General features: G+C 64.5%; 64 protein-coding genes, 1 pseudogene and 3 riboswitches (1 of these 68 cut by a window edge). Of the genes and pseudogenes, 16 read left to right on the top strand and 49 right to left on the bottom strand.

What is annotated here, in order from left to right; all coding sequences use genetic code 11:
- The 4 genes from CTR55_RS12805 to CTR55_RS12790 all read left to right on the top strand — a co-directional run.
- Positions 1-444 carry the end of an ABC transporter permease gene (locus tag CTR55_RS12805; RefSeq protein ID WP_296286702.1) on the top strand. 822 nt of this gene lie to the left of the window's left edge, so only the last 444 of its 1,266 coding nucleotides appear in the window; its start codon lies off the left edge, out of view; its stop codon occupies positions 442-444.
- A gap of 54 nt (positions 445-498) precedes the next feature.
- On the top strand, positions 499-1,017 hold the full coding sequence (locus CTR55_RS12800) for a DUF3299 domain-containing protein (protein WP_296286701.1): 519 nt from the start codon (positions 499-501) through the stop codon (positions 1,015-1,017).
- A 137-nt stretch (positions 1,018-1,154) separates the two neighbouring features.
- Complete coding sequence (locus tag CTR55_RS12795) at positions 1,155-1,874, top strand: OmpW family outer membrane protein (protein WP_296286700.1); 720 nt, start codon at positions 1,155-1,157, stop codon at positions 1,872-1,874.
- 57 nt (positions 1,875-1,931) lie between these two features.
- Positions 1,932-2,288 carry a SirB2 family protein gene (locus tag CTR55_RS12790; RefSeq protein ID WP_296286699.1) on the top strand — a complete coding sequence of 119 codons (357 nt, stop codon included), beginning with the start codon at positions 1,932-1,934 and terminating at the stop codon, positions 2,286-2,288.
- Here CTR55_RS12790 and CTR55_RS12785 read toward each other — a convergent pair.
- The 4 genes from CTR55_RS12785 to CTR55_RS12770 all read right to left on the bottom strand — a co-directional run bounded on the left by CTR55_RS12785 (position 2,269) and on the right by CTR55_RS12770 (position 6,485).
- On the bottom strand, positions 2,269-3,216 hold the full coding sequence (locus tag CTR55_RS12785) for an NAD-dependent epimerase/dehydratase family protein (RefSeq protein WP_296286697.1): 948 nt from the start codon (positions 3,214-3,216) through the stop codon (positions 2,269-2,271). The two genes, CTR55_RS12790 and CTR55_RS12785, sit on opposite strands and share 20 nt — an antisense overlap.
- Complete coding sequence (locus CTR55_RS12780; RefSeq protein WP_296286695.1) at positions 3,209-4,093, bottom strand: sugar nucleotide-binding protein; 885 nt, start codon at positions 4,091-4,093, stop codon at positions 3,209-3,211. Before CTR55_RS12780 ends, CTR55_RS12785 begins: the two co-directional genes overlap by 8 nt.
- A 140-nt stretch (positions 4,094-4,233) precedes the next feature.
- Positions 4,234-4,812 carry a DUF934 domain-containing protein gene (locus tag CTR55_RS12775; RefSeq protein WP_296286694.1) on the bottom strand — a complete coding sequence of 193 codons (579 nt, stop codon included), beginning with the start codon at positions 4,810-4,812 and terminating at the stop codon, positions 4,234-4,236.
- Positions 4,809-6,485, bottom strand: coding sequence for a nitrite/sulfite reductase (locus CTR55_RS12770; protein WP_296286693.1), 1,677 nt, complete (start codon positions 6,483-6,485; stop codon positions 4,809-4,811). The genes CTR55_RS12775 and CTR55_RS12770 overlap by 4 nt, the downstream gene beginning before the upstream one ends.
- A gap of 345 nt (positions 6,486-6,830) precedes the next feature.
- Between CTR55_RS12770 and ccoG the strand changes: the two genes are divergently transcribed.
- Positions 6,831-8,240, top strand: a complete 1,410-nt coding sequence (gene ccoG / locus CTR55_RS12765; RefSeq protein ID WP_296286692.1) for a cytochrome c oxidase accessory protein CcoG — start codon at positions 6,831-6,833, stop codon at positions 8,238-8,240.
- Between the two features lie 86 nt (positions 8,241-8,326).
- Positions 8,327-9,736: a GntR family transcriptional regulator MpaR gene (mapR, locus tag CTR55_RS12760; RefSeq protein ID WP_296287120.1), complete on the top strand. Its 1,410-nt coding sequence runs from the start codon at positions 8,327-8,329 to the stop codon at positions 9,734-9,736.
- 378 nt (positions 9,737-10,114) lie between these two features.
- Here mapR and cobM read toward each other — a convergent pair whose 3' ends face one another.
- The 4 genes from cobM to CTR55_RS12740 form a co-directional block, all read right to left on the bottom strand.
- Complete coding sequence (cobM, locus tag CTR55_RS12755; RefSeq protein WP_296286690.1) at positions 10,115-10,861, bottom strand: precorrin-4 C(11)-methyltransferase; 747 nt, start codon at positions 10,859-10,861, stop codon at positions 10,115-10,117.
- Complete coding sequence (locus CTR55_RS12750) at positions 10,858-11,274, bottom strand: cobalamin biosynthesis protein (protein ID WP_296286688.1); 417 nt, start codon at positions 11,272-11,274, stop codon at positions 10,858-10,860. Before CTR55_RS12750 ends, cobM begins: the two co-directional genes overlap by 4 nt.
- 77 nt (positions 11,275-11,351) lie before the next feature.
- Positions 11,352-12,062, bottom strand: a complete 711-nt coding sequence (locus tag CTR55_RS12745; RefSeq protein ID WP_296286686.1) for a CbtA family protein — start codon at positions 12,060-12,062, stop codon at positions 11,352-11,354.
- A gap of 93 nt (positions 12,063-12,155) precedes the next feature.
- Positions 12,156-12,341: a CbtB-domain containing protein gene (locus CTR55_RS12740; protein ID WP_296286684.1), complete on the bottom strand. Its 186-nt coding sequence runs from the start codon at positions 12,339-12,341 to the stop codon at positions 12,156-12,158.
- Positions 12,342-12,442: 101 nt separating this feature from the next.
- Positions 12,443-12,662, bottom strand: a riboswitch (cobalamin riboswitch).
- A 60-nt stretch (positions 12,663-12,722) separates the two neighbouring features.
- Positions 12,723-12,918: riboswitch (cobalamin riboswitch) on the top strand.
- 165 nt (positions 12,919-13,083) lie between these two features.
- Here CTR55_RS12740 and cobW point away from each other — a divergent pair.
- A complete protein-coding gene (gene cobW / locus CTR55_RS12735) occupies positions 13,084-14,136 on the top strand; it encodes a cobalamin biosynthesis protein CobW (protein ID WP_296286682.1) in 1,053 nt (350 codons plus the stop codon).
- Positions 14,137-14,313: 177 nt separating this feature from the next.
- Positions 14,314-18,045, top strand: a complete 3,732-nt coding sequence (gene cobN, locus CTR55_RS12730; RefSeq protein WP_296286680.1) for a cobaltochelatase subunit CobN — start codon at positions 14,314-14,316, stop codon at positions 18,043-18,045.
- A gap of 151 nt (positions 18,046-18,196) precedes the next feature.
- Here the strand turns inward: cobN and CTR55_RS12725 are convergent, their stop codons facing one another.
- The 3 genes from CTR55_RS12725 to CTR55_RS12715 form a co-directional block, all read right to left on the bottom strand.
- A complete protein-coding gene (locus tag CTR55_RS12725; RefSeq protein WP_296286678.1) occupies positions 18,197-18,754 on the bottom strand; it encodes a disulfide bond formation protein B in 558 nt (185 codons plus the stop codon).
- A gap of 8 nt (positions 18,755-18,762) precedes the next feature.
- Positions 18,763-18,921 carry a DUF5993 family protein gene (locus CTR55_RS12720; protein WP_296286676.1) on the bottom strand — a complete coding sequence of 53 codons (159 nt, stop codon included), beginning with the start codon at positions 18,919-18,921 and terminating at the stop codon, positions 18,763-18,765.
- A 143-nt stretch (positions 18,922-19,064) separates the two neighbouring features.
- Positions 19,065-20,162 carry a 3-deoxy-7-phosphoheptulonate synthase gene (locus tag CTR55_RS12715; RefSeq protein ID WP_296286675.1) on the bottom strand — a complete coding sequence of 366 codons (1,098 nt, stop codon included), beginning with the start codon at positions 20,160-20,162 and terminating at the stop codon, positions 19,065-19,067.
- A 583-nt stretch (positions 20,163-20,745) separates the two neighbouring features.
- Here CTR55_RS12715 and CTR55_RS12710 point away from each other — a divergent pair.
- From CTR55_RS12710 to CTR55_RS12700, 3 genes are all read left to right on the top strand, one after another.
- On the top strand, positions 20,746-21,753 hold the full coding sequence (locus CTR55_RS12710) for an AAA family ATPase (RefSeq protein ID WP_296286673.1): 1,008 nt from the start codon (positions 20,746-20,748) through the stop codon (positions 21,751-21,753).
- Positions 21,678-22,424, top strand: coding sequence for a VWA domain-containing protein (locus tag CTR55_RS12705; RefSeq protein WP_296286671.1), 747 nt, complete (start codon positions 21,678-21,680; stop codon positions 22,422-22,424). The genes CTR55_RS12710 and CTR55_RS12705 overlap by 76 nt, the downstream gene beginning before the upstream one ends.
- A gap of 86 nt (positions 22,425-22,510) precedes the next feature.
- Positions 22,511-23,122, top strand: a complete 612-nt coding sequence (locus CTR55_RS12700; RefSeq protein ID WP_296286669.1) for a hypothetical protein — start codon at positions 22,511-22,513, stop codon at positions 23,120-23,122.
- 13 nt (positions 23,123-23,135) lie between these two features.
- On the opposite strand, the gene CTR55_RS12695 is transcribed toward CTR55_RS12700, so the two are convergent.
- From CTR55_RS12695 to cbiE, 4 genes are all read right to left on the bottom strand, one after another.
- Positions 23,136-23,759, bottom strand: a complete 624-nt coding sequence (locus CTR55_RS12695) for a glutathione S-transferase (RefSeq protein ID WP_296286667.1) — start codon at positions 23,757-23,759, stop codon at positions 23,136-23,138.
- Between the two features lie 228 nt (positions 23,760-23,987).
- Complete coding sequence (locus CTR55_RS12690) at positions 23,988-24,713, bottom strand: cobalt-precorrin-6A reductase (RefSeq protein ID WP_296286665.1); 726 nt, start codon at positions 24,711-24,713, stop codon at positions 23,988-23,990.
- Entirely contained in the window at positions 24,710-25,807 is a 1,098-nt protein-coding gene (locus CTR55_RS12685) for a cobalt-precorrin-5B (C(1))-methyltransferase (protein WP_296286663.1), read from the bottom strand. The genes CTR55_RS12690 and CTR55_RS12685 overlap by 4 nt, the downstream gene beginning before the upstream one ends.
- Before the next feature lie 36 nt (positions 25,808-25,843).
- Positions 25,844-27,046 carry a precorrin-6y C5,15-methyltransferase (decarboxylating) subunit CbiE gene (gene cbiE / locus CTR55_RS12680; protein WP_296286661.1) on the bottom strand — a complete coding sequence of 401 codons (1,203 nt, stop codon included), beginning with the start codon at positions 27,044-27,046 and terminating at the stop codon, positions 25,844-25,846.
- A 69-nt stretch (positions 27,047-27,115) separates the two neighbouring features.
- A riboswitch (cobalamin riboswitch) is annotated at positions 27,116-27,355 on the top strand.
- A gap of 86 nt (positions 27,356-27,441) precedes the next feature.
- Between cbiE and cobG the strand changes: the two genes are divergently transcribed.
- From cobG to cobJ, 4 genes are read left to right on the top strand one after another with little or no spacing between them, the layout of a single operon-like run.
- The gene (gene cobG, locus CTR55_RS12675) at positions 27,442-28,788 is read left to right on the top strand and encodes a precorrin-3B synthase (protein ID WP_296286659.1); all 1,347 of its coding nucleotides are present in this window, start codon (positions 27,442-27,444) and stop codon (positions 28,786-28,788) included.
- The gene (locus CTR55_RS12670; protein ID WP_296286656.1) at positions 28,781-29,407 is read left to right on the top strand and encodes a precorrin-8X methylmutase; all 627 of its coding nucleotides are present in this window, start codon (positions 28,781-28,783) and stop codon (positions 29,405-29,407) included. Before cobG ends, CTR55_RS12670 begins: the two co-directional genes overlap by 8 nt.
- Complete coding sequence (locus CTR55_RS12665; RefSeq protein WP_296286654.1) at positions 29,407-30,147, top strand: precorrin-2 C(20)-methyltransferase; 741 nt, start codon at positions 29,407-29,409, stop codon at positions 30,145-30,147. The genes CTR55_RS12670 and CTR55_RS12665 overlap by 1 nt, the downstream gene beginning before the upstream one ends.
- Positions 30,147-31,796 carry a precorrin-3B C(17)-methyltransferase gene (gene cobJ / locus CTR55_RS12660; RefSeq protein ID WP_296286652.1) on the top strand — a complete coding sequence of 550 codons (1,650 nt, stop codon included), beginning with the start codon at positions 30,147-30,149 and terminating at the stop codon, positions 31,794-31,796. The genes CTR55_RS12665 and cobJ overlap by 1 nt, the downstream gene beginning before the upstream one ends.
- Positions 31,797-31,933: 137 nt before the next feature.
- Here the strand turns inward: cobJ and CTR55_RS12655 are convergent, their stop codons facing one another.
- The 3 genes from CTR55_RS12655 to CTR55_RS12645 form a co-directional block, all read right to left on the bottom strand.
- A complete protein-coding gene (locus CTR55_RS12655; protein ID WP_296286650.1) occupies positions 31,934-32,122 on the bottom strand; it encodes a hypothetical protein in 189 nt (62 codons plus the stop codon).
- Between the two features lie 175 nt (positions 32,123-32,297).
- A complete protein-coding gene (gene ssb, locus CTR55_RS12650) occupies positions 32,298-32,798 on the bottom strand; it encodes a single-stranded DNA-binding protein (protein ID WP_296286649.1) in 501 nt (166 codons plus the stop codon).
- An 18-nt stretch (positions 32,799-32,816) separates the two neighbouring features.
- Entirely contained in the window at positions 32,817-34,205 is a 1,389-nt protein-coding gene (locus CTR55_RS12645; RefSeq protein ID WP_296286646.1) for an MFS transporter, read from the bottom strand.
- A gap of 214 nt (positions 34,206-34,419) precedes the next feature.
- On the opposite strand from CTR55_RS12645, the gene uvrA reads away from it, so the two are divergent.
- Complete coding sequence (uvrA, locus tag CTR55_RS12640; RefSeq protein ID WP_296286645.1) at positions 34,420-37,254, top strand: excinuclease ABC subunit UvrA; 2,835 nt, start codon at positions 34,420-34,422, stop codon at positions 37,252-37,254.
- Positions 37,255-37,467: 213 nt separating this feature from the next.
- On the opposite strand, the gene bfr is transcribed toward uvrA, so the two are convergent.
- From bfr to CTR55_RS12485, 31 genes and pseudogenes are all read right to left on the bottom strand, one after another.
- Positions 37,468-37,932, bottom strand: a complete 465-nt coding sequence (gene bfr / locus CTR55_RS12635; RefSeq protein ID WP_296286643.1) for a bacterioferritin — start codon at positions 37,930-37,932, stop codon at positions 37,468-37,470.
- A gap of 134 nt (positions 37,933-38,066) precedes the next feature.
- Positions 38,067-39,515, bottom strand: a complete 1,449-nt coding sequence (gene katA / locus CTR55_RS12630) for a catalase KatA (protein ID WP_296286641.1) — start codon at positions 39,513-39,515, stop codon at positions 38,067-38,069.
- Between the two features lie 272 nt (positions 39,516-39,787).
- On the bottom strand, positions 39,788-40,177 hold the full coding sequence (gene rplQ, locus CTR55_RS12625; RefSeq protein ID WP_169942325.1) for a 50S ribosomal protein L17: 390 nt from the start codon (positions 40,175-40,177) through the stop codon (positions 39,788-39,790).
- A 43-nt stretch (positions 40,178-40,220) separates the two neighbouring features.
- Entirely contained in the window at positions 40,221-41,222 is a 1,002-nt protein-coding gene (rpoA, locus tag CTR55_RS12620) for a DNA-directed RNA polymerase subunit alpha (RefSeq protein ID WP_009617182.1), read from the bottom strand.
- Positions 41,223-41,244: 22 nt separating this feature from the next.
- Positions 41,245-41,865 carry a 30S ribosomal protein S4 gene (gene rpsD, locus CTR55_RS12615; protein ID WP_296286637.1) on the bottom strand — a complete coding sequence of 207 codons (621 nt, stop codon included), beginning with the start codon at positions 41,863-41,865 and terminating at the stop codon, positions 41,245-41,247.
- Between the two features lie 16 nt (positions 41,866-41,881).
- Complete coding sequence (gene rpsK / locus CTR55_RS12610; RefSeq protein ID WP_003093689.1) at positions 41,882-42,271, bottom strand: 30S ribosomal protein S11; 390 nt, start codon at positions 42,269-42,271, stop codon at positions 41,882-41,884.
- A gap of 18 nt (positions 42,272-42,289) precedes the next feature.
- Positions 42,290-42,646 carry a 30S ribosomal protein S13 gene (gene rpsM, locus CTR55_RS12605; RefSeq protein WP_296286590.1) on the bottom strand — a complete coding sequence of 119 codons (357 nt, stop codon included), beginning with the start codon at positions 42,644-42,646 and terminating at the stop codon, positions 42,290-42,292.
- Between the two features lie 130 nt (positions 42,647-42,776).
- A complete protein-coding gene (rpmJ, locus tag CTR55_RS12600) occupies positions 42,777-42,893 on the bottom strand; it encodes a 50S ribosomal protein L36 (RefSeq protein ID WP_045215308.1) in 117 nt (38 codons plus the stop codon).
- Positions 42,894-42,917: 24 nt separating this feature from the next.
- The gene (gene secY, locus CTR55_RS12595; protein ID WP_017521895.1) at positions 42,918-44,249 is read right to left on the bottom strand and encodes a preprotein translocase subunit SecY; all 1,332 of its coding nucleotides are present in this window, start codon (positions 44,247-44,249) and stop codon (positions 42,918-42,920) included.
- The gene (gene rplO / locus CTR55_RS12590) at positions 44,250-44,684 is read right to left on the bottom strand and encodes a 50S ribosomal protein L15 (RefSeq protein ID WP_138216856.1); all 435 of its coding nucleotides are present in this window, start codon (positions 44,682-44,684) and stop codon (positions 44,250-44,252) included. It abuts the gene before it with no gap.
- Positions 44,685-44,687: 3 nt separating this feature from the next.
- Positions 44,688-44,864 (bottom strand): 50S ribosomal protein L30, encoded by a 177-nt coding sequence (gene rpmD, locus CTR55_RS12585; protein WP_296286587.1) that lies wholly within the window; start codon positions 44,862-44,864, stop codon positions 44,688-44,690.
- Positions 44,865-44,866: 2 nt separating this feature from the next.
- Positions 44,867-45,367, bottom strand: a complete 501-nt coding sequence (rpsE, locus tag CTR55_RS12580; RefSeq protein ID WP_009617173.1) for a 30S ribosomal protein S5 — start codon at positions 45,365-45,367, stop codon at positions 44,867-44,869.
- Between the two features lie 3 nt (positions 45,368-45,370).
- Positions 45,371-45,721 carry a 50S ribosomal protein L18 gene (rplR, locus tag CTR55_RS12575; protein WP_259759028.1) on the bottom strand — a complete coding sequence of 117 codons (351 nt, stop codon included), beginning with the start codon at positions 45,719-45,721 and terminating at the stop codon, positions 45,371-45,373.
- Positions 45,722-45,731: 10 nt separating this feature from the next.
- On the bottom strand, positions 45,732-46,265 hold the full coding sequence (gene rplF, locus CTR55_RS12570) for a 50S ribosomal protein L6 (protein ID WP_015475332.1): 534 nt from the start codon (positions 46,263-46,265) through the stop codon (positions 45,732-45,734).
- An 11-nt stretch (positions 46,266-46,276) separates the two neighbouring features.
- The gene (gene rpsH / locus CTR55_RS12565; protein ID WP_015475331.1) at positions 46,277-46,669 is read right to left on the bottom strand and encodes a 30S ribosomal protein S8; all 393 of its coding nucleotides are present in this window, start codon (positions 46,667-46,669) and stop codon (positions 46,277-46,279) included.
- Positions 46,670-46,858: 189 nt separating this feature from the next.
- Positions 46,859-47,164: a 30S ribosomal protein S14 gene (gene rpsN / locus CTR55_RS12560; protein ID WP_024767384.1), complete on the bottom strand. Its 306-nt coding sequence runs from the start codon at positions 47,162-47,164 to the stop codon at positions 46,859-46,861.
- Between the two features lie 13 nt (positions 47,165-47,177).
- Complete coding sequence (rplE, locus tag CTR55_RS12555; protein WP_296286582.1) at positions 47,178-47,717, bottom strand: 50S ribosomal protein L5; 540 nt, start codon at positions 47,715-47,717, stop codon at positions 47,178-47,180.
- Positions 47,718-47,736: 19 nt separating this feature from the next.
- Positions 47,737-48,051, bottom strand: a complete 315-nt coding sequence (rplX, locus tag CTR55_RS12550; RefSeq protein WP_184593967.1) for a 50S ribosomal protein L24 — start codon at positions 48,049-48,051, stop codon at positions 47,737-47,739.
- A 12-nt stretch (positions 48,052-48,063) separates the two neighbouring features.
- Positions 48,064-48,432 (bottom strand): 50S ribosomal protein L14, encoded by a 369-nt coding sequence (rplN, locus tag CTR55_RS12545; RefSeq protein ID WP_017521901.1) that lies wholly within the window; start codon positions 48,430-48,432, stop codon positions 48,064-48,066.
- A gap of 16 nt (positions 48,433-48,448) precedes the next feature.
- The gene (gene rpsQ / locus CTR55_RS12540) at positions 48,449-48,715 is read right to left on the bottom strand and encodes a 30S ribosomal protein S17 (protein ID WP_296286579.1); all 267 of its coding nucleotides are present in this window, start codon (positions 48,713-48,715) and stop codon (positions 48,449-48,451) included.
- Positions 48,716-48,717: 2 nt separating this feature from the next.
- Positions 48,718-48,909, bottom strand: a complete 192-nt coding sequence (rpmC, locus tag CTR55_RS12535) for a 50S ribosomal protein L29 (RefSeq protein ID WP_003093720.1) — start codon at positions 48,907-48,909, stop codon at positions 48,718-48,720.
- Entirely contained in the window at positions 48,909-49,322 is a 414-nt protein-coding gene (gene rplP / locus CTR55_RS12530; protein WP_003093723.1) for a 50S ribosomal protein L16, read from the bottom strand. Before rplP ends, rpmC begins: the two co-directional genes overlap by 1 nt.
- Positions 49,323-49,333: 11 nt before the next feature.
- Complete coding sequence (gene rpsC / locus CTR55_RS12525) at positions 49,334-50,020, bottom strand: 30S ribosomal protein S3 (protein ID WP_015475326.1); 687 nt, start codon at positions 50,018-50,020, stop codon at positions 49,334-49,336.
- A 13-nt stretch (positions 50,021-50,033) separates the two neighbouring features.
- Positions 50,034-50,366, bottom strand: coding sequence for a 50S ribosomal protein L22 (gene rplV / locus CTR55_RS12520; protein ID WP_015475325.1), 333 nt, complete (start codon positions 50,364-50,366; stop codon positions 50,034-50,036).
- A gap of 12 nt (positions 50,367-50,378) precedes the next feature.
- Complete coding sequence (gene rpsS / locus CTR55_RS12515) at positions 50,379-50,654, bottom strand: 30S ribosomal protein S19 (RefSeq protein WP_296286536.1); 276 nt, start codon at positions 50,652-50,654, stop codon at positions 50,379-50,381.
- 16 nt (positions 50,655-50,670) lie between these two features.
- Positions 50,671-51,492: a 50S ribosomal protein L2 gene (rplB, locus tag CTR55_RS12510; RefSeq protein WP_296286534.1), complete on the bottom strand. Its 822-nt coding sequence runs from the start codon at positions 51,490-51,492 to the stop codon at positions 50,671-50,673.
- An 11-nt stretch (positions 51,493-51,503) separates the two neighbouring features.
- Positions 51,504-51,803: a 50S ribosomal protein L23 gene (rplW, locus tag CTR55_RS12505; protein WP_015475322.1), complete on the bottom strand. Its 300-nt coding sequence runs from the start codon at positions 51,801-51,803 to the stop codon at positions 51,504-51,506.
- Positions 51,800-52,402 carry a 50S ribosomal protein L4 gene (rplD, locus tag CTR55_RS12500; protein WP_017521904.1) on the bottom strand — a complete coding sequence of 201 codons (603 nt, stop codon included), beginning with the start codon at positions 52,400-52,402 and terminating at the stop codon, positions 51,800-51,802. The genes rplW and rplD overlap by 4 nt, the downstream gene beginning before the upstream one ends.
- 14 nt (positions 52,403-52,416) lie before the next feature.
- Positions 52,417-53,052, bottom strand: a complete 636-nt coding sequence (rplC, locus tag CTR55_RS12495; protein ID WP_024767389.1) for a 50S ribosomal protein L3 — start codon at positions 53,050-53,052, stop codon at positions 52,417-52,419.
- An 82-nt stretch (positions 53,053-53,134) separates the two neighbouring features.
- The gene (gene rpsJ, locus CTR55_RS12490) at positions 53,135-53,446 is read right to left on the bottom strand and encodes a 30S ribosomal protein S10 (protein WP_003243886.1); all 312 of its coding nucleotides are present in this window, start codon (positions 53,444-53,446) and stop codon (positions 53,135-53,137) included.
- A 155-nt stretch (positions 53,447-53,601) separates the two neighbouring features.
- Positions 53,602-53,668, bottom strand: a pseudogene (locus CTR55_RS12485) (elongation factor Tu); the annotation flags it as partial.

The raw sequence follows: 53,668 nt of genomic DNA, 5'->3' as shown, positions 1-53,668 counted from the left end.
GGCGTGGCGCTGCAGGAGCTCTGGGGCCTGATGGGCACGGCGGAGAAAGCGCTGTTCGTGGTCTCGCTGTTCGTGGTGCTGACCGGCCTGATCGGCATGCTCACGGCGATCCTCACCAGCCTCAACGAACGCCGCCGCGAGATGGCCATCCTGCGCTCGGTGGGCGCAAGACCCTGGCACATCTTCAGCCTCCTGGTGGCCGAGGCCTTCGCCCTGGCGCTGGCCGGCGTGGTGCTGGGCACCGGCCTGCTCTACGCCGGAATCGCCGGCAGCCAGACTTATGTGCAGGCGAACTACGGCATCTTCCTGCCACTGGCGCTGCCCAGCGCCTATGAAGGGTCACTGCTGGGCGGCATACTCCTGGCCGCGCTGCTGATCGGCTGCGTGCCGGCCTGGCGTGCCTATCGGCAATCGCTGGCCGATGGTTTGTCGATCCGCCTCTGAGCCAGTCCCCTGCGAGCCAGTCCCATGCAAGCCAGCCCCGTGAAAGAAAGCCCCATGCGCCGCCTGCTATTCCTGCTGCTGATGCTGACCAGCGCCGCCCTCTGGGCGGCGCCGCGCGAGCTGAGCTGGCCCGAGCTGATCCCCGAGGGCGCACCGCCGCCCCCGCCGCCGGTGCCGCTGCACGACCTGTCCAAGCTCTCCGATGTACTCAATTCGGAGAGTGGACCGGCGGTGAAGCAGCAGACGCCCAACGCACCCGTGGTACAGCAGCTGGACGGCCAGGAAGTGAAGATGCCGGGCTACATCGTGCCGCTGGAAGTGGAGGAAGACGGCCAGACCGTGCGCGACTTCCTGTTGGTGCCCTATTACGGCGCCTGCATCCACGTGCCAGCGCCGCCGTCCAACCAGATCGTCTATGTTCGAGGCGGCAAGGGCGTAAAAGTCGACGAGCTTTACCAGCCGTTCTGGATCATCGGCAGGATGAGCGTGCAGGCGATGGAGAGCGACCTCGCCGAGGCCGGCTACCAGATGCAGGCCAGCGATATCGAACCCTACGAATACACCGGGCAGTGACCGCGCGCGGCGCTTTGCCGCACCCTCGAATCCTACAAAGCTTGTGGTCTTTATTGAGCCAGGTCAAAAGAGCGCTTTTAGCGCTGTCTACTATTCTGGGCACCAACACTTATACCAAAGAGATATTGGAGCTCATCATGCGTAAGTCCTGGCTCACCACCTCGCTTCTCTCACTTGCCGCCGCAGCGCCGGTCGCAGCCCAGGCCGCCGACATCCGCGGTCACCAGGCTGGCGACTTCCTGGTGCGTGGTGGTTTCGCCACCGTGGCGCCCAATGACAGCAGTTCCGACATCAAGCTCGACGGCGCCAAAGTCAGCGGCACCAAGGCTACCGTGGACAGCGACACCCAGCTGGGCCTGACTTTCGCCTACCTGCTCACCGACAAGATCGGTATCGAACTGGTCGCCGCCACCCCGTTCAAGCACCAGGTCGACGTCAAGGGCCTGAACCGTGCCACCGGCCTGACCGGCCTGGACGGCAAGCTGGCCGACATCAAGCAACTGCCGCCGACCGTGCTGCTGCAGTACTACCCCATGGGTGGTACCAACTCTGCCTTCCAGCCGTACGGCGGCCTGGGTATCAACTACACCACCTTCTTCGACGAAGACCTGGCCAGCAACCGCAAGGACCAAGGCTTCAGCAACCTGAAGTTGCAGGATTCCTGGGGCCTGGCCGCCGAGCTGGGCATGGACTACATGCTCAACGAACACGCCTTCGTCAACGCCGCCGTCTGGTACATGGATATCGACACCAAGGCCAGCGTCGACGGCCCGACTGCACTGGGCGTGCAGAAGACCAAAGTGGATGTTGACGTCGACCCCTGGGTTTACATGGTCGGTTTCGGCTACCGTTTCTGACGGAGCACACCTGAAAAAGGCGCCCAAGGGCGCCTTTTTCACTTTCAGGAAACCGGTATGTACCTCGAACTCAAAGCACTGCACGTCAGCCTCGCCATCCTCAGCACCCTGCTCTTTCTCCTGCGACTGGGCCTGAGCTGGTGGGGCAAGCGCCCCACTGGCTGGCAGCGCGGGCTGCCCCATCTGATCGACACCCTGTTGCTGCTCAGCGCCCTGGGCCTGGTGCACCTGGCGATGCCCTGGCCGCTGCCGGTATGGCTGCAAGTGAAGCTCGGCCTGCTGGTGCTCTACATCGTGCTGGCGGCCTTCGCCCTGCGCAGTGCCTCGAAGCCTCGCAAGGCGGCGCTCAGCGCCCTGGCGCTGAGCTCGCTGGCTGGCATTTTCTACCTGGCAGTCAACAAGCCCTGGTGGTGATCAACTGGGCGAGCCCCTCGGCCAACGGCGTGGCCGCGTCCAGGCTGTAGCGCTGCAGCAGGCGGCGATTGTCCGCGCGGGAATGGCGGATGTCGCCGTGGCGCGCCGGCTGGTAGGTGATCGGCGGCAGCCCGCCGGCGAGCTTGCCAATCTCGGCCAGCAACTGGTTGAGGCTGGTGGATTGGTCGAGTCCGACGTTGATCGCCGACTCGGCCACTTGGTCCGCCAGCAACGCCTTCACCAGCAACTTCACCAAGTCACCGACGTAGATGAAGTCGCGAGTCTGCTCGCCGTCGCCGAACACGGTGATCGGCAGACCCTGCTCGGCGCGCTGGGCGAAAATGCTGATCACCCCCGAGTAGGGCGACGACGGGTCCTGGCGCGGCCCGTAGACGTTGAAGAAGCGGAAGATCGCCGGCTCCAGGCCGTGCTCGCGGCGGTAGAAATCCAGGTAGTACTCGCTGGCCAGCTTGTCCGAGGCGTAGGGCGTCAACGGCGCCTTGGCAGTGTTCTCGTCGATGGCGGCGCCTTCGCCGTTCTGCCCGTAAACCGCCGCACTGGAAGCGAACAGCACCCGCTGGATGCCTTCCTCGCGCATGGCTTCGCAGAGGTTCAGGGTGCCGATGAAATTGGCGCGGTGGGTTCCCACCGGGTCCTCCACCGAAGCCTGTACCGAGGCGATGGCCGCCAGGTGTACGACGCCCTGGCAACCGCTTAGCGCACCGCGCAGCGTGGCTGTATCGGCAACATCACCGACGATCAGCTCGACGCGACTGTCGAGGTTCTCGCGCTTGCCGGTGGACAGGTCGTCCAGCACGCGCACGGCAAAGCCCTGCGCCAGCAGTGCATCAGCCAGATGGGAACCGATGAACCCCGCGCCGCCGGTAATGAGGACGGGCTGCGCGGAGGGGGAAAGACGGTCAGACATGGCGGTAATAGCGATCCAGCAAAGCGGGCAGGCCGGCGCGCCAGGCGCGCGGCTTGATACCGAAGGTATGAAGGATTTTCTTGCAGGCGAGCACCGCGTGCTGCGGTTCGTCGCCGGCATCCGGGCGCGCGGCGTGGGCCTGCGGGCTCGGTTCCTGGACGGCCAGGGTATGGAAGGCGCGCGCCTCGCCGAGCACCACCTGGCCCAGGGACAGGGTGGTCGTCGCTTCCAGCCCGCCGTAATGGTAAGTGCCCCACAGCGGCGACTGGCAATCGAGTTGCTTGAGCACCGAGAGAATCACCCGTGCGGCGTCGTCCACCGGGGTCGGGTTGCCACGCCGGTCGTCGGCGAGGAACAGCACCTGCTCCTTCTCGGCACGCTCGAGGAAGCGGCCGAGCACGCCGTCGGCGCTGTCGTCCAGCAACCAGCCGAAACGCAGCAGCACATGACGCGGGCAGGTCGCCCGGACCCACTGCTCCATACGCCACAGCGCCTGGCCCCGCGGGCCCAGCGGCAGCGGTTCGTCCTTCTCGCTGTAGGCGGTAGCGCGGGCGCCATCGAACACGCGGTAGCTGGACGGCTGGATCAGCCGGATCTCGTGGTGCTGGCAAAGTTCGGCCAGGCGCTCGACAGCGCGTTCCTGGCTGGCCAGACGGGCGGCGTCGACGGCCTCGGCCTGGAACCAGTCGTAGTAGTAGGCGAGGTTGATCACCGCGTCGGGGCGGGTTTCATCCAGCAGGACAGTGAGGCTGGAAGCGTCCCAGCCTTGTTCGGGCGGCCGGGGGGCGAGGAAGCCGATGTCTTCCTCGGCGCCAAGGCGGATCAGCGCCTGTCCAAGGGCATTACCGCCACCCAACAGCATCAGGCGCATGCGCATATTCTGGGGGTCACTCGAATCCGTGGGTTACCGCCGGCACGCGCGGCGCCGGGGATGATACCCGCATTTTTCCTGTGCCCCGGCACAGCGTCAAGCTTGGCCGACCCGCTGCACCTCAGGTCGCGCGCGGCGACGCCGTTCTAGGAGCGACGGCGGAACAGCGGACGCGGCTCGATCACCGAGCGGCCGTAGAGCACGCTCAGCCCCGCCAACCCCTTCAGCGCGTCGTCCACAGACTTGTCCTCGCGCACGGCGAAGGCGTCGAAACCGCACTGGCGCATGTGCGCCAACTGGTCCCGCAGCACGTCGCCCACCGCGCGCAACTCCCCGCGCCAGCCCAGGCGGCTGCGCAACAGGTAGGCCAGGCTGTAGCCGCGACCGTCGCGGAAGCTGGGGAAGTCGATGGCGATCAGAGGCAGTTCGTCGAATCGCCCCACCAGGCGGTGCGGGTCATCGTCCGGCCCGAGCCACACACCGCTTTTCTGTAGGAGCGAGCTTGCTCGCGAACCGCCCAGCTCTGCAGCCGCCGGGGAACTCTGTTCGCGAGCAATAACGATGGCGTCCCCCTCGCTCCTACAGGGAGCATCGTTCAACCATATTTCCAGTGGCAGGATCAGATCGCAGCGAGGTAAATCTTCCGGCACTTCGCGCAGCAGTTCCCAGGCATCGTCCGGCGCCAGCTGCGCCACGCCATCCTGCAAACGAATCAGGTTCTTCATGCCGGCACCTCCGCCTGGCGGTAGACCCGCGCCTTGAACGGCTCCAGGCCGATGCGCTCAACCGTTTCGACGAAGCGCTCACCGGCGCCGCGCTGCTCCACATAGGTGCGCACAAGCGCCTCGATCACGTCCGGCACCTCAGCGGCGCTGAACGACGGCCCGATCACCTTGCCCAGCGCACTCTTCGTTCCCTGCGCGCCGCCGAGGGTGATCTGGTACCACTCGCTGCCGTTCTTATCGACACCGAGAATGCCGATGTTGCCGATGTGGTGATGGCCGCAGGCGTTCATGCAGCCGGAGATATTCAGGCTGAGGTCGCCCAGGTCGTGCAGGTAGTCGAGGTCCTCGAAGCGCTGCTGGATGCCCTGGGCGATGGGGATCGACTTGGCGTTGGCCAGCGCGCAGAAATCGCCGCCGGGGCAGGCGATGATGTCGGTCAGCAGGCCCTGGTTCGGCGTGCCCAGGCCGGCCGCACAGGCTTCCTGCCAGAGTTCGTAGAGATCGACTTTGCGTACGTCCGGCAGCACCAGGTTCTGCTCGTGGGCGACGCGGATTTCGCCGAAGCCGAAGCGCTCGGCCCAGTCAGCCACCTGCTCCATCTGCTCGGCCGTCGCGTCCCCCGGCGGCGCCTCGGCGCCCGGCTTGGTGGACAGCACCACGCTGGCGTAGCCCGGCACACGGTGCGGCCGCACATTGCGCGAAACCCAGCGAGCGAAGGCCGCGTCGGCGGTCAGTGCAGAGCCATAAGCCAGTTCATCGGAAGGCTCCTGATTTTCCCTGTAGCTCGGCGGCTCGAAAGCGGCAGCCACACGCTGGTACTCGTCGAGGGTCAGCTGCGCTTCGCCATCACGCAGGTGCTGCCACTCTTCCTCCACTTCGCGGGAGAACGCCTCGATACCCAGCGCTTTCACCAGGATCTTGATCCGCGCCTTGTACTTGTTGTCGCGCCGGCCGTGGCGGTTGTACACGCGCAGAATGGCTTCGACATAGGACAGCAGGTGCTGCCACGGCAGATCATCGCGGATCACCTGGCCGAGCATCGGCGTGCGCCCCAGGCCGCCGCCGACCAGCACCCTCAGGCGCAACTCGCCGTCCTCGGCGCGGCGCAGATAAAGGCCGATGTCGTGCATCATCACCGCCGCGCGGTCTTCCTCGGCGGCGCAGATCGCGATCTTGAACTTGCGCGGCAGGAAGAGGAATTCGGGGTTCACCGTCGACCACTGGCGGAGGATTTCCGCCAGCGGGCGCGGGTCGAGGAACTCGTCGGCGGCGACGCCGGCGAAGGCTTCGGTGGTGATGTTGCGCACGCAGTTGCCGGAGGTCTGGATGGCATGCATTTCGACATCCGCCAGACGCTCGAGGATGTCCGGCACCCGCGCCAGCTCCACCCAGTTGAACTGGATATTCTGCCGCGTGGTGAAGTGGCCGTAGCCGCGGTCGTGCTCGCGGGCAATCCAGGCCAGGGTGCGCATCTGCTCGCTGGACAGGGTGCCGTAGGGAATCGCCACCCGCAGCATGTAGGCGTGCTTTTGCAGGTACAGGCCGTTCTGCAGGCGCAGCGGCAGGAATTCCTCTTCGCTCAGCTCGTCGCTCAGGCGCCGCTGCACCTGGTCACGGAACTGCGCCACCCGCTCGCGCACCAGGGCGCGGTCGTAATCGTCGTATCGGTACATCGCCAGGCCACCTTCGGAACGTTGCGTAGTGGCCTGCTTCTGTCGTCGAGCTCACTACTTTGCGGTTGACCGAACTATGGCCGGCGTCTGTTGTGCAAAACAGCGGCAGATCGCGCGGGAAAAACCGGATCAGATGCGCCCTACCCCCACCCCGACGGGCCTGCGACCGGTTGCCGCAACGAGCCCGATCAGCCGCTTCATTGCATGAGGCGCCAACCCTTCAGCGCCGCGGGGCGGAGCTTTTTTCGCCATCTGATACGGTTTTTTCCAGCGAACCTGAATCTGTTTCGAGTGCAGACCGATTCGTACAGTCGCGGCGCCTCTTCTGCCTGATGGGCTTTGATAATGAGCGAAAGAATCCCCGCGAAGGTCATCGAGATCGACGCACCGCAACGTTTCACCCCGCCGCCCAAACCACTCTCGGCGGTCACCCCGACGGTCTACACCAAGCGCTTCGCCGGGCGTTTCCGCGACTTGCGGCGCCTGGGCGGCGGCCTGCTGTTCCTGCTGTTCTTCGGCACGCTCTGGTTGACCTGGAACGGCCGCCAGGCGGTGCTCTGGGACCTGCCCGAGCGCAAGTTCTACATCTTCGGCGCGACCTTCTGGCCGCAGGATTTCATCCTGCTCTCGGCGATCCTGATCATTGCCGCCTTCGGTCTGTTCTTCATCACGGTGTTCGCCGGCCGCGTCTGGTGCGGCTACACCTGCCCGCAGAGCGTGTGGACCTGGGTCTTCATGTGGGCCGAGCAGGTCACCGAAGGCGACCGCAACCAGCGCATCAAGCGCGACCAGGGCCCGGTGAGCGCGGAGAAAGTCCTGCGCAAAGGCGCCAAGCACGGCCTCTGGCTGCTGATCAGCCTGGTCACGGCGATCACCTTCATCGGCTACTTCACGCCGGTGCGGCCGCTGGTGGCGGACTTGTTCACGTTCAGGCTCGATCTGGAGAGCACCTTCTGGGTCGCCTTCTTCGCCGCCGCCACCTACGCCAACGCCGGCTGGCTGCGCGAACAGGTGTGCATCCACATGTGCCCGTATTCGCGCTTCCAGAGCGTGATGTTCGACAAGGACACCCTGATCATTTCCTACGACGCGGCGCGCGGTGAATCCCGTGGCGCGCGCAAGAAGGATGCCGATCCCAAGGCCCAGGGCCTGGGTGACTGCATCGACTGCTTCCAGTGCGTGCAGGTCTGCCCCACCGGCATCGACATCCGCGACGGCCTGCAGATCGCCTGCATCGGCTGCGCCGCCTGCATCGACGCCTGCGACTCGGTGATGGACAAGATGGGCTACGACCGCGGCCTGGTGCGCTACACCTCGGAAAGCGCGCTGGAAGGCGGCAAGACCCACCTGCTGCGCCCGCGCCTGATCGGCTACGCGGCGGTGCTGCTGGTGATGATCGGCGCCTTCGTCTGGGCGCTGGAAGCACGGCCGCTGATCAACCTCGACGTGGCCCGCGACCGGGGCCTGTTCCGCGAAAACGCCGGCGGCGAGATCGAGAACATCTACAACCTCAAGCTGATCAACAAGACCCAGCAGCCGCAGCATTACCAGCTGAGCCTCGCCGATGGCGCCGGCTACCGCCTGCAGGGCGTGCCGGAGCTGATGCTGCAGCCGGGCGAGATCCGCGACTTCGCCGTCTCGGTGGCCAGTGAGGCGCAGAGTAGCGCCGGAGGTTCGGTGCCGCTGCACTTCAGGGTCAGTGACGGCCACGAGGCCATCGACGCCGCCAGCACCTTCGTCTCGCCGAGGCGCTGAGCATGGCCAGGGAGCTTGGCGTGACGTCGGCGCAGCGCCTAGAGTGGGCGGACTCTTCCGCCCCTCAGGCCGCCGTGCAGGACAAGATGAAGCGCTACGAGAAATTCGCCGACGAGATCGCCGGCCTGATCCGCAGCGGCGTGCTCGCTCCCGGCCAGAAAGTCCCTTCGGTGCGGCACGCCAGCCGCACTTACGGCGTCAGTGCATCCACGGTGTTCCAGGCCTATTACCTGCTGGAGGATCGCGGGCTGATCGTTGCCCGCGCGCGCTCGGGCTACTTCGTCCGCGAGCATGTGCAGCGCGCCCTGGCCGAGCCGGAAATCGCCCGCCATGACGCGCAGACCACCGAGGTGGACGTCAGCGAACTGGTGTTCTCGGTGCTCAGTTCGATCAAGGACCCGGACACCGTGCCCTTCGGCTCGGCCTTCCCGGCGCCGGAGCTGTTCCCCCTGCCGCGCCTGGCGCGCTCCATGGCCCACGCCGTGCGCGACATGGATCCGCGCTCGGTGGTCGCCGACCTCGCTCCCGGCAGCCACGCGCTGCGCCGGCAGATCGCCCTGCGCTACATGGTCGGCGGCATGCCGCTGCCGGTGGAAGAACTGGTGGTCACCAACGGCGCGCTGGAAGCGCTGAACCTCTGCCTGCAGGTCGTCACTCAGCCGGGCGACCTGGTCGCCATCGAGGCACCAGCCTTCTACGCCAGCCTGCAGGTGCTCGAACGCCTGAAGCTGAAAGCGGTGGAAATTCCCGTGCACCCGCGTGAAGGCATCGATCTGGACGTGCTCGCCGACAGCCTGGCGCGCCTGCCGATCAAGGCCTGCTGGTTCATGAGCAACTTCCAGAACCCACTGGGCGCGAGCATGGCCGAGGACAAGAAGCGCGCCCTCGCCGCGCTGCTGGCCCAGCACCAGGTGCCGCTGATCGAGGACGACGTCTACGCCGAACTGTACTTCGCCGCCCAGGCACCCAAGCCGGTGAAGGCCTTCGACAGTGAAGGGCTGGTGATGCACTGCAGCTCCTTCTCCAAGAGCCTGGCGCCGGGCTACCGGGTCGGCTGGGTCGCCGGTGGGCGCTACGCCGAGCAGATCGAGCGGCTCAAGCTGATGACCAGCCTGTCGGCCTCGGTGCCGGCCCAGGCCGCCATCGCCGACTACCTGCAGCACGGCGGCTACGACCGCCACCTGCGCAAGCTGCGCCATGCGCTGGAAAGCCAGCAGCACGCGATGCTCGCCGCCGTGGCCCGGCACTTCCCCGCCGCCACTCGTGTCACCCGTCCCAGCGGCGGCTACTTCCTGTGGCTGGAGCTGCCCGAGCACATCGACGCGCTCAAGCTGTTCCAGCTCGCCCACGCCCAGGGCATCAGCCTCGCACCGGGGCCGATCTTCTCCGCCACGCGGAGCTTCGGTCACTGCCTGCGGCTGAACTACGGCCATCCGTGGACGGCGACCAGCGAACAGGCGATGGAGACCCTCGGACGGATCATCCACTCGCTGTAGAGAGGCAGCAGGACTGATCCGCACATTCGGAAACGATCTGTATCTGTGCGGCGCTTTGTCGCAGGCCTACCCTGTCAGGCAGGAAACCCGGACGAGGGAAGCTGCCATGGAAGCGGAAGGCCTGATGATCCTGTTAACGGTGAGCGCCGCGCTCGGCGTGCACCTGTGGGTGCGCTGGTACCTGCGGCGCGGGATGCTGCCGCGCGGGGATCAGTGGCTGGCGTGAACACCCTGGCCTGGGCCTAACGTAGGAGCGGACTCCGTCCGCGATGGGTTGGCCGAGCTCCCTTGAACGCCGGTGTGGCGTCCAGTCGATCGCGGACGGAGTCCGCTCCTACGCAGGTAGCGCCGCGCAGTAGGCTCAAGAAAAGCCACGCCTCACGGCCGATACAGGTGCGCATGCCCCGCGCTGTACAACGAAGAATCGGCAAACCCCTCTGCCCCCAGCACCTTGCCCACCAGGATCAGCGCCGTACGGCGGAAACCTTTGGCCTCCGCCTTGGGCAGGATGTCGCCGAGGGTGCCGGTGACCTGGTCCTGGTCCGGCCAGCTGGCGCGGTGGATCACTGCGATGGGGCAGTCCGCGCCGTAGTGCGGCAGCAGTTCGGCGACGATATTCGCCAGCTGACCGACGCCCAGGTGAATGGCCAGGGTCGCACGGTGCTGCGCCAGCTCCGCCAGCGATTCGCCTTCGGGCATGCGCGTCCTGCTCGCGTAGCGCGTGAGGATCAAGGTCTGGGAGATGTCCGGCAGGGTCAGCTCGCAGCCCAGGATCGCCGCGCAGGCGGAAGTCGCAGTGACGCCGGGGACGATCTCGTAAGCGATGCCCCGTTCGCGCAGGTGGCGGATCTGCTCGCCGATGGCGCCGTACAGGGACGGATCGCCGGAGTGCACCCGCGCCACGTCCTTGCCCTGGGCATGGGCCTGCGCCAGCAGCGCAACGATCTCGTCCAGGTGCAGTTCGGCGGTATTCACCACGCGTTCGGCGCTGTGCCCTTCCAGCACCGCTGGCGGCACCAGCGAGCCGGCGTAGAGGATCACCGGGCAAGTGCGGATCAGCCGCTGGCCCTTGACCGTGATGAGCTCGGGATCGCCGGGGCCGGCGCCGATGAAGTAGACCGTCATGGCTGCTCCTGTGCGGATTCGACGGGGATGAAAGCGAGCGCGCAGGTGGCCTGAGCGCTGCGGCGCTTGCCCACCAACAGGCGTGCCGGCGCACCACCTTGCGCCTCGGCCTGCAGCAACGCCGCGGCTTCGGCCACGCTGGCGCTGCCGGTGGCCGCGCGCACGATTTCGGAAGGCTCGCCCAGGCGCTTCTCGCAGGCCACGAGCTGCTGCGGGGTGAACAGCGCCAGCGGCAGATCAAGCGCGGCGGCCAGCGCGGTAAGCCCTTCTTCGTCGGCCTTCAGCGTGGCGCTGGCCAGCGCGGTGAGGTTCGACTCGTCGAACCCCGCTTCGGCCAAAGTCTCTCGCAATAACGCGCGCAGTTCGTCGAGCGGGCAGCCCCGGCGGCAACCGAGGCCGGCAACCAGCGTCATGGTCGCTCTCCTTGAAGATCAAAATAAAAACCCCGCAGACGGCCTTGCCGGCTGCGGGGTCGAGCATAGCGCGTGGGTCAGGCCGCTGGCGCGAAGCGGCGGAACAGCCAGGCCGCGACCAGGCCGAGCGCCACCCAGAACACCGCGTTGGTGATCAGCGAAGCGAGGATGAACTCGTGGGCCAGGCTTTCCGGCGCCAGGCTGGAATGCACTTCCGGCTGCGGCGCGCCGATCACGTGCGGCACCACCAGCAGGGCGAGGCCGACGATGCGCAGCGCCCAGTGACGGCCGAACGCGAGCAGCGCGAGGCCAGCGGCGGTAGACGCGGCGGTACCGATCCACCAGGTCTGCCGCAGGCTCAGGTCGGCGGCAGCGGTGCCAGGGACTTCCGGCGGCAAGCCGAGGGACGGCGCAAGGGTGAACACAGCGAAACCGGCCAGGCCCCAGAGCAGGCCTTCGGAGGTCCGGCCCGGCTCGCGCAGGGTGAACAGGCCGGCCAGCATCAGGGCAAAGCCCACCGCGACCACCAGGTTGCCGCCAGTGGTGGAGAGGATGCGCTGCCAGCCATCTTCGGGCTCCCAGGCTTGCGCGTCATGGTGGTGGCCCGCAGCAGCGCCGTCGGCGTGCTCGTGGGAGTGCTCTTCGACTAGCGCGACGGCCGGCTCGGATTTCTCATAGGTTTCCGCCTTGAGGATCAGCGGGGATACCCACAGCAGCTGGACCACGGTCAGCACCAGCGCGGCAATCAGACCGGCGAAACCGGCGGTCTGGGCGATACGTTTGATCATTGCAGTTCTCCGGACGAGACGAGGCCCCGAACGCGGCGAGCCAGCGATCGCGAGTGCCTCGAATCCGCTGCGCTTACGCGCAGGCGGCTTGCGTTAGTGGCAGGGGAAACCGGCGCTATGGCGGGTATCGTGGGCGGCGTTGTGCACCGCTTCCAGATGCGAGAAACCGGCGAAATACACCAGCAGCGCACCGAGCAGGCTGGCGCCGACGGCCAGGGCGATGCGCTTGGAAAGGGGGATGGAAGAGCTCGACGCGTGCGTCAGGGTGCTGCTGGACATGAACGTTCCCTCTGAAATCTAGAGTGAGAACGCAGAGGTTGAACGCATTCGAACGCAGCAAATGGCTGCGCCACGGCCTGCGCCCGCCCACCGCGGGTTTGCCAAAACGAAGAATTCCAGGCCGGTCTCCGGGCTTGCGACGCCAGCGAAAAACCTTTCGCTGGATGGGTCAGCCTTCCCATGCCTTGGCACAGTGGCTACTGACGACCCTCGATGCGCTTACCGTTGCGGGGGCAGCGCCGGACTGGTCCTTGCGGACGCACCGGCTTCCCGTTTCACCTCGCGCGCGGGGCGCGAGACACCTGAAACCGCGCTAGCTGACCACGGCAGCCCCCCAGCGTCAACCGATCCCCGGCGATTGACCGCCCCGGCCGTGCTGCGTAGCCTTCCTGCCTTCGAGGTTCTCCGGCACTGGCCGGAGCTAAGAGGGAACGTGGAAATCTTCGGATGCGCCACGGCTGCCCCCGCAACTGTGAACAGCCTGTCTCTTCACGCGCCACTGCCGATTCGGGCGGGAAGGCGAAGAGACACCCAAGGGCTGTGAGCCAGGAGACCTGCCTCGTAACTGGTTTTCGATCTGCGGCGCGTCGGCCATGCTGCTTTGGCTCTAGCTCGCGAGATCCAGAACGGGTTCGTTATCAACAGACAACCGGGCGGGGTGATCCGGTGGCGACCTTCGTTGCGCGGCGAGCCCGCGCGCGCGCCCTTCATCCGCCCTCCCAATTTCGCTTGCGAGGCGCGCATGAAAACCCTGGCCAAACTCCCCGTCACCATCGTCACCGGCTTCCTCGGTGCCGGCAAAACCACCCTGCTCCGCCACATGCTCGACAACGCCGAAGGCCGCCGTATCGCGGTGATCGTCAACGAGTTTGGCGAGCTGGGCATCGACGGCGACATCCTCAAGCAGTGCTCCATTGGTTGCAGCGAAGAAGAAGCACTCGGCCGCGTCTTCGAGCTGGCCAACGGCTGCCTGTGCTGCACCGTGCAGGAAGAATTCTTCCCGGTGATGCGCGAGCTGGTGGCGCGCCGTGGCGACCTCGACCAGATCCTCATCGAGACCTCCGGCCTGGCCCTGCCCAAGCCGCTGGTGCAGGCCTTCCAGTGGCCGGAAATCCGCAATGCCTGCACCGTGGACGCGGTGATCACCGTGGTCGACAGCCCGGCCGTGGCCGCCGGCACCTTCGCCGCCCACCCCGAGCAGGTGGACGAGCAGCGCAAGCAGGACCCGAACCTGGACCACGAATCGCCACTGCACGAACTCTTCGAAGACCAGCTGGCCAGCGCCGACCTGGTGGTGCTGAACAAGGCCGACCTGCTGGACGCCGACACCCTCGCCCGCGTGCGCGCCGAAGTCGCCGAAGAGCTGCCGCCGGCGGTGAAGATCGTCGAGGCCAACTCCGGCCAGTTGCCGCTCTCGGTGCTGCTGGGGCTGAACGCCGAGGCCGAGCTGCACATCGACAGCCGCCCCACGCACCACGACCATGAAGGCCATGAAGATCATGACCACGACGAGTTCGACTCCTTCCACGTCGACCTGCCGGAAGTGGAAGAACGCGCCCTGCTCGATGCGCTGAACGCGCTGGTCGAGCGCCACGCCGTGCTGCGCATCAAGGGCTTCGTCGCCGTCCCCGGCAAGCCCATGCGCCTGCTGGTGCAGGGCGTCGGCAAGCGCTTCGACAAGCACTTCGACCGCGCCTGGCGCAGCGACGAAACCCGCAGTACCCGCCTGGTGGTGATCGGCCAGGAGCTGGACCAGGCCACCATCGCCAACGAGCTGCGTACCGCTCTGGTTTGATGACTTCGTAGGGTGGCGTGGAGCACGGCGATACCCACCACCGCTGATGGGTATCGCAAGCTCCACCCATCCGTGCCATTTCCCTGTAGGAGCGAGCTTGCTCGCGAACAGCCTCGCAGCGGAGTTTGGTTCGCGAGCAAGCTCGCTCCTACAAGAGCATTCACACCGAGCGACCCCATGCACCTGCTCCGCACCCAACCCGGCGGCTTCGTCCCCGACGACGGCATCGCCCACCTGGCCCAGACGCCCGCCGAGCTGGTGATCCTCTGCAGCGGCGACTCGCACCTGGCGCTGCTCGCCGAGGCCGCGCGCGAGCTGCCGGAAGACTACCCGAGCCTGCGCCTGGCCAACCCCATGCAGCTGCAGAACCACGCGTCGGTGGACCTCTACGTCGACGAGGTGCTGCAGCACGCCAAGGTCATCCTGATCTCGGTGCACGGCGGCGTTGGCTACTGGCGCTACGGCATGGAACAACTGGCGGCGCTGGCCGAGCGCGGCGCCACGCTGATCGCGGTGCCCGGCGACGACAAGCCCGACCCCGAACTCGGCGCCCTGTGTAGCGTTCCGCCGCAGGATGCCGAGCGCCTCTGGCAGTACCTGCGCCAGGGCGGCATGGACAACGCCCGGCAGTTCTTCGCCTGCCTGGCCAGCCGTCACCTGCAACGCGACTACGCCTGGAGCGAGCCACAGACCTTGCCGCGCGTAGCGGTCTATCATCCGCAGCTTGGCAGCAGCGACCTCGCCCGCTGGCAGGCCGACTGGAACCCCGAGTGCCCGGTCGCCGCGCTGCTGTTCTATCGCACGCACCTGCAAGCGGCGAACACCGGCTTCATCGATACCTTCTGCGAGCGTCTACTGGCCCAAGGCATCAACCCGCTGCCCATCGCCGTGGCCAGCCTCAAGGAAGCCGCCTGCCTGGAGGCGGTGGAAAGCCTGCTGGATGCCGCCGACACCGAGCTGATCATCAACACCACCGGCTTCGCCCAGTCGAACCCGGAAGCGCCGCAGGAGCGGCCGTTCAGACGCGACGTGCCGGTGCTGCAAGCCATCTGCTCGCTGGACAACTTCGACCTCTGGCGCGACAACCCACAAGGCCTCGGCCCGCGCGACCTGGCCATGCACATCGCGCTACCGGAACTGGACGGGCGCATCATCACCCGGCCGATCAGCTTCAAGGGCCTGGCCTGGCGCAGCGAGCGCAGCCAGAGCGACGTGGTCTGCTACCTGGCGCACCGGCCGGGCATGGACTTCATCGCCGAGCTGGCTCGGCGCTGGATGCTGCTCTCGCGCAAGGCCAACGCCGACAAGCGCGTGGCGCTGATCCTGGCGAACTACCCGACCCGTGACGGACGAATCGGCAACGGCGTCGGCCTCGACACGCCGGCCGCCGCACTGAACATCCTGCGTGCGCTGGAGGCTCAGGGTTATCCGGTCGCCGGCCAGCCCGATTCCGGCACCGCGCTGATCCAGCAACTGCTCGGCGGCGTCAGCAACGACCTTGACAGCCTCGATCTGCGCCCCTGCGCGCAGAGCCTGGCGCTGGACGACTACCTCGCCTGCTTCGCGCGCCTGCCCGAAGCCAACCAGCATGCCGTGCGCGAGCGCTGGGGCGAGCCGCAGCAGGACCCGATGTTCCGCAGCGGCCGCATGATGGTCGCCGGCCTGCGCTTCGGCCTCGGTTTCGTCGGCATCCAGCCGGCGCGCGGCTACCAGCTCGACGCGGCGGCGATCTATCACGACCCGTCGCTGGTGCCGCCCCACGGCTACCTCGCCTTCTACTTCTGGCTGCGCGAGGTGTTCGACGCCGACGCGGTGATCCATGTCGGCAAGCACGGCAACCTAGAATGGCTGCCGGGCAAGGGCGTCGGGCTTTCCGAGGAGTGCTGGCCGGACGTGATCCTCGGCCCGCTACCGAATCTCTACCCGTTCATCGTCAACGACCCCGGCGAAGGCGCGCAGGCCAAGCGCCGCGCCCAGGCGGTGATCATCGACCACCTGATGCCGCCGCTGACCCGCGCGGAAAACTACGGCCCGCTGCGCGACCTCGAACGCCTGGCCGACGAGTACTACGACGCCTCCCTGCTCGACCCACGCCGCGCCACCGAGCTGCGCGGCGACATTCTCACGCTGGTGCGCGAAACCTCGCTGGACCGCGAGCTTGGCCTGCAGTTGAGCGACGATGCGGAAAGCTGGTTGCCGCAGCTGGACGCCTACCTGTGCGACCTCAAGGAATCGCAGATTCGCGATGGGCTGCATATGTTCGGCGAATCGCCCGTGGGCGAGCTGCGCCGCGACACCCTGCTGTCACTGGTGCGCATTCCGCGTGGCGATGGACGCGGCGGCAATGCCAGCCTGCTGCGCGCGCTGAGCGAAGACCTGCAACTGGGGCGCGACCCGCTGGACGAAGCTTTCGCCGAGGCCTGGCAAGGCCCGCGCCCGGACGTGCTGCTCGCCGTGAGCGACGAACCCTGGCGCAGCAACGGCGACACCCGCGAGCGCCTGGAGCTGTTCGCCCTGCGTCTGATCGACGGTCTCGTCAGCGCGCCTGGAAGCGCCAGCGAGGCAGTCCTCGCACAGCTTCACCAGCAGATTGCACCGACCCTGGACGCCTGCGGCGCCAGCGAAATCGGCCACCTGCTCGCCGGCCTCGACGGCCGCTTCGTTCCGCCCGGCCCCAGCGGCGCGCCCAGTCGCGGGCGAGTCGACGTGCTGCCCACCGGGCGCAACTTCTTCACCGTGGACGTGCGCAACCTGCCCACGCCCACCGCCTTCCGCCTGGGCTTCCAGTCCGCCAGCCGCCTGCTCGAACGCCACTTGCAGGACCACGGCGACCACCTGCGCCAGCTCGGCCTCTCGGTGTGGGGCACGGCCACCATGCGCACCGGCGGCGACGACATCGCCCAGGCCCTCGCACTGCTCGGCGTGCGCCCGGTGTGGCAGGCCGGCAGCCAGCGCGTGGAGGACTTCGAGATCCTGCCGATCACCCTGCTCGACCGCCCGCGGGTCGACGTCACGCTGCGCGTCTCGGGCTTCTTCCGCGATGCCTTCGCCAACCTGATCCGTCTGTTCGACGCCGCCGTGCAGGCCGTCGCTGCGCTGGATGAGCCGGACGATCTGAACCCGCTGGCCGCTCGCGTGCGGGCCGATCAGGCGCGTTTGCAGTCTGACGGATTAGCCGTCGACGAAGCCCGCCGCCAGGCCGGCTGGCGCATCTTCGGCGCCCAGCCCGGCGCCTACGGTGCCGGCGTGCAGGGCGTGATCGAATCGCGCCAGTGGGACAGCCGCGCCGACCTCGCCGAGGCCTACCTGAACTGGGGCGGCTACGCCTACGGCGCCAGCGATGACGGCACGCCGGCGCGCGAGCGCTTCGCCCAGCGCCTGTCCGGCCTGCAGGCAGTGCTGCACAACCAGGACAACCGCGAGCACGACATCCTCGACTCCAACGACTACTACCAGTTCCAGGGCGGCATGCTCGCCGCCGCCGAGGTCATCCAGGGGCAGTCGCTGGCCAGCTACCACGGCGACCACAGCCAGCCGGACAACCCGCGCATCCGCACCCTGAAGGAAGAACTCGGCCGCGTGGTGCGCGCCCGCGCGGTGAACCCGAAATGGATCGCCGGCATGAAACGCCACGGCTACAAGGGCGCCTTCGAACTGGCCGCGACGGTGGACTACCTGTTCGCCTTCGACGCCACCAGCGAACTGGTGGACGACCACCAGTACCGCCTGCTGGCCGATGCCTACCTGCTGGACGACGACACCCGCGAGTTCATCCGCCAGCACAACCCCGAGGCCCTGCGCGACATCGCCGAACGCCTGGTGGAAGCGCAGCAGCGCGGGTTGTGGGAAGAACCGGGGGAGTACCGCGAGACGCTGGAGAACCTGCTGGTGGACAGCGAGGAGCAGTGAGGGCTATCGCGCTCTCGTAGGATGGCGTGGAGCACAGCGATACCCATCGATCCCCTGCACCATCAGCATGGGTATCGCTGCGCTCCACCCATCCTACGATTCTGTCGGCAGGGGCGGGCACGGCGCGCTCCTGCAAGATTTCAGCAAGTCTTCAGCGCAGCAGTTGATAGAACGTGGGGTTGTCGTCGCACTGCCCGGCGCCGCACTCCAGCACGGTGGAGACCAGGTTCGCCGCGATCAGCGCAGTGAACAGCAGCGCCCCCACCTTGCCCGGCAACGAGAAGCGCGGGGGCTCGCGATCGGATCCTTCTTTCAACATCATCATCACGGCGACAGCGACGATCCCCATCAGCGAAGCCACCACCGTCCAAGTGTAGAAATGCAAACCGAGGAAGGGTGAGCCGTAGCCCGCATCACCGGGAGTGATATGCAGGAAGACCTGACGCATGCCCACGGCCCCCGCCGTTAGCGCACCCAGCAGCGCCATGGCGTAATGACGGTTGCGAATGCCAAAACGGACGTTGAACAGGAAACCGAAACCGATCAGCAGCATCCCGACCCGTTGCAACAGGCACAACGGACAGGGCAGCTCGGACTTCATCAGTTGGTAGTAGAACGCGACCAACAACGCGGCGCAGATCGCATACAGCGCGAGGACGTTCAGCCAGAGCGGCAGACGGCTTTCCGGTTGGAAGACAGGTGAGTTCATGGCGGCCCTCAGAACGACAGCGTCAGCGGATCGGTGACGTGGTGATCGAACCACCCCAGCGTCACCAGCAGCAGGACCAGCCACAGCGCGTAGCTGGCTCCGGTCTTCCCCATGACAGTGCTGACCGCCGCGCAGAGCGCGAGCAGAAACGGCAGGAACATGTACATCGGCGTTACCTCGCTCCGCAGTGGGGAGCAGAAAGGAGAGTCGGCCGCCGGCTTCCGGCGGCGCCGCCAGTACACTAGCGGTCACCGCCTGAAGAGATTTCCCGTTTCCGGGGAGTCCTTTCCCAAACCCTCGCGCTGGACTTTCAGCCTCGACGCAGGCGCTCCGCTGCATTCAGCAGCAAAGACTCGGTGCCGCTCCAGCCCAGGCAGCCATCGGTGATCGACACACCGTAGCGCAGCTCGCCGGACAGCGGCTGGCAACCGTCGAACAGATGACTCTCCAGCATCACGCCGCGCAGCGAGGCATCGCCGGCCAGGCGCTGGTCGAGCACGCTGTCCAGCACCGCCGGCTGGCGCAGCGGGTCCTTGCCGCTGTTGGCGTGGCTGCAATCCACCAGGATGCTCGGGTCGAGGCCGAGCTTCTCCAGCCCCTGGCGAATCTGCTGCACGCTGGCCGCGTCGAAGTTCGGCCCGGCGTGGCCGCCGCGCAGCACCAGATGAGTGTCCGGGTTACCCTGGGTCTGCACCAGCGACGGACGGCCCAGCGCGTCGATGCCAAAGTGCTGGTGCGGATGCGCGGCCGAGCGCATGGCGTCGGTGGCGATGCCGATGCTGCCGTCGGTGCCGTTCTTGAAGCCCACTGGCAGGTCGAGGCCGCTGACCATCTCGCGGTGCACCTGGGATTCGCTGGTGCGCGCGCCGATGGCGGCCCAGCCGAGCAGGTCATCGAAGTAGCCGGCCACCAGCGGTTGCAGCAGCTCGGTGGCGATCGGCAGGCCGCGTTCGAGCATGCCCAGCATCAGCCGGCGCGACAGTTCGAGGCCGCCGGCCATGTCGCCCGTACCGTCCAGCTGCGGGTCGTAGACCAGGCCTTTCCAGCCGATGGTGGTACGCGGCTTCTCGACGTAGGCGCGCATCACCAGCAGCAGCTGGTCGCTGACCTGCGGTGCCAGTTCGGCGAGACGGTCGGCGTATTCGAGGGCGGAGACGGGGTCGTGCAGCGAGCACGGGCCGATGACGACGAGCAGACGCGGATCGCGGCCGTCGAGTACGGCGCGGATCGCCTCGCGGCCTTCGCGGACGCGGTGGGCCATGGCAGGAGAAAGCGGTAAGCGCTGGCGCAGTTCGGCAGGGCTCGGCAGCGGGTGTTCGCGGCGGCGAGCGGAGGGCAGCGGGAGGTCGAGGACTTCGGCGGTGGCTGCGTGTTCGGGGCGGATCAGGGGGGAGGTGGAAGCATTCATCTGACTGGCATCCTTGGCCGGCGCGGTCTTCTATCCGCGCTCGGCGCTCTATCTAAGTGTTCGTGACAAGGCTCGTTGGGTGGCACGCAGCGCGCTGCTAAATCGCCAGTCGGAGTTGCGGTAATAGCGGTAGTTGGTGGTGTTCATGGCTTGATCCTCTGTCCGGGCGTTTTGGCCCGATTCAATTGGTTGGCAATGTGTTGGCCTTGTGGGCCGGAAAAACAAAAACCCCGGTCGGGTTGCCGACCGGGGTTTGATGAATCTGTCTGGTTGGCGACCCTGCTTGCTAGGGCGCCTGTGGGGTATCAGGCGCGCCTTTGGCTAAACCAATACCCATAGAAGAAAGCGCCGGCAGCAGTGGCCAGGACCTGCGCGCGAGCAGCCACGGAGCCAATGGCACCGAGGCGGGCGAGGGACTGGATGGACAGGCTGGACGGCATGATGTTCTCCGTGGAATGGGAGCCAAGGTACTGCATCGCGCAGCGCCGATCAATGACTTGAATCTATCGCTGCGATGGACATTGGTCGCACCTCCTGCACCCGGTTCGCTACCATGCACGGACGAAATCTGCAGGAAATCCCCATGAGCGCCCTTCCCCATTTCCCACTGGCAGCCGTCGTCGGCGCCGATGAGCTGAAGCTGGCCCTGTGCCTGGCGGCCATCGACCCAGCCATCGGCGGCGTGCTGATCGAAGGGCCGCGCGGCATGGCCAAGTCCACCCTGGCGCGCGGCGTCGCCGACCTGCTGGACGGCGGGCGCTTCGTCACCCTGCCGCTGGGCGCCAGCGAGGAGCGCATCGTCGGTACCCTCGACCTGGACGCGGCGCTGGGCGAAGGTCGCGCGCAATTCTCCCCCGGCGTGCTGGCCCATGCCCACGGCGGCGTGCTTTATGTGGATGAAGTGAACCTGCTGCCCGACCACCTCGTCGACCTGCTGCTCGACGTGGCCGCCAGCGGGGTCAACCTGATCGAACGCGACGGCCTGTCCCACAGCCATCCGGCGCGCTTCGTGCTGATCGGCACGATGAACCCCGAGGAAGGCGAACTGCGCCCGCAACTGCTGGACCGCTTCGGCCTCAAGGTGCAACTGCAAGGAACACCCGCACCGAGCGAACGCGCCGAAATCGTCCGCCGTCGGCTGGCCTTCGATGCCGACCCGCAGGCGTTCCTTGCGCACTGGCAGGCCGCACAGCAGGCGCTGCAACAACGTTGTGGCGATGCACGACAGCAACTGGCGGCGATCCCCCTGGACGATGCCGCGCTGGAGACCATCGCCGAGCGCTGTCACGCCGCCGGCGTCGACGGCCTGCGCGCCGACCTCGTCTGGCTGCGCGCAGCCCGCGCCCACGCGGCCTGGCGCGGCGCCAACGCCATCGAGGCGCAGGATATCGATGCGGTCGAGCACTTCGCCCTCGCCCATCGCCGTCGTCCTGCATCACCGCAATCGAGCACGCCGCCGCAGCCCTCATCCAGCCAGTCGCAGGCATCGTCCAATGCATCCAACGGCGAAGGCCAATGGGGCGAACTGCCCGCGCAGAGCGTCGCCATGGGCGAACGCCGGCAACTGACGGGCTGGCCAAAAAAGCCCTGAGCATCCGCCCGCGCCAGGCCCCAGGCGCGGATGCCAAACCCCGACCCGGCCAGCTCGCCGGCGGCCGCAGCGGCGCCCGCCAATCGGGCGCGCACGGCCGTATCGACTGGCCCGCCACCCTGCGCAACGGCCGCCCGCAACACCGTGCCGACCTGGTGCTGCGCGCCCGTAGCCGCCAGCCCGGCGAACTCTGGCTGGTGATAGTCGACGCCTCCGCCAGTACACGCCGCCACGGTGCTCTCACCCAGGCCAAGGGCCTGCTCGCCGACACTTTCGAACAGGCCTACCGGCAACGTGCGCGCCTCGCCGTACTGCACGCCACCGGCGCACAACCGCGCTGGTTATGGCAGGGCCAGAAGGCTTCGCGTCACTTGCAGGAGTGGCTGGAGCAACTTGGAGCCGGCGGCGGCACCCCGCTGATCGAGGCGCTGCAGCAAGCCCGCGAATGGCTGGACCAGCGCCAGCGACAGAAGCCGGGCGAACACCAGCGCCTGCTGGTGCTGACCGACGGCCGCCTGCGCGACTGGCCGGCGCTGCAGCCACTGAACTGCCCGACGGTGCTGGTGGATATCGAAGGCGGAGCCGTGCGGCTGGGGCGGGCACAAGGACTCGCCCAAGAGCTGGGAGCGGAATACCGCAGAGTCGCCGAGGTACCCCGCATAGATCGATAAGCGCGCCACTGTCACCTGTGAGCCGACCTGGATAAAGTGGGCCGCCGATGGATCGGTCACGCTCACGTTCAAGGAAAGAACTCTTCATGCAGACACGTGCACTACTGCTGGCAGGCCTGGCCACGGCCCTTGCCTACTTCGCGTATGACCGCCACCAGGCTTCGAGAGCCGACGCACAGGTTCTGGCGCCCGTGGTAGTCCCGACCGATGCCCCCGGCTTCATGGAAACGCCCGAGCAGATTTCCTCGCAAAGCCAGAGCGAAATCATCAATCACTACACGAGCCAGGGCTACCGCCTGAAATGCTACGGCGACCTCGGACCACGGGAGCGCATTCGTAACGATGACTATCTCTGCCTGGCGCCGATCAGCTCGGCCTTCGCCGAAATTCCTGCCAGCCAGGTGGTGTTCTTCTTCAAGAAGGAGCGCCTGAACCACGTGCGTTTTCTATTTCCGTCCAGTTCATTCGAACCTCTTCGCGGCTACCTGAGCACGTGGCAGGAAAACGCCAAGCGCCTGCCCGAGTCCAGGTTTGGCGATTTCGGCCTGGACCCTTCGGGCAACAACCTGGTGGTCTGGAGAACACAGTACGGGCTTCTCACTGCCACGGAGACCAATCGTGCCGGCGAACCTGCGGTTGTGCTGTGGAGCGCCAGGAAGAACTTCGCGCGAATGAAGAACAGCCCCTGGTCCAAGTAGTGCCGCAACTCGCTCAAGGCTCCCCATTGCGCCCATGCAACAGGAACCCGGGCCGCTCGCTCAGGCGCTCGTAGTAAGCCGCCACCGCCGGTAGATCGGGGCGCTGCATGGGCGTCAGGTACCAGCGGTTCACCGACAGCCCGAGCACGATATCGGCGAGGCTGAAGCAGGCGCCGGTAACGAACGCGCCCGTGTGCGCCAGCTGGCGATCCAGCAGGGCCATGCAGTGGTTCCACTGCGCCTCGCTCAGGGCGATGGCGGATTCGTCGGTATGGCTCGGGCTGTTGCGCACCCTGGCCATGAACACGTAGCGCCAGGCGTTGTTCAGCTCGGTGGCCTGCCAGCCCATCCACTGCTCCACCAGGGAGCGCTCGCGCGCTGAGGTGGGCAGCAATTCACCCTGCGGGTACTGGGTGGCGAGATAACCGCAGATGGCGTTGGACTCCCAGAGCACGAAGTCGCCGTCGACGAGGACCGGCACCATAGCGTTGGGGTTGAGTGCGATGAACTCCGCCGAGGCGGTGGAGCGGAAGCCCGTGCCCCAGTCTTCCCGTTCGTAGGGCAGGTTCAGTTCGGCGCAGGCCCAGAGCACCTTGCGTACATTGATCGATGAAGCGCGGCCGAGGATTCGCAGCATGGTGTCACTCCCTGTGAAAACCGGGGCCCAGCATAGAGACTGGCCGGGCGGCGGAGAAGCATCGTGACGACTTTCGTAGGAGCGAGCTTGCTCGCGAACAACTACGAAGCTGTGAACACCCCCGAGTCGGGTCGTTCAATCGAACCGCACGGGTAGCTCGGTTGCAGAAGGGCCGACCTGCGGCAAGGCGATCGCTGGCGACACGAGGGTTCGCGAGCAAGCTCGCTCCTACGAAAGGCAGCGCCGCAGATCCGCCCACAGTGCCTCGACGCTGTCGAATTCCCGATCCACGGTCGGCAATGCCGGCCGCGCCAGAATCAGCACTGGCACACCGCGCTCGCGGGCAACCTGCAGCTTCGGCTCGGTGGCCTGGCTGCCGCTGTTCTTGCTGACCAGCACGTCGGTGCCCAGGCGGGTGAACAGCTCGCGCTCGCCGTCCAGGGTGAACGGCCCGCGCGCGCCGAGCACTTCGGCGCGCGCGTTGCCGGGCAGGCTTTGCAGGCAACGCACGGTCCAGTGCTGGTGAGCGGGAATCTCGTCCAGATGCTCCAGCGGCTCGCGGCCCAGGGTGAAAAGCGGGCGGCAAAAGCCATTCAGCGCCGAGATCAGCGCCGGCCAGTCAGCCACCTCACGCCAGTCGTCCCACACCCCAGCCTGCCAACCGGGACGACGTAGCGCCCAACAAGGCACGCCAGCCAGTTGCGCGGCACGGGCAGCGTTGGCGCTGATCTGCGCGGCGTAGGGATGGGTGGCGTCGAGCAGCAGGTCGAAACCGCGTTCGCGGATGAACTGGGCAAGGCCCTCGGCGCCGCCGTAACCACCCACCCGCACTTCACAGGCGAGGTCGTCCGGCACCTTGCCGAGGCCGGCGAGGCTGTACAGGTGCTGCGGGCCGAGACGGCGCGCAATGGCCAGCGCCTCGCCGATGCCGCCCAGCAGCAGGACCCGCTTCATCGCACCTCCAGCGCTTCGCCCACCAGGTTGCCCTGACGGTCGATGGCGAAGACTTCCAGCGTCACTTCCAGGGGCACGATGCGCCGGGCAAAGGCCAGCGCGCGGGCGCAGACGGCATCACCCAGTGCGATGCCCTCGGCGCGGCACAGCGCCAGCGCCTGCTGGCTGGTGTTGGCTTCGCGCATGCGCTGTTGCAGGTCTGCCGACGCGCCGATTTCCGCCGCCCACTCGGCCAGCTGCGGCAGGTCGATGCTGGAGTGGCGGCTGTGCAGGTCCATGTGGCCGGCGGCGAGTTTGCTGATCTTGCCGAAGCCGCCGCAGACGCTGAAGCGCTCCACCGGCACCTTGCGCAGGTGCTTGAGCGCGGCGCCGACAAAGTCGCCCATCTCGATCAGCGCGGTGTCGTCGAAGCCGTAGCGACGGCGCATGGCGTCCTCGCTGGCGTTGCCGGTGCAGGCGGCGAGGTGGCGGAAGCTGTTGGCGCGGGCGACGTCGATTCCCTGCTGGATCGAGGCGATGTAGGCCGAGCAGGAGAACGGCCGGACGATGCCGGTGGTGCCGAGAATCGACAGACCACCGAGGATGCCCAGGCGCGGGTTCATGGTCTTGAGCGCCAGCTCGGCGCCGCCCTCGATGTTGATCGTGACGTCGAAGCCGCCGGCATAGCCGCACTCGGCCGCCAGCGTAGCGAGGTTGCCCTGCATCATCTGCCGCGGCACCGGGTTGATCGCCGGCTCGCCCACTGCGAGCACCAGCCCCGGCTTGGTGATGGTGCCGACGCCTTCTCCCGCGTGGAAGCGCACGCCGGGCTCATCGCTCAGGGCGACGCGGGCGAAGACCAGCGCACCGTGGGTTACGTCCGGGTCGTCGCCGGCATCCTTCAGCGTGCCGGCTTCGGCGCCGTCGGCGGTGAGCCGGCAGAACTCCAGGCGCAGGGTCGCGCTGCGCTGTTTCGGCAGGGCGATCTGTGCGGCGTCCAGCGTTTCACCCGTCAGCAGCAGGCGCGCTGCCGCCAGGCTGGTGGCAGTGGCACAGCTGCCGGTGGTGTAGCCACTGCGCAGCGGGCGGGGTTCTTCGGGAGTTTCGTCACGCACGGCAGGGAGCGCCGTTGCCGTAGGGAAACAAAGACCTCATGCCTTCCAGACTTCCAGCAAGGTGATCGGCAACGCCGCGCGCCAGGTATCGAAGCCACCGAGCGGCTGCGCCTGGGACAGCGACAGACGGGTCAGCTCGCCGCCGATGCGGGCGCGCCAGCTCAGCAGCAGGGCCTCGCTCTGCAGGGTGACGGCGTTGGCGACCAGCCGACCGCCGGGCTTGAGCTGCTCCCAGCATTGCTCGAACACGCCGGGCAGGGTCACACCGCCGCCGATGAAGATCGCGTCGGGGCGCTCCAGCCCCTGCAACGCCTCCGGCGCGGCGCCGCAGACCAGTTGCAGTGCCGGCACACCGAGGGCGTCACGGTTGAAGCGGATATGTCCCTGGCGCCCGTCGTTGGCTTCGATGGCCAGCGTGCGGCAGCTCGGGTGCGCGCGCATCCACTCGATGCCGATGGAGCCACAACCGGCGCCGACGTCCCACAGCAGTTCGCCGGGCTTCGGCGCCAGCCGCGCCAGGGTCACGGCGCGCACATCGCGCTTGGTCAGCTGGCCGTCGTGGCGGTAGGCGTCGTCCGGCAGGCCGATGGTCAGGGGCAGACGAACCGCGTCGACACCGGCTACGCACTGCACGGCCACCAGGTTCAGCGCAGCAGTCTCGCTCTGCGACCAGTCGCTGGCGAGCCCGTCGATGCGTCGTTCCGACTCACCGCCGAGGTGCTCCAGCACGCTGAGGCGACTGGCGCCGAAACCGCGCTCGCGCAACAGCGCGGCGATGGCGACCGGGCTACTGCCATCGTTGCTGAGGATCAGCAGCTTCACGCCCTCGTGGACCTGCGCATGGAGTGCAGCCAATGGGCGCGCCACCAGCGACAGCAGCGTGCAGTCCTGCAACGCCCAGCCCATCCGCGCGGCGGCGAGAGAGGCGGAAGACGGTGCGGAAAGCACGAGCATTTCCTCGGACGGAATCTGACGGACCAGGCTCGCGCCGACGCCGAACAGCATCGGATCGCCGCTGGCCAGCACGCAGGTCGGTTCGCCGCGCCGGCGCAACACCGGCTCCAGGCTGAACGGGCTCGGCCAGGCCTGGCGACGGGCGCCCAGGCAATGCGGCAGCAGCTCCAGCTGGCGCGGCGCGCCAATCACTTCGCTGGCGGCGAGCAGGGCGCGGCGCGCAGCCTTGCCGAGGCCGGCATAGCCGTCCTCGCCGATGCCGACGATGGTCAGCCAGGGCGTCATGAAATGTCCTCAGGGGTGCGACGATCGATCCGACGGGCAGGCTTTTCCTGCCTTCGGGCAAAGCAGGCATAATACCCGCTTCGTCGGTGCTCGTAGGATGCTTCGCCTTTTGCGGTGAGGTTTCTCAGAGCCGAAGAGGGAACACGGTTAAGCCGTGGCTGCCCCCGCAACTGTAAGCAGCGAGTCCGCGCAATGCGGCAGCACGAGAACAGCGTTCCGTGTTGTCGGTCAGGCCACTGGGCAACCGGGAAGGCCGCGCTGGATGAGGACCTGCCAGCCAGGAGACCTGCCGACGAAACCAGTCGCGCGTGCAGACATCGAGCGGGGTGTATCGGTGTCGTGAAGTCCCCTTTGGGGGATTCGCAGGTCACCGCGACCCAGCCCTGGTGACCACCGTGCAAGATTCCTCAGCTCTGCCCGTCCGCCCGCACCCCTGCCCCGGCCTGCTGCGTATCGTGGCCTCCCGCGATGGCGGCATCTGCCGCATCAAGCTGCCCTGCGGGCAACTCGACGCCAACGCCGCGCGCGCCATCGCCCTGGCCGCCGAACGACATGCCGACGGCGTGCTGGAAGCGACCAACCGCGCCAACCTGCAGATTCGCGGCGTACATGCCGGCGCCGAAAATGCGCTGAGCCGTGAACTGTTGGCTGCCGGCCTCGGCCCGCGTGAGCTGGCGTCGGACGACGTGCGCAACCTGCTGGTCAGCCCGGCAATGGGCCTGGGCACTGGCAACACTTTCGATGCGAGCCGACTGGCGCGCCAACTGCTCGACCTGCTGGAGCGCACTCCGCGCTTCCATGGTCTGTCGCCCAAGTTCGGCATCCAGCTCGACGCAGGCGAAGCGCTGGCGATGCTGGAGCACCCCAACGATCTCTGGTTGTCGGCCATGTCCGACGATGCGACGCCGCTGTTCGCCTTCGGCCTGGCCGGTTGCCCGCCGCAGCACGAGACCGATCGCCCTGCCCTCGCCGCCGTGAGCGCCGAGCAAGTACCGCTGCTGGTGGAAACCCTGCTGCACCTGTTCCTCGATCTCGCCGGCGATGGCCAGACGCGCATGCGCCACCTGCGCGAGATGCTCCGCGATGAGGTGCTGCTGGAGCGCCTGCAGCAGCGCCTGCCCTTCAGGCTGCACCTTGGGCCGGCTGTGGATAACTGGCGACGTCCTGCGCCGCAGGCTTTCGGCCATCTCGGGATTCGTCCCCAGCGCCAGCCGGAACGCGCCATGGTCGGTGCGGGATTCGTCCTCGGACGCCTGGACAGCACCACGCTGTTCGGCCTCGCCGATCTTGCCGAGCGCTTCAGCGGCGGACAGCTGCGTCTGACGCCCTGGCAAAGTCTGATCCTCCCCGACGTGGCACAGACCGACGCGGCCATCGTCCTCGGCGCGCTGGCCAACCTCGGCCTGGTGATCGACGCCGCGCAGCCGCTGTCGCGCCTGATCGCGTGCAGCGGCTCCAGCGGTTGCGCCCGCGGGCTGGCCGACACCAAGGCCGATGCCCTGCGCCTGGCCGAACGTCTGCGCCACGCGCCACCAGCCGGCGTACACCTGTGCGGCTGCCCGCGCTCCTGCGCCGCCGCCCACGTCGCCCCCTACACCCTGCTGGCCGTCGCCGACGGCCGCTATGACCTGTTCCGTCGCGCCGATGGCGTGGCCGGCTTCGGCCAGCCGCTGGCGCGCAACCTTTCCCTCGATGCCGCCGGCGATCTGCTGGCCGCACCCGGAGCTCCCCTTGATGCTTGATTACATCCGCGACGGCCAGGCGATCTACCGCCAGTCCTTCGCCACGATTCGCACGGAAGCCGACCTGTCCGGTATCCCCGACGACCTGGAGAAACTCGCCGTGCGAGTGATCCACGCCTGCGGCATGGTCGACGTGGTGCAGGACCTGCGCTTCTCCACAGGTGCCGGGGCCATCGGTCGCGCGGCACTGGCCGCTGGCGCGCCGATTCTCTGCGATGCGCGGATGGTCGCCGAGGGCATCACCCGCGCGCGCCTGCCGGCACACAACGAGGTGATCTGCACCCTCAACAACACGGACGTCCCGGAACTCGCCCGCGAGCTGGGCAACACCCGCTCGGCGGTGGCGCTGGAGCACTGGCGCGAGCACCTGGAAGGCAGCGTGGTGGTGATCGGCAACGCCCCGACCGCCCTCTTCTACCTGCTGGAAATGCTCGATGCCGGCGCACCGAAACCGGCGCTGATCCTCGGCTTCCCGGTGGGTTTCGTCGGCGCCATGGAATCCAAGGACGCCCTTGCCGCCGACAGCCGTGGCGTGCCCTACGTGATCGTCCGTGGACGCCGTGGCGGCAGTGCGATGGCCGCCGCCGCAGTGAACGCCCTGGCCACGGAGGTGGAGTGATGACCGGCCGCCTCATCGGCCTGGGCGTCGGCCCGGGCGACCCGGAACTGCTGACCCTCAAGGCCCTGCGCCTGCTGCGTGCATCCCCGGTGATCGGCTACTTCGTGGCCAAGGCCAAACACCATGCCGGCCAGGGCGGCAACGCCTTCGCCATCATCGAGCAGCACCTGCTCGATGAGCAGCAGCGCCTGCCGCTGGTCTACCCGGTGACCACCGAGAAGCTGGAGCCGCCGCTGACCTACGAAGGCGTGATCAGCGACTTCTACGACACTGCGGCCGCGCAGGTGGCCGCGCACCTGGACGCCGGCCGCGACGTGGCGGTGATCTGCGAAGGCGACCCGTTCTTCTACGGCTCGTACATGTACCTGCATGACCGTCTTTCGGAACGCTATGACACCGAAGTCGTACCCGGCGTCTGCTCGATGCTCGGCAGCGCGGCGGTGCTCGGCGTGCCGCTGGTGTATCGAAACCAGAGCCTGTCGGTGCTCTCCGGCGTACTCCCGGAAGACGAACTCAAGTGCCGCCTGGCCGACGCCGATGCGGCGGTGGTGATGAAGCTCGGCCGCAACTTCGACAAGGTCCGCCGTGTGCTACGCGAGCTGGGCCGCGACGGCGGCGCCCACTACGTCGAGCGCGCGACCATGCGCGAGCAGCGCATCGTTGCGCTGGACGACGTCGACCCGATGGCCTCGCCGTACTTCTCGATGATCGTCATCCCCGGCCAGCGGTGGAACGGTTGATGCGCACCGCCATCGTCATTCTCGGCCAGGGCGCGCTGGCCACCGCGCGACGCCTGCAGGAGATTTATCCACAGGCGCGTGTGCTGGGCCTGAAGGACCGCGTCGAAGGCGCCGATGAGTCCTACGCGAACTTCGGCGATACCCTGCGCCAGCTCTACCGCGACGACACCCCGATCATCGCCCTGTGCGCCGCCGGCATCGTCATCCGCACCCTTGCCCCGCTACTCGTCGAGAAAGGTGCAGAGCCGCCAGTGCTGGCCGTCGCCGAAGACGGCAGCGCCGTGGTACCGCTGCTCGGCGGGCTGGGCGGGGTGAACCGCATGGCCCGCGAGATGGCCGCCGCGCTGGACGTGGCGCCTGCCATCACCACCAGCGGCGAACTGCGTTTCGGCGCCTGCCTGCTCGACCCGCCGCCTGGCTATGCACTGGCGGACATCGAACAGGGCAAGCGGTTCGTCTCCGACCTGCTGGGCGGCGACACCCTGCGCATCGAGGGCGACGCGCCCTGGCTGGACGAGCTGGACCTGCCGTTGGCCGAGGACGCCGCGCACACCCTGCGCATCGATGCCTGCGCCGAGGGCATCGCGCAGAACGAGCTGCGCATCCATCCGTGCATCGTCCTCGCCCACGTCACGCTGGTGGATTCGCAACTGCCCGAGCGCATCCGCCAGGGCCTGGCGCAGGCCGGCCTGGCCGCAGCATCGCTGGCCGCAGTGGTGGCGCCGCGCTGCCGCATGGCCGATCCGGCCCTGGCCGAGGCCGCCCGCCAACTGGACGTACCGCTGCGATTCATCCACAACGACGACGAATTGCCGCCGGCTGTGCTGCATGGCGATTCCTTCCACCTGCACCGCGCCGCCACGCCGCTCGAAGCACAAGGCATCGGCCAGCCGCGCGGGCGACTCAGCGTGATAGGTCTGGGCCCAGGCGCCAGCGACTTCATGATCCCCGCCGTGCGCCGCGCGCTGGATGAAGCCCAGGACCTGCTCGGCTACGAGACCTACGTAAAGATGGCCGAGCCCCTGCGTGACGACCAGGTACGCCACTGCACTGACAATCGCGAGGAAATGCAGCGCGCCCGCCACGCCTTCGAGCTGGCCGCCAGCGGTCGGCGTGTGGTGGTGATTTCCTCCGGCGACCCCGGCGTATTCGCCATGGCCGCCGCCGTGATGGAAGCCCTGCACGAGAGCAGCGACCCGCACTGGCATGGCGTGGAGCTGGAGGTGCTGCCGGGCGTGTCCGCCGCACTGGCCGCCGCCGCAAAAGCCGGTGCGCCGCTGGGGCATGACTTCTGTCTGATTTCCCTGTCGGACAACCTCAAGCCGTGGGAGACCATCGAGAAGCGCCTGGACCATGCCGGCGCCGCCGACCTGGCCATGGCCTTCTACAACCCGATATCCAAGGCACGCCCCTGGCAACTGGGGCGCGCACTGGAAATCGTCCGCCGCCACCGCTCGCCAGAGACGCTGGTGGTGCTCGGCCGCGACATCGGTCGCCCGGCGGAAGCGCTGCGTGTCGTCACCCTCGGCGAGCTGGTGCCGGAGATGGTCGACATGCGCACGCTGGTAATCGTCGGCTCGTCCCTGACCCGGCGCTTCCCCCGCGCCGGCGGCGGTAACTGGGTGTACACGCCGCGCTGGTATCGCTGAACCCCAGCTTTTCGTAGGAGCGAGCTTGCTCGCGAACATCTCGGCACCAGAACTGCCGGGAAATCTGTTCGCGAGCAAGCTCGCTCCTACAGGGGAAGCAGCTCCGTGGCGCACCGTCGCCACGGGGCTCTCACACTCTAGAAATCCGCCGCATGGCGGTAGCGCGTCTCCAGTTCCAGGGAGATGCGGTAGGCCTGCGCCTCGCCTTCGTTATGGAAGATGCCAACCAACTGGCCTTCCTGGTGCACATCCCAGCAACGCCCGCCCTGGGCGCGGAACTCACGGGATTTATGCTCGTCGTCACGCTCGGTCACCGTAATGCTCATGTCTTTCTTCTCCGGTTTTGCCGTACATCAAGGCAATTCCAGAGTCATTTAATTAGCGGGCTAATTAAATACTCGCTATCGAGAAAGACCTTTACGAAGATTCGCCAAAACGAGCGTCCCAGAAACGCAAAAGCGCAGCTCGAAGGCTGCGCTCTTGGGACTCGATCCGTTCGGGTTAGAACGGAATGTCGTCGTCGAAGCTGTCGTAGTCCGGAGCCGGTTGCGGCGCGGGCTGGGACTGCTGCTGCGGCGCAGGGCGCGGGGCCTGCTGCGGACGCTGCTGTTGCGGCTCGCGGGGAGCGCGCGGTGCGTCATCACCACCGGCGCCCGGACGGCCGCCGAGCAGCTGCATGTTGCCGTTGATGTCGACCACGATCTCGGTGGTGTACTTGTCCTGGCCGTCCTGACCCTGCCACTTGCGGGTGCGCAGGCTGCCTTCGACGTAGATCTGCGAGCCCTTGCGCACGTACTCGGCGACGATCTCCGCCAGGCGACCGAAGAACACCACGCGGTGCCACTCGGTACGTTCCTGCTGCTGGCCGGTCTGCTTGTCCTTCCAGCTCTCGCTGGTGGCCAGGGTGACGTTGGTCACCGCGTTGCCGTTGGGCAGGTAGCGGGTTTCCGGATCGCCACCGACGTTACCCACCAGAATGACTTTGTTAACCCCACGGGCCATGACGCTCTCCTAAAGGCTTCAGCACGTCGCCTGCTCGGCGCCGGCGAGGCGCTCGAGGGACGTGCGATCAACTTGTTGGGAATCTACTTTGACATAAGCGGCCGCTTCTTCAACGACCACCATCACATCGCTCACACCGGGCAATGCCTTGAAACGCTCAGCCAACGAAGCATCGCGCAGCGCCTCGTCGGACAAAGGCAGGCGAATACTCGTTACATACGGAGGTTCGCGCATGGTAACAGCAATCGCCAGCCAGATGGCAGCAAGGACCGCGCAGCCGATGAACACCCCATCGAGCCCGCCGTGCTGGTACATCCAGCCACCCAGAATGCCACCCACGGCGGCGCCGAGGAACTGGCTGGTGGAGTAGACGCCCATTGCCGTGCCCTTGCCGCCGGCCGGGGAAACCTTGCTCACCAGCGAAGGCAACGAGGCTTCCAGCAGGTTGAACGCGGTGAAGTAGACGACGATGCCGAACACCAGTTCCTTGAGGCTGTTGCCGAACTCCCAGAAGAACAGTTCGCAGAGCATCAGGGTCGCCACCGCACCGGCCAGCACGCGCTTCATCTGGCGCTTCTTCTCGGCGTAGATGATGAACGGGACCATGGCGAAGAAGCCGATCAGCAGCGCGGTCAGGTAGACCCACCAGTGCTGCTCCTTGGGCAGCCCGGCGCGCTCCACCAGCGCCAGCGGCAGCGCGACGAAGCTGGCCATGAGGATGGCGTGCAGCACCAGGATGCCAACGTCCAGGCGCAGCAGGTCGGCGTTCTTCAGGGTCGGGATCAGCGACTGCCGGGCAACGCTGGATTCGCGGTGCTGCATGCGGTGATCCGGCACCGGCACCATGAACAGGATGATCAGGATGCCCACCAGCGCCATGCCGGAGGTGAACCAGAACAGCCCGTGCAGGCCGAACCAGTGGGTCAGCACGGGGCCGGCGACCATTGAGGCGGCGAAGGACACGCCGATGCTCATGCCGATGATGGCCATGGCCTTGGTGCGGTGCTGTTCGCGGGTCAGGTCCGAGAGCAGCGCCATGACCACCGCGGAAATCGCCCCGGCGCCCTGGATCACCCGGCCGGCGATGACGCCCCAGATGGTGTCGGAACTGGCGGCCACGCCGGCGCCGATGGCAAATACCAGCAGGCCGATGACGATGATCGCGCGGCGGCCGATGCGGTCGGACAAGGTGCCCAGCGGAATCTGCAGCACCGCCTGGGTCAGGCCGTAGGCGCCCATGGCGAAACCGATGAGGGCTGGAGTGGCGCCGGCCAGATCCATGCCGTAGGTCATCATGACCGGCAGCAGCATGAACATGCCGAGCATACGGAAGGCATAGAGCAACGCCAGGCCGGAAGTTGCCCGGAGTTCTGTGCCACTCATGCGCTCAGTGTGGGAATCGTGCATAAGCCCCTCGTGGGAAGACGGATGTCGGGATTGCGCTTCACTGCTCCCGTGACGGCGCGCCCTTCCAGTCCGCGAAGAGCCGGCTGTCGCCAACGCCGAAAAATAGCCGGGCATTCTAGCAGCCCCGAAGTCCAAGGGCACACACGCGCTACTTTGCCGCGTGCCGGAAACGCCCCGTATAATCGATAGTTTTCGCCCGCCATGCGAGGCCGCAGTGGACAAGATCCTCATCCGTGGGGCACGTACCCACAACCTGAAGAACATCGACCTGACCCTGCCGCGCGACAAGCTGATCGTGATCACCGGCCTGTCCGGCTCCGGCAAGTCTTCCCTGGCCTTCGACACGCTCTACGCCGAGGGCCAGCGCCGCTACGTGGAATCCCTGTCGGCCTATGCCCGGCAGTTCCTCTCGATGATGGAAAAGCCCGACGTCGACACCATCGAAGGTCTGTCGCCGGCGATTTCCATCGAGCAGAAATCCACCTCCCACAACCCGCGCTCCACCGTGGGCACCATCACCGAAATCTACGACTACCTGCGCCTGCTCTATGCGCGCGTGGGTATTCCCCGTTGCCCGGACCACGACATCCCGCTGGAAGCGCAGACCGTCAGCCAGATGGTCGACCAGGTGCTGGCGCTGCCCGAAGGTCGGCGGCTGATGCTGCTGGCGCCAGTGATCCGCGAGCGCAAGGGTGAGCACCTGGCGGTGTTTGACGAGATGCGCGCCCAGGGCTTCGTCCGCGCCCGCGTCAACGGCAAGCTCTACGAGCTGGACGAAGTGCCTAAGCTGGACAAGAAGCTCAAGCACTCCATCGACGTGGTGGTAGACCGTTTCAAGGTGCGTGGCGACCTGCAGCAGCGCCTGGCGGAGTCCTTCGAGACGGCGATCAACCTGGCCGACGGCATCGCGCTGGTGGCTCCGATGGACGATGAGGAGGGCGAAGAAATCATCTTCTCCGCCCGCTTCGCCTGCCCGATCTGCGGCCACTCCATCAGCGAGCTGGAACCCAAGCTGTTCTCCTTCAACAACCCGGCCGGCGCCTGCCCGACCTGCGATGGCCTGGGCGTGAAGCAGTTCTTCGACGCGCGCCGGGTGGTCAATGGCGAGCTGACTCTGGCCGAGGGCGCGATACGCGGCTGGGACCGACGCAACGTCTACTACTTCCAGATGCTCGGCTCGCTGGCCGCGCACTTCGGTTTCAGCCTGGAAGAGCCGTTCCAGGCCATGGACCCGGAGCACCAGAAGTTCATCCTCAACGGCTCCGGCCGCGAGAACGTCGAATTCCGCTACCTCAACGACCGCGGAGACATCGTCAAGCGCGCGCACCCGTTCGAGGGCATCCTGCCGAACCTGGAGCGCCGCTACCGCGAGACCGAATCGGCCACCGTGCGCGAGGAGCTGGCCAAGTTCCTCAGCACCCAGCCCTGCCCGGACTGCCACGGCACTCGCCTGCGTCGCGAAGCACGCCATGTGTGGGTCGGCGACAAGACGCTGCCGGCGATCACCGCAATGCCGGTCGGCACCGCCTGTGAGTATGCCGAGAGCCTGACCCTGACCGGCCGCCGCGGCGAGATCGCCTCGAAGATCCTCAAGGAGATTCGCGAGCGCCTGCAGTTCCTGGTCAACGTCGGCCTCGACTACCTGACCCTGGACCGCAGCGCCGACACCCTGTCCGGCGGCGAAGCCCAGCGTATCCGCCTGGCCAGCCAGATCGGCGCTGGCCTGGTGGGCGTCATGTACATCCTCGACGAACCCTCCATCGGCCTGCACCAGCGCGACAACGAACGCCTGCTGGGCACCCTCACCCACCTGCGCAACCTGGGCAACACGGTGATCGTGGTGGAGCACGACGAGGACGCCATCCGCCTCGCCGACTACGTCGTGGACATCGGCCCTGGCGCGGGCGTGCATGGCGGCAAGATCGTCGCCGAGGGCACGCCGCAGCAGGTCATGGACCATCCGGACTCGGTCACTGGCGCCTACCTGTCCGGCCGCACCAAGATCGTCGTGCCCGCCGAGCGCACCCCGCGCAACAAGAAGCAGTTGCTCAAGCTCAAGGGCGCGCGTGGCAACAACCTGCAGAACGTCAACCTGGAAATCCCGGTCGGCCTGTTCACCTGCATCACCGGCGTCTCCGGCTCGGGCAAGTCGACGCTGATCAACAACACCCTGTTCCCGATCACCGCCACCGCGCTGAACGGCGCCACCACGCTGGAAGTCGCGCCCTACGATTCCTTCGACGGCCTGCAGCACCTGGACAAGGTGGTGGACATCGACCAGAGCCCGATTGGCCGCACCCCGCGCTCGAACCCGGCGACCTACACCGGACTGTTCACGCCGATCCGCGAGCTGTTCGCCGGCGTGCCGGAGTCGCGTTCACGGGGCTACGGCCCGGGCCGCTTCTCGTTCAACGTCAAGGGCGGCCGCTGCGAAGCCTGCCAGGGCGATGGCGTGATCAAGGTGGAGATGCACTTCCTGCCGGACATCTACGTGCCCTGCGACGTCTGCAAGGGCAAGCGCTACAACCGCGAGACGCTGGAAGTCCGCTACAAGGGCAAGAGCATCACCGAGGTGCTGGACATGACCATCGAGGACGCCCGCGGGTTCTTCGACGCCGTGCCGGCCATCGCCCGCAAGCTGCAGACGCTGATGGATGTCGGTCTGTCGTACATCAAGCTCGGCCAGAGCGCGACCACGCTGTCCGGCGGTGAGGCGCAGCGGGTGAAACTGTCCCGCGAGCTGTCCAAGCGCGACACCGGCAAGACCCTGTATATCCTCGACGAGCCGACCACCGGCCTGCACTTCGCGGATATCCAGCAACTGCTCGACGTGCTGCACCGCCTGCGGGACCACGGCAACACCGTGGTAGTGATCGAGCACAACCTGGACGTGATCAAGACCGCCGACTGGCTGGTCGACCTCGGCCCCGAGGGCGGCTCCAAAGGCGGCCAGATCATCGCCACCGGCACGCCGGAGCAGGTCTCGGAGCTGGCGGTGTCGCACACCGGGCACTTCCTCAAGCCGCTGCTGGAGCGCGACCGGGCCTGATTCGTGCGCGCATGAAAAAGCCCCTGTCGCCAATATCGGCGCAGGGGCTTTTCTTTGTCTTTTCGTAGGACCGAGGGGGGCGGCCGTTCTTGCTCGCGAACTGCCCAGCGCTGGAATCCCCGGGTAACTCTGTTCGCGAGCAAGCTCGCACCTACAAAAGCCAAGCCCCCGACACGTTGGCACCGAGGGCTTCTTGTCCTTCTCAGCGGCAGATCAGATCTGCGACTGCAGATAGATCTCCAGGCCCATCTTCTGGATCAGACCGAGCTGTTGCTCCAGCCAGTAGGCGTGGTCTTCCTCGGTATCGGTCAGTTGCACGCGCAGGATGTCGCGGGTGACGAAGTCCTTGTGCTTCTCACACAGGGCGATGCCCTTGGCCAGGGCAGCACGGACATGGCGCTCCAGCTTCAGGTCAGCCTCCAGCATCTCCGGCACGGTCTTGCCTGGGTGGATGTCGTCCGGGCGCATGCGCGGGGTGCCTTCGAGCAGCAGGATGCGACGCAGCAGCGCGTCAGCGTGCTGGGTTTCCTCTTCCATTTCGTGGTTGAGGCGCTCGTAGAGCTTGGTGAAGCCCCAGTCCTCGTACATGCGCGAGTGGATGAAGTACTGGTCGCGAGCGGCCAGCTCACCAGTCAGCAGCGTGTTGAGATAATCGATAACCTCGGCGTGGCCTTGCATCAGCCTTCTCCCTGGGACGTGACAGCGAATTAAACGGCGCTATGGTCGCGACTGGCCATGACCGGGGTCAAGTCCGCAACGCCCCACAAACGCAGCCGCCCTCCGAAGAGGGCGGCTGGTGGGACGGTTTCAGCTTAGTCCAGCTTCAGGCCCAGCGCCTTGGCGACGCCTTCGCCGTAGGCCGGATCGATGTTGAAGAACAGTGCCAGCTGGCGACGCTGGATAGCCTCCGGCACGCCCGCCATGTCACCGGCAATGTTCTCGTACAGACGCTGCCGCTGGGCTTCGTCGAACAGACCGAACAGCGCGGCCGGCTGGCTGTAGTAGTCATCGTCCACGCGGTGGTTCCAGTGATCCGCACTGCCTTCCAGGGTCAGTGGCGGCTCGGAATAGTCCGGCTGCTCCTGCCACTGGTTAAAGCTGTTCGGCTCGTAGGTGACGGTCATGTCGCCGTTGTTGCCGTCCACTCGCATGGCGCCGTCGCGGTGGTAGATACGTGGGTTGTTGCGCGCGGCGTTCACCGGGATCTGGTGGTGGTTCACGCCCAGGCGGTAACGGTGCGCATCGCCGTAGGAGAACAGACGGCCCTGGAGCATCTTGTCCGGCGAGAAGCCAATGCCGGGGACGATGTTCGCCGGGGTGAAGGCAGACTGCTCGACCTCGGCGAAGTAGTTCGCCGGGTTACGGTTGAGCTCGAAGTAGCCCACCTCGATCAACGGGTAGTCGCCGTGCGGCCAGACCTTGGTCAGGTCGAACGGGTTGTAGCGGTAAGTGGCCGCTTCCTTCTCCGGCATCACCTGCACGTACATCTTCCAGCGAGGGAAGTCACCGCGTTCGATGGCGTCGAACAGGTCCCGCTGCGAGCTTTCGCGGTCAGCGCCAACCAGCTTGGCGGCTTCCTCGTTGCTCAGGTTCTCGATGCCCTGCTGGGTCTTGAAGTGGAACTTGACCCAGAAGCGTTCGTTGCTGGCGTTGATGAAGCTGTAGGTGTGACTGCCGAAACCATGGACGTGACGGTAGCTGCGCGGCAGCCCACGGTCGCTGAAGTCAATGGTCAACTGGTGCAGGGCTTCCGGCAGGTGCGAGAAGAAGTCCCACTTCAGGGTGGCGTTACGCAGGTTGGTACGCGGATCGCGCTTCACCACATGGTTCAGGTCGGGGAATTTCAGCGGGTCGCGGAAGTAGAAGACCGGGGTGTTGTTGCCCACCAGGTCCCAGTTGCCTTCCTCGGTGTAGAACTTCAGGGCGAAGCCGCGGATATCCCTCTCGGCATCCGCCGCACCGCGCTCGCCAGCAACGGTGGAGAAGCGCAGGAATAGCGGCGTCTGCTTGCCGACCTGGGAGAACAGCTTGGCGCGGCTGTAGCGGGTAATGTCATGGGTGACGGTGAAAGTGCCGTAGGCAGCGGAGCCTTTGGCGTGCATACGGCGCTCAGGGATCACTTCACGATCAAAGTGCGCCAGTTTCTCCAGGAACCAGACGTCCTGCAGCAACATCGGGCCCCGTGGGCCGGCGGTCTGGACGTTCTGGTTATCGGCAACCGGCGCTCCGGCAGCGGTCGTCAGGCGGGTGTTGTCGCTCATCGTTACTCTCCTTAACGGCGGGGTGTGCAAAGGCCGGCGAATCACGAAGGCTGTGAGCGCGGCCCGACATCCCAATCGGACAATTAAGCGCCTCCACCGGCGATCTGGCTGTTGATCCAGCTCAGCAAGCAGTAGAAGTCGGCGTCGTTAAGGATCGGTGACAAGGACATGGACCAGCCAATTTATTGATTCGAGCTGATCAATAGAGAAAAACTTTTCGATAGGCGATAAAAAACCGGGCACAGGGCCCGGTTTCTTATAAGGCGTAAACCTTACTCTGCAGCTTCTACTGCTTGGCCGCCAACAGCGCGGTCAATCAGCTCGACGTATGCCATGGGGGCATTGTCGCCAGCGCGGAAGCCGCACTTCAGGATGCGCAGGTAGCCGCCCGGACGGTTGGCGTAGCGCTTGCCCAGCTCGTTGAACAGCTTGCCTACGGCTTCTTTCGAACGGGTACGGTCGAAAGCGAGACGACGGTTGGCAACGCTATCCACTTTAGCCAGGGTGATCAGCGGCTCGGCAACGCGACGCAGTTCCTTGGCCTTGGGCAGGGTGGTTTTGATCAGCTCGTGCTCGAACAGCGACACAGCCATGTTTTGGAACATGGCCTTGCGGTGCGAGCTGGTACGGCTCAGGTGACGACCACTTTTACGATGGCGCATGGTTCAATTCCTTTCCAAACTTTACGTTCGGTAGCTACGACGATCAGGCAGTAGCCTTGTCGTCTTTCTTAAGACTTGCCGGCGGCCAGTTATCGAGGCGCATACCGAGGGACAGACCGCGCGAGGCCAGAACGTCCTTGATTTCGGTCAGGGACTTCTTACCCAGGTTCGGCGTTTTGAGCAGCTCTACTTCGGTGCGCTGAATCAGGTCACCGATGTAGTAGATGTTCTCTGCCTTCAGGCAGTTGGCCGAACGGACGGTCAGCTCAAGGTCATCGACCGGACGCAGCAGGATCGGATCGATCTCGTCTTCCTGCTCTTCAACGACGGGTTCGCTGTCACCTTTGAGGTCCACGAACGCTGCCAGCTGCTGTTGCAGGATGGTAGCGGCGCGACGGATAGCCTCTTCAGGGTCCAGGGTGCCGTTGGTTTCCAGATCGAGGACCAGCTTGTCCAGGTTGGTACGCTGTTCGACACGGGCGTTCTCGACCACGTAGGCAACACGACGTACGGGGCTGAACGAGGCGTCGAGCTGAAGACGGCCAATGCTGCGGCTTTCGTCTTCATCGCTCGAACGGGCATCAGCCGGCTCGTAGCCGCGGCCACGAGCGACTTTCAGCTTCATGTTCAGCGCGCCGTTATCGGCCAGGTGGGCGATAACATGGTCACCGTTGACGATCTCGACATCATGATCCAGCTGAATATCGGCAGCGGTCACCACACCCGAGCCCTTTTTCGCCAGGGTCAGCGTCACTTCGTCACGGCCGTGCAGCTTGATGGCCAGGCCTTTCAGGTTGAGCAGGATCTCGATGACATCTTCCTGCACACCTTCGATGGCGGAGTACTCGTGGAGTACGCCGTCGATCTCGGCCTCGACTACCGCACAGCCGGGCATGGAGGACAACAGGATGCGACGCAGCGCGTTGCCCAAAGTATGGCCGAAACCACGCTCGAGAGGCTCGAGGGTAATCTTGGCGCGGGTTTGGCTGACCACCTGCACATCAATGTGGCGGGGGGTCAGGAACTCATTTACCGAACTCTGCATGGATGCACCTATTTTCTAGCCCTTACTTGGAGTAGAGCTCGACAATCAGGTTTTCGTTGATGTCGGCGGACAGATCGGCACGAGCCGGGACACTTTTGAAGGTGCCAGCTTTCTTGTCGGAGTCCACGTCGACCCACTCAACGCGACCGCGCTGGGCGCACAGGTCCAGAGCTTGGGCGATACGCAGCTGGTTCTTCGATTTCTCGCGAACAGCAACCACGTCACCAGCTTTGACCTGGTAGGACGGTACGTTTACGGTCTGGCCGTTGACGCTGATGGTCTTGTGGGACACCAGCTGACGGGATTCGGAACGAGTGGAACCGAAGCCCATACGGTAGACGACGTTGTCCAGACGGCACTCAAGCAGCTGCAGCAGGTTTTCGCCTGTGGAGCCCTTGCGGCGGGACGCTTCCTGATAGTAGCCACGGAATTGACGCTCGAGGACGCCGTAGATGCGGCGAACTTTTTGCTTCTCGCGCAGCTGCAGACCGTAGTCGGAAAGACGACCACGACGCTGACCATGCTGACCGGGAACTTGTTCTGCCTTGCATTTCGAGTCGAGGGCACGAACGCCGCTCTTCAGGAAAAGATCAGTGCCTTCGCGGCGGGACAGTTTGCACTTGGGACCAATGTAACGAGCCATTTCTCACTGTCTCCTATTACACGCGACGCTTTTTCGGCGGACGGCAGCCGTTATGCGGAATCGGGGTTACGTCGGTGATGCTGGCGATTTTGTAACCGCAGGCATTCAGCGCACGAACGGCCGACTCGCGACCCGGGCCCGGGCCCTTGACGTTGACGTCAAGGTTCTTCAGACCGTATTCCAGAGCAGCCTGGCCGGCACGCTCGGCCGCTACCTGGGCAGCGAACGGGGTGCTCTTACGCGAGCCACGGAAACCCGAACCACCGGAGGTAGCCCAGGACAGGGCATTGCCCTGACGGTCGGTAATGGTAACGATGGTGTTGTTGAAGGATGCGTGAATATGCGCGATCCCGTCGACCACCGTCTTTTTGACTTTCTTGCGAGGACGAGCAGCAGGTTTTGCCATGACTAGATTCCTAAGCGATTACTTGCGGATCGGCTTACGCGGGCCCTTACGGGTGCGCGCGTTGGTCTTGGTGCGCTGACCGCGAACCGGCAGACCACGACGATGACGCAGACCGCGGTAGCAACCGAGGTCCATCAGACGCTTGATGTTCATGTTGATTTCGCGGCGCAGGTCACCTTCGGTGGTCAGCTTGGCCACCTCGTTGCGCAGCGAATCAATCTGCTCTTCGCTCAGCTCTTTGATCTTTACAGCCGGGCTAATGCCGGTGGCTGCACAGATGCTCTGTGCGGTTGTGCGACCAACACCATAGATGTAGGTCAGCGAGATAACAGTGTGCTTGTTATCCGGAATGTTTACGCCTGCAATACGGGCCATTCAGAAAAACTCCAATTGACAGCTACCCGGCGCCCAGGGAGCCAAGAAAGGGCGCGGATATTAGCGCTGTAAAAACAAATAATCAACCCGGCAGCACACTAGCTGCCGGGTTATAACGCGTGATTCACACTCAGCCTTGGCGCTGCTTGTGACGCGGCTCCGAGCTGCAGATCACACGAACGACGCCTTCGCGACGGACGATCTTGCAGTTACGGCACAGCTTCTTAACCGATGCACGAACTTTCATCAGTGACTCCTCGAACCTTACGGGTCAGCGCAGCAGACCGCTGCCATAGCCCTTCAGGTTGGCTTTCTTCATGAGGGATTCGTACTGGTGAGAAACGAGGTGCGATTGTACTTGAGCCATAAAGTCCATCACAACCACGACCACGATCAGCAACGAGGTCCCGCCAAGGTAGAACGGTACGTGGGCAGCTACGACCAGGAACTGGGGCAGCAGGCACACAGCCGTCATGTACAGGGCACCGAACATGGTCAAACGGGTCAGCACGCCATCGATGTAGCGAGCCGACTGTTCACCCGGACGAATACCCGGAATAAATGCACCGGACTTCTTGAGGTTTTCCGCCACGTCCTTCGGGTTGAACATCAGCGCTGTGTAGAAGAAGCAGAAGAAAACGATCCCTGCACTAAACAGCAGAATGTTCAGCGGCTGCCCTGGAGCGATCGCTTGCGCGACGTCCTGCAGCCAACCCAGGCCTTCCGACTGACCGAACCAGGCACCCAGGGATGCCGGGAACAGCAGAATGCTGCTGGCGAAGATCGCGGGAATCACACCCGCCATGTTCACTTTCAGCGGCAGATGGCTCGTTTGGGCGGCAAACACCTTGCGACCTTGCTGGCGCTTGGCGTAATGCACGGCGATACGACGCTGACCACGCTCGATGAACACCACGAACGCGATGATGGCCACGGCCAGCAGGCCGATAGCAATCAGGGCGAAGATGTTGATGTCACCTTGACGCGCGGACTCGAAGGACTGACCGATTGCTCGGGGCAGCCCTGCGACGATACCGGAGAAGATCAACATGGAGATGCCGTTGCCGACACCCCGCTCGGTGATCTGCTCACCCAGCCACATCATGAACAGTGCACCCGCCACGAAGGTGGTGACCGACACGAAGTAGAAGCCGAAGTCGTTGGAGAAGGCCACACCCTGGCTACCCAGACCAATGGACATGCCAATGGCCTGGACGAGTGCCAGGGCGAGAGTTGCGTAGCGGGTGTACTGGCTGATCTTGCGACGCCCAGACTCACCCTCTTTCTTCAACTGCTCCAGCTGCGGGCTGATAGCGGTCATGAGCTGCATGATGATCGACGCCGAGATGTACGGCATGATCCCCAATGCAAAAATACTCATGCGCTCCAGCGCGCCGCCGGAAAACATGTTGAAGAGGCTAAGAATGGTCCCCTCGTTCTGCCGGAACAGTGCCGCCAAGCGATCGGGGTTGATGCCCGGGACTGGGATATGCGCGCCGATCCGATAGACGATGATCGCCAGGAACAGGAAACGCAGACGTGCCCAGAGCTCGGACAAACCACCACCGTTGCTCAGCGCAGAGAGAGCACCTTGCTTAGCCATTTAGTCCTCGATTTTGCCGCCAGCTGCTTCGATAGCCGCACGAGCGCCCTTGGTGGCGCCGATGCCTTTCAGGGTGACTGCGCGAGTAACTTCGCCCGACAGCATGACTTTCACACGCTGTACGTTCTGGTTAATCACGTTGGCATCCTTCAGGGACTGCACGGTAACGACATCACCCTCAACCTTGGCCAGCTCGGAAGTGCGCACTTCTGCGCGATCCATGGCTTTCAGCGAGTTGAAGCCGAACTTCGGCAGACGACGGTGCAGCGGCTGCTGACCACCCTCGAAGCCCGGAGCGATGGAACCACCGGAGCGGGAGGTTTGACCTTTGTGACCACGGCCACCGGTCTTGCCCAGACCGCTACCGATGCCACGGCCCGGACGGTGCTTTTCGCGACGGGCACCCGGCGCGGAACGCAGATCGTTCAGTTGCATGGATTAACCCTCCACACGCAGCATGTAGTAGGCCTTGTTGATCATGCCGCGATTTTCAGGAGTGTCCTGAACTTCAACGGTGTGACCAATGCGACGCAGGCCCAGGCCTTTGACGCAAGCCTTGTGATTGGCCAGGCGGCCGTTCACGCTCTTGATCAGGGTAACTTTGACAGTTGCCATGGTTAGAGAATCTCCTCGACGCTCTTGCCACGCTTGGCCGCTACCGACTCAGGGGACTGCATGTTCTTCAGGCCCTTGAAGGTTGCGTAGACCACGTTCACCGGATTGGTGGAGCCGTAGCACTTCGCCAGAACGTTCTGCACACCAGCAACTTCCAGGACAGCGCGCATGGCGCCGCCGGCGATGATGCCGGTACCTTCGGAAGCCGGCTGCATGTACACCTTGGAGGCGCCATGGGCGGACTTGGTCGGGTACTGCAGGGTAGTGCCGTTCAGATCAACCTGGATCATGTTGCGGCGAGCAGCTTCCATTGCCTTCTGGATAGCGGCTGGCACTTCACGCGCCTTGCCACGACCGAAGCCAACACGGCCCTTGCCATCGCCAACCACGGTCAGCGCGGTGAAGGCGAAGATACGGCCACCTTTTACGGTTTTGGCGACGCGGTTCACCTGAACCAGCTTCTCGATGTAGCCTTCGTCGCGCTTTTGATCGTTATTTGCCATAACTTAGAACTCCAGACCGCCTTCGCGAGCGGCATCAGCCAGGGCCTTGATGCGACCGTGGTACTTGAAGCCAGAACGGTCGAACGCCACCTGAGTGACGCCGGCAGCCTTGGCGCGTTCCGCGACCAGTTGACCAACTTTCTTGGCTGCGTCGACGTTGCCGGTGGCACCTTCGCGCAGTTCCTTGTCGAGAGTCGAGGCGCTGGCCAGGACTTTGCCGCCATCGGCCGCAATGACCTGGGCGTAGATGTGCTGGGCGGAGCGGTACACACAGAGGCGTACGGCTTCCAGTTCGCGCATCTTCAGGCGTGCCTTGCGAGCGCGGCGCAGACGGGTTTCTTTCTTGACGCTCATTTGCTATGCCCTACTTCTTCTTGGCTTCTTTACGAAGGACGACTTCGTCGGCGTAACGCACGCCCTTGCCTTTGTACGGCTCCGGCGGACGGAAGTCGCGGATTTCCGCGGCGACCTGGCCGACCAGCTGCTTGTCGATACCCTTGATCAGGATGTCGGTCTGGCTGGGGGTTTCCGCGACGATGCCGGCAGGCAGTTCGTAATCAACCGGGTGGGAGAAGCCGAGAGCCAGGGACAGCACTTGGCCTTTGGCCTGCGCCTTGTAACCAACACCAACCAGCTGGAGCTTGCGCTCGAAGCCTTGGCTGACGCCGATCACCATGTTGTTGACCAGAGCACGGGTGGTACCGGCCATGGCACGGGTCTGCTGATCGCCGTTACGCGCAGCGAAACGCAGCTCACCGTTGTCCTGAATGACTTCGACGGACGGATGTACTTTCAGCTCGAGAGCGCCCTTGGCACCCTTGATCGAAAGTTCCTGACCAGCCAGCTTGATTTCAACGCCAGCGGGCAGAATGACGGGGTTCTTAGCAACGCGAGACATGCTGATTCCCCTTAGAACACAGTGCAGAGCACTTCGCCACCGACGCCAGCGGCACGGGCAGCACGATCAGTCATCACACCTTTGTTGGTGGAGACAATCGAAACGCCCAGGCCGCCACGAACTTTCGGCAGCTGGTCTACGGATTTGTACTGGCGCAGGCCAGGACGGCTGATTCGCTTCACTTCCTCGATGACAGGCTTGCCTTCGAAGTACTTCAGCTCGATCGACAGCAGAGGCTTGGCCTCGGCGGTGACTTGGAAATCCGCAATGTAGCCTTCGTCCTTGAGGACTTTGGCGACTGCCGCTTTCAGCTTGGAAGACGGCATGCTCACGACGGTCTTCTCAGCCATCTGGGCATTACGGATGCGAGTTAGCATGTCTGCTAACGGGTCCTGCATACTCATGGGCTTAATGCTCCTGATACAAAAGATAAGCCTTCAACTTCACAACTCGCCCTCACAACACCAGGCGAACTAAAACCCGTGCTCGGGGGAGCCGGGTATTCTAAAGATCGCTCAAAAACGAATCAAGCCCCACAAGGGGGCTTGCTTCGCTAAGCGATCAACGGAGCCGTTGCCGACTCCGCTTAGCACTTACCAGCTGGCTTTCACCAGGCCCGGTACGTCACCGCGCATTGCTGCTTCACGCAGCTTGTTACGGCTCAGGCCGAACTTGCGGTAGTAACCGTGCGGACGACCAGTCAGACGGCAACGGTTACGCAGGCGGCTGGCGCTCGCGTCACGCGGTTGCTTCTGCAGGGCGACCTGGGCGTTCCAACGATCTTCCGCAGTGGTGCTCGGATTCACGATGATCGCTTTCAGCTCGGCACGCTTTTTGGCGTACTTGGCTACCGTGCGCTGACGCTTCAGCTCACGGTTCTTCATGCTCTCTTTAGCCATGGTCCTACTCCAATCAGTTGCGGAACGGGAATTTGAAGGCGCGCAGCAGTGCACGACCCTCATCATCCGAACGCGCGGTAGTGGTCAGAGTGATATCCATACCGCGGAGGGCATCGATCTTGTCGTAATCGATTTCCGGGAAGATGATCTGCTCTTTGACGCCCATGCTGTAGTTGCCACGGCCGTCGAAGGACTTGGCATTCAGACCGCGGAAGTCACGTACGCGCGGCAGGGAGATCGACAGCAGACGGTCCAGGAACTCGTACATGCGATCGCCACGCAAGGTGACTTTCACGCCGATCGGCCAGCCTTCACGAATCTTGAAACCGGCGATGGACTTACGAGCGTAAGTCACGATCGGCTTCTGACCCGCGATCTTTTCCAGATCAGCTACGGCGCTCTCGATGACTTTCTTGTCGCCGACAGCTTCGCCAAGACCCATGTTCAGGGTGATTTTGGTAACGCGCGGAACTTCCATCACGTTGCCCAGCTGAAGCTCTTGCTTCAGTTTGGGGGCGATTTCCTTCCGATAAATTTCTTTCAATCGTGCCATGGTGATCTACCTAGCTCCCTCAAGCCTGAACCGGTTTCTGGGTCGACTTGAAGACACGAATCTTCTTACCGTCTTCGACCTTGAAGCCAACGCGGTCAGCCTTGTTGGTTTCAGCATTGAAGATGGCGACGTTGGAGACGTGCAGAGGCGCCTCCTTCTCGACGATCCCGCCTTGCTGGTTGAGCATGGGGTTGGGTTTGGTGTGGCGCTTGACGAGGTTCACACCGCCAACGACCAGACGGTCATCAGCCAGAACCTTCAGCACCTTGCCACGCTTGCCCTTGTCCTTGCCGGCAATGACGATGATTTCGTCGTCACGACGAATTTTTTGCATGACGGCTACTCCTTACAGCACTTCTGGGGCAAGGGAGACGATCTTCATGAACTTCTCAGTACGAAGTTCACGAGTCACCGGCCCAAAGATACGGGTGCCGATCGGCTCCTGCTTGTTGTTCAGCAGGACGGCGGCGTTGCCGTCGAAGCGAATGATGGAACCGTCGGTACGACGTACGCCGTGCTTGGTACGAACGACCACGGCAGTCATCACCTGGCCCTTCTTCACCTTGCCGCGCGGAATCGCTTCCTTGACGGTGACCTTGATGATGTCGCCAATGCCGGCGTAGCGGCGGTGGGAACCGCCGAGCACCTTGATGCACATTACGCGACGCGCGCCGCTGTTATCAGCGACTTCGAGCATGGATTGAGTCTGAATCATCTTCTATCTCCGACCCTTAGACTTCAACCGCGCGCTCGACGACGTCAACCAGGGTCCAGGCCTTGGTCTTGGCCAGCGGACGTGTTTCGCGAATGGTGACCAGGTCACCAATGCGGCACTGGTTGGTTTCGTCGTGGGCGTGCAGTTTGGTCGAACGCTTCACGTATTTGCCGTAGATCGGGTGCTTAACGCGGCGCTCGATCAGAACGGTGACGGTCTTGTCCATCTTGTCGCTGACGACACGGCCAGTCAGCGTACGGACGGTTTTCTCGGCTTCAGCCATGATTACTTACCTGCTTGCTGGTTGAGCACAGTTTTCACGCGAGCGATGTCGCGCTTAACCTGCGAGAGCAGGTGAGACTGCCCCAACTGGCCAGTTGCCTTCTGCATGCGCAGATTGAACTGATCGCGCAGCAGGCCGAGCAGTTGCTCGTTCAGCTGCTCAACGGATTTTTCACGAAGTTCATTCGCTTTCATCACATCACCGTCCGCTTAACAAAGGAGGTGGCGAGCGGCAGCTTTGCAGCGGCCAGGGCGAATGCCTCACGCGCCAGCTCTTCGGATACACCCTCGATCTCGTACAGGACCTTGCCCGGTTGAATCTGGGCTACCCAGTACTCGACGCCGCCCTTACCTTTACCCATACGTACTTCCAGGGGCTTTTTGGTAACAGGCTTGTCGGGGAATACACGAATCCAGATCTTGCCACCACGTTTTACGTGACGGGTCAGCGCACGACGCGCGGACTCGATCTGACGTGCGGTGAGACGGCCACGGCTGGTTGCCTTGAGGGCATACTCGCCGAAGCTGACTTTAGAACCGCGATGAGCCAGGCCACGGTTGTGACCGGTCATTTGCTTGCGGAACTTCGTACGCTTGGGTTGCAGCATTTGCGTACTCCTTACTTAGCAGCTTTTTTACGAGGCGCGGGCGCTACCGGCTTCAGCTCTTCCTGGCGGCCACCAATGACCTCGCCTTTGAAGATCCAAACCTTCACACCGATCACACCGTAGGTGGTGTGCGCTTCGTAGGTTGCATAGTCGATGTCGGCACGCAGGGTGTGCAGGGGCACACGACCTTCGCGATACCACTCGGTACGAGCGATTTCAGCGCCGCCCAGACGACCGCTTACCTGGATCTTGATGCCCTTGGCACCAATGCGCATGGCGTTCTGTACAGCGCGCTTCATGGCGCGACGGAACATAACGCGACGCTCCAGCTGCTGAGCTACGCTTTGCGCAACCAGCATACCGTCGAGCTCCGGCTTGCGGATCTCTTCGATGTTGATGTGCACAGGCACACCCATTTGCTTGGTCAGGTCCTGACGCAGCTTCTCAACATCTTCACCTTTCTTGCCGATCACGATGCCGGGACGAGCGGTGTGGATGGTGATACGTGCAGTCTGAGCCGGACGATGGATGTCGATACGGCTGACGGACGCGCTTTTTAGTTTGTCTTGGAGATACTCACGTACCTTCAGGTCGGCGAACAGATAATCGGCGTAAGTGCGCTTATCTGCGTACCAAACGGAGGTGTGCTCCTTGACGATACCCAGGCGGATGCCATTGGGATGTACTTTCTGACCCATCTGATCGACTCCGTTACTTGTCCGCAACCTTGACAGTGATATGGCAAGACCGCTTGACGATGCGATCAGCACGGCCTTTGGCACGCGGCATGATGCGCTTGAGCGAACGACCTTCGTTGACGAAGACGGTGGAGACTTTGAGGTCATCCACATCGGCGCCTTCGTTGTGCTCGGCGTTGGCCACGGCCGACTCCAGCACTTTCTTCATGATCTCGGCGGCTTTCTTGTTGCTGAAAGCCAGGAGGTTGAGCGCGTCGCCCACCTTCTTCCCGCGAATCTGGTCGGCGACCAAGCGGGCTTTCTGGGCGGAGATACGAGCGCCCGAGAGCTTAGCGGCTACTTCCATCTTCCTTACCCCTTAACGCTTGGCTTTCTTGTCCGCAGCGTGCCCACGATAAGTGCGGGTAGCAGCGAACTCGCCGAGTTTGTGACCGACCATATCTTCGTTGACCAGAACCGGCACGTGCAGACGGCCGTTGTGGACAGCGATGGTCAGACCAACCATGTGCGGCATGATCATAGAACGGCGCGACCAGGTCTTGATCGGCTTGCGGTCGTTCTTTTCTACCGCCACTTCGATCTTCTTCAGCAGGTGAAGATCGATAAAAGGACCTTTTTTCAGAGAACGTGGCACTGTCGTATCCCTCTATTTACTTGCGGCGACGGACGATCATGTTGTCGGTACGCTTGTTCGCGCGAGTCTTCTTACCCTTGGTCTGAAGACCCCACGGCGATACCGGATGACGACCAGCAGAGGTACGACCTTCACCACCACCATGCGGGTGGTCGACCGGGTTCATGGCAACACCACGAACGGTCGGGCGAACGCCACGCCAGCGCTTGGCACCAGCTTTACCCAGCGAACGCAGGCTGTGCTCGGAGTTCGAGACTTCGCCCAGGGTCGCACGGCAGTCAGCCAGCACTTTGCGCATTTCGCCGGAGCGCAGACGCACGGTCACGTAGGCACCTTCACGGGCAACCAGCTGAGCCGAAGCACCAGCGGAGCGAGCGATCTGAGCGCCTTTACCAGGCTTCAGTTCGATACCGTGGATGGTGCTACCCACCGGGATGTTGCGCAGCGGCATGTTGTTGCCGGCTTTGATCGGAGCGCCAATACCGGAGATCAGCTGATCACCAGCCACCACGCCTTTGGGCGCGATGATGTAACGACGCTCGCCGTCCGCGTATTTCAGCAGAGCGATGTGAGCAGTACGGTTCGGATCGTATTCGACGCGCTCAACAACGGCAGGAATGCCATCCTTGTTGCGACGGAAGTCGACCAGACGATAGTGCTGCTTGTGACCACCACCGATATGACGGGTGGTGATGCGACCGTTGTTGTTACGGCCGCCCGACTTGGACTTCTTCTCGAGCAGGGGAGCGAACGGAGCACCTTTGTGCAGGTCCTGGTTCACTACCTTGACGACGAAACGACGACCAGCGGAAGTCGGTTTGCATTTAACGATTGCCATGATGCACCCCTTTACTCAGCGCCAGCTGCGAAATCGAGATCCTGGCCCGGCTGGAGAGCGATGTACGCTTTTTTCCAGTCGTTACGCTTGCCCAGGCCGCGAACGGTACGCTTGGTCTTGCCCTGAACATTCAGGGTGGTGACGCGACGTACTTTCACGCCGAACAGGCTTTCTACGGCCTTCTTGATTTCCAGCTTGGTTGCATCAGTGGCAACCTTGAAAACGAATTGGCTGTTGCCGTCCGCCAGGCCAGTGGCCTTCTCGGAGATATGCGGGCCCAGCAGCACTTTGAATACGCGTTCCTGGTTCATGCCAGCAGCTCCTCGAACTTCTTCACGGCGGACACGGTGACCAGCACCTTGTCGTAGGCGATGAGGCTGACCGGATCGGAAGCCTGGACATCACGTACGTCGACGTGGGCCAGGTTGCGAGCTGCCAGGTACAGGTTCTCATCGACGCCTTCGGTGACGATCAGTACATCTTTCAGGCCCAGGCCTTCCAGTTTGCTGACCAGACCCTTGGTCTTCGGTGCATCGACAGCGAAGTCGGCAACGACAACCAGACGATCCAGACGAACCAGCTCAGAGAGGATGGAGCGCAGAGCTGCGCGGTACATCTTCTTGTTGAGCTTCTGGGAGTGGTCCTGCGGCTTGGCAGCGAAAGTCGCGCCACCGCCACGCCAGATGGGGCTACGGATGGTGCCAGCACGAGCACGACCGGTGCCCTTCTGACGCCACGGCTTCTTGCCACCACCGGAGACTTCGGAACGAGTCTTCTGAGCCTTGGTACCTTGACGGCCGCCAGCCATGTAGGCGACGACTGCCTGGTGAACCAGGGTCTCGTTGAATTCGCTACCAAAGGTACGCTCGGAAACCTCGATCGCCTGAGCGCCATTTACATTCAGTTGCATCTCAGCTTCCTCTCTTAACCGCGAGCCTTGGCTGCCGGACGCACCAGCACATCACCACCGGTAGCGCCAGGAACGGCACCTTTGACCAGCAGCAGATTGCGCTCTGCATCGACACGCACGACCTCAAGGGATTGAACGGTTACACGCTCAGCACCCATGTGGCCCGACATTTTTTTGCCCTTGAACACTCGACCAGGAGTCTGGCACTGGCCGATGGAACCCGGGACGCGGTGGGAAACGGAGTTACCGTGGGTGTTATCTTGACCACGGAAGTTCCAGCGCTTGATGGTACCGGCGAAGCCTTTACCCTTGGACTCACCGGTAACGTCTACCAGCTGGCCTGCCTGGAACAGATCGACAGAGATGGAATCGCCTGCCTTGAACTCCTCTTCACCCAGACGGAATTCCCACACGCCGCGACCGGCGGCGACATTCGCCTTGGCAAAGTGACCGGCTTGCGCCTTGGTCACGCGAGAAGCACGACGCTCGCCAGCAGTTACCTGCACAGCGCGATAGCCATCGCTCTCTTCGTTTTTGAACTGGGTGACGCGATTCGGCTCGACCTCAATGACCGTGACCGGAATAGAGACACCATCTTCGGTGAAGATGCGGGTCATGCCGCACTTACGACCGACAACACCAATTGTCATCTTTAGAACCTCTTTAGTGTACGGGGCTTTCACCCGCTATGGCCGCCCATTTCAGAGCGTTACACGACCAATGCCGAAGGCATTAGCCGAGGCTGATCTGCACTTCGACACCAGCAGCAAGGTCGAGCTTCATCAGCGCGTCGACGGTTTTGTCGGTCGGCTGAACGATGTCGAGAACACGCTTGTGGGTACGAATTTCGTACTGGTCACGAGCGTCCTTGTTGACGTGCGGGGAAATCAGCACGGTGTAACGTTCCTTGCGGGTCGGCAGAGGAATCGGACCACGCACCTGAGCGCCAGTACGTTTCGCGGTTTCCACGATTTCCTGGGTAGATTGGTCGATCAGGCGGTGATCAAAAGCCTTCAACCGAATACGGATTTGTTGATTTTGCATTTGACCTCAGACTCCAAGTTGCCATTCCCAACGGACGGACTCCGCCCGTTAAAAGGAGGCGCAATTGTACGGATGCGCCTGGGGGGTGTCAATATTTAACCAACTCAACGAAAAAGGGACCCCGAAGGGTCCCTTTTTCTGGAGCAGATCAGCGATTACTCGAAGATCTTGGCAACCACGCCGGCGCCAACGGTACGGCCGCCTTCGCGAATCGCGAAGCGC

Source organism: Pseudomonas sp., from assembly GCF_002796985.1.
In the GTDB taxonomy this organism is placed as follows: domain Bacteria; phylum Pseudomonadota; class Gammaproteobacteria; order Pseudomonadales; family Pseudomonadaceae; genus Pseudomonas.
Note: the sequence above shows the minus strand (reverse complement) of the source record. Positions and strands in the feature narration are given on the sequence as shown.

Coding starts and splice junctions, on each gene's coding strand:
- secY (WP_017521895.1), bottom strand. CDS start 44,249: ATGGCTAAGCAAGGTGCTCTCTCTGCGCTGAGCAACGGTGGTGGTTTG.
- rplX (WP_184593967.1), bottom strand. CDS start 48,051: ATGCAAAAAATTCGTCGTGACGACGAAATCATCGTCATTGCCGGCAAG.
- CTR55_RS12795 (WP_296286700.1), top strand. CDS start 1,155: ATGCGTAAGTCCTGGCTCACCACCTCGCTTCTCTCACTTGCCGCCGCA.
- CTR55_RS12700 (WP_296286669.1), top strand. CDS start 22,511: ATGCAGACACGTGCACTACTGCTGGCAGGCCTGGCCACGGCCCTTGCC.
- rpmJ (WP_045215308.1), bottom strand. CDS start 42,893: ATGAAAGTTCGTGCATCGGTTAAGAAGCTGTGCCGTAACTGCAAGATC.
- mapR (WP_296287120.1), top strand. CDS start 8,327: ATGAAGCGCTACGAGAAATTCGCCGACGAGATCGCCGGCCTGATCCGC.
- cobM (WP_296286690.1), bottom strand. CDS start 10,861: ATGACGGTCTACTTCATCGGCGCCGGCCCCGGCGATCCCGAGCTCATC.
- rplQ (WP_169942325.1), bottom strand. CDS start 40,177: ATGCGCCATCGTAAAAGTGGTCGTCACCTGAGCCGTACCAGCTCGCAC.
- rpsM (WP_296286590.1), bottom strand. CDS start 42,646: ATGGCCCGTATTGCAGGCGTAAACATTCCGGATAACAAGCACACTGTT.
- CTR55_RS12715 (WP_296286675.1), bottom strand. CDS start 20,162: ATGAATGCTTCCACCTCCCCCCTGATCCGCCCCGAACACGCAGCCACC.
- CTR55_RS12705 (WP_296286671.1), top strand. CDS start 21,678: ATGGGGCGAACTGCCCGCGCAGAGCGTCGCCATGGGCGAACGCCGGCA.
- CTR55_RS12775 (WP_296286694.1), bottom strand. CDS start 4,812: ATGAAGAACCTGATTCGTTTGCAGGATGGCGTGGCGCAGCTGGCGCCG.
- rpsK (WP_003093689.1), bottom strand. CDS start 42,271: ATGGCAAAACCTGCTGCTCGTCCTCGCAAGAAAGTCAAAAAGACGGTG.
- rplP (WP_003093723.1), bottom strand. CDS start 49,322: ATGCTGCAACCCAAGCGTACGAAGTTCCGCAAGCAAATGACCGGTCAC.
- cbiE (WP_296286661.1), bottom strand. CDS start 27,046: ATGACGCCCTGGCTGACCATCGTCGGCATCGGCGAGGACGGCTATGCC.
- rpsQ (WP_296286579.1), bottom strand. CDS start 48,715: ATGGCTGAAGCCGAGAAAACCGTCCGTACGCTGACTGGCCGTGTCGTC.
- CTR55_RS12720 (WP_296286676.1), bottom strand. CDS start 18,921: ATGTACATGTTCCTGCCGTTTCTGCTCGCGCTCTGCGCGGCGGTCAGC.
- bfr (WP_296286643.1), bottom strand. CDS start 37,932: ATGCAAGGCCACGCCGAGGTTATCGATTATCTCAACACGCTGCTGACT.
- CTR55_RS12770 (WP_296286693.1), bottom strand. CDS start 6,485: ATGTACCGATACGACGATTACGACCGCGCCCTGGTGCGCGAGCGGGTG.
- rpmC (WP_003093720.1), bottom strand. CDS start 48,909: ATGAAAGCGAATGAACTTCGTGAAAAATCCGTTGAGCAGCTGAACGAG.
- cobJ (WP_296286652.1), top strand. CDS start 30,147: ATGCGCACCGCCATCGTCATTCTCGGCCAGGGCGCGCTGGCCACCGCG.
- rpsE (WP_009617173.1), bottom strand. CDS start 45,367: ATGGCAAATAACGATCAAAAGCGCGACGAAGGCTACATCGAGAAGCTG.
- CTR55_RS12745 (WP_296286686.1), bottom strand. CDS start 12,062: ATGATCAAACGTATCGCCCAGACCGCCGGTTTCGCCGGTCTGATTGCC.
- rpsH (WP_015475331.1), bottom strand. CDS start 46,669: ATGAGTATGCAGGACCCGTTAGCAGACATGCTAACTCGCATCCGTAAT.
- ccoG (WP_296286692.1), top strand. CDS start 6,831: ATGAGCGAAAGAATCCCCGCGAAGGTCATCGAGATCGACGCACCGCAA.
- CTR55_RS12725 (WP_296286678.1), bottom strand. CDS start 18,754: ATGAACTCACCTGTCTTCCAACCGGAAAGCCGTCTGCCGCTCTGGCTG.
- rpmD (WP_296286587.1), bottom strand. CDS start 44,864: ATGGCAACTGTCAAAGTTACCCTGATCAAGAGCGTGAACGGCCGCCTG.
- cobN (WP_296286680.1), top strand. CDS start 14,314: ATGCACCTGCTCCGCACCCAACCCGGCGGCTTCGTCCCCGACGACGGC.
- CTR55_RS12740 (WP_296286684.1), bottom strand. CDS start 12,341: ATGTCCAGCAGCACCCTGACGCACGCGTCGAGCTCTTCCATCCCCCTT.
- rpsJ (WP_003243886.1), bottom strand. CDS start 53,446: ATGCAAAATCAACAAATCCGTATTCGGTTGAAGGCTTTTGATCACCGC.
- rpsD (WP_296286637.1), bottom strand. CDS start 41,865: ATGGCTCGTTACATTGGTCCCAAGTGCAAACTGTCCCGCCGCGAAGGC.
- rpoA (WP_009617182.1), bottom strand. CDS start 41,222: ATGCAGAGTTCGGTAAATGAGTTCCTGACCCCCCGCCACATTGATGTG.
- CTR55_RS12710 (WP_296286673.1), top strand. CDS start 20,746: ATGAGCGCCCTTCCCCATTTCCCACTGGCAGCCGTCGTCGGCGCCGAT.
- rplW (WP_015475322.1), bottom strand. CDS start 51,803: ATGAACCAGGAACGCGTATTCAAAGTGCTGCTGGGCCCGCATATCTCC.
- rplO (WP_138216856.1), bottom strand. CDS start 44,684: ATGCAACTGAACGATCTGCGTTCCGCGCCGGGTGCCCGTCGCGAAAAG.
- rpsN (WP_024767384.1), bottom strand. CDS start 47,164: ATGGCTAAAGAGAGCATGAAGAACCGTGAGCTGAAGCGTCAGCGCACG.
- CTR55_RS12665 (WP_296286654.1), top strand. CDS start 29,407: ATGACCGGCCGCCTCATCGGCCTGGGCGTCGGCCCGGGCGACCCGGAA.
- CTR55_RS12750 (WP_296286688.1), bottom strand. CDS start 11,274: ATGACGCTGGTTGCCGGCCTCGGTTGCCGCCGGGGCTGCCCGCTCGAC.
- CTR55_RS12790 (WP_296286699.1), top strand. CDS start 1,932: ATGTACCTCGAACTCAAAGCACTGCACGTCAGCCTCGCCATCCTCAGC.
- rplB (WP_296286534.1), bottom strand. CDS start 51,492: ATGGCAATCGTTAAATGCAAACCGACTTCCGCTGGTCGTCGTTTCGTC.
- CTR55_RS12695 (WP_296286667.1), bottom strand. CDS start 23,759: ATGCTGCGAATCCTCGGCCGCGCTTCATCGATCAATGTACGCAAGGTG.
- CTR55_RS12780 (WP_296286695.1), bottom strand. CDS start 4,093: ATGCGCATGCGCCTGATGCTGTTGGGTGGCGGTAATGCCCTTGGACAG.
- rplC (WP_024767389.1), bottom strand. CDS start 53,052: ATGACAATTGGTGTTGTCGGTCGTAAGTGCGGCATGACCCGCATCTTC.
- CTR55_RS12655 (WP_296286650.1), bottom strand. CDS start 32,122: ATGAGCATTACGGTGACCGAGCGTGACGACGAGCATAAATCCCGTGAG.
- rpsC (WP_015475326.1), bottom strand. CDS start 50,020: ATGGGTCAGAAAGTACATCCCAATGGCATCCGCCTGGGTATCGTCAAG.
- rplD (WP_017521904.1), bottom strand. CDS start 52,402: ATGCAACTGAATGTAAATGGCGCTCAGGCGATCGAGGTTTCCGAGCGT.
- rplE (WP_296286582.1), bottom strand. CDS start 47,717: ATGGCACGATTGAAAGAAATTTATCGGAAGGAAATCGCCCCCAAACTG.
- CTR55_RS12645 (WP_296286646.1), bottom strand. CDS start 34,205: ATGCACGATTCCCACACTGAGCGCATGAGTGGCACAGAACTCCGGGCA.
- CTR55_RS12690 (WP_296286665.1), bottom strand. CDS start 24,713: ATGAAGCGGGTCCTGCTGCTGGGCGGCATCGGCGAGGCGCTGGCCATT.
- rplR (WP_259759028.1), bottom strand. CDS start 45,721: ATGAGCGTCAAGAAAGAAACCCGTCTGCGCCGCGCTCGCAAGGCACGC.
- rplV (WP_015475325.1), bottom strand. CDS start 50,366: ATGGAAGTAGCCGCTAAGCTCTCGGGCGCTCGTATCTCCGCCCAGAAA.
- rplF (WP_015475332.1), bottom strand. CDS start 46,265: ATGTCTCGCGTTGCTAAGAACCCCGTCATTCTGCCCGCTGGCGTTGAA.
- CTR55_RS12670 (WP_296286656.1), top strand. CDS start 28,781: ATGCTTGATTACATCCGCGACGGCCAGGCGATCTACCGCCAGTCCTTC.
- CTR55_RS12800 (WP_296286701.1), top strand. CDS start 499: ATGCGCCGCCTGCTATTCCTGCTGCTGATGCTGACCAGCGCCGCCCTC.
- rplN (WP_017521901.1), bottom strand. CDS start 48,432: ATGATTCAGACTCAATCCATGCTCGAAGTCGCTGATAACAGCGGCGCG.
- katA (WP_296286641.1), bottom strand. CDS start 39,515: ATGAGCGACAACACCCGCCTGACGACCGCTGCCGGAGCGCCGGTTGCC.
- CTR55_RS12785 (WP_296286697.1), bottom strand. CDS start 3,216: ATGTCTGACCGTCTTTCCCCCTCCGCGCAGCCCGTCCTCATTACCGGC.
- ssb (WP_296286649.1), bottom strand. CDS start 32,798: ATGGCCCGTGGGGTTAACAAAGTCATTCTGGTGGGTAACGTCGGTGGC.
- cobW (WP_296286682.1), top strand. CDS start 13,084: ATGAAAACCCTGGCCAAACTCCCCGTCACCATCGTCACCGGCTTCCTC.